The following is a 57,671-nucleotide window of genomic DNA, read 5'->3' as shown; positions in this document are numbered from 1 at the left end:
CTTTTCCTGCGATATCAGATAACGCTCTGATGACGACAAACGGCGTTTTAAATTGATGGCATACTTGAGCCACTGCCGCAGCCTCCATTTCAACCGCGTACAGATCAGAAAATCTCGCACGCACCTCTTCAACCCGCTTTGGATCGTTCATGAAAGAATCGCCTGTTGCGATTGTTCCTTTTGCAACCTGAATGCCGTTTAATTCAGAAATCGCTTCTTCAGTGATGTTGATTAGTTTTTCATCTGCCGCATAAGCAGCCGGAAGACCCGGAACCTGACCGTACTCATAATCAAAGGCTGTTACATCTACATCATGGTGGCGAACGTCAGTAGAAATCACGACATCTCCTACATTCAGTGTATGATGAAATCCGCCCGCTGAGCCTGTGTTAATAACATAATCAGGCTTGTAACGGTCAAGCAGAAGCGTTGTGCTGATGGCAGCATTTACTTTTCCAATTCCTGATTTTAAAAGAATCACTTCAGTTCCTTCATATTCGCCTGTTGTAAATTCACAGTGTGCGATTGTTTCTGTTTTTGCATTTTCAAGTTTGCTTCTTAGGATGGTAACTTCCTCTTCCATTGCTCCGATGACTGCTAGTTTCATCTATTCACATTCCCTTCACTTTACCGTTTGATCGCCTCCATTATCCACACGAAGTCGTTTTGCTGAGTGAATTGGACTGCAAAACCTTCAGCCGTAAACATCGCTTTCAACGCATCTAATGTAGGATAATGCTCCGTCTCTAAATCATGTACCAGCTGATTGAAGCCTTGAGAACGGGCTTTATCAATAGCCTGTTGATATGCTTGCATATCTTCAAAGACGGTATCGGCAAACACTATTCTATCATGCAAGTGAAGGTATGTGCCATAATGCTTTATGGCAGCCCGCTTTTCTTCGTCGGTCAAATGATGAAAAGCATATGAACTGACAATTGTGTCAGCATGAAATGGAGGTTCAGGAAATGTCAGGAAGTCTCCGTCAACGATTTCCGCCCTGCCTGAAAGCTTGTCAGAAGCTAATTTACGCATAGCGGGAGACGGTTCAATTCCAAATACAGATTTGCCCGCTTCCAGCAGCTTGGCTGTCAAATTCCCCGTCCCCGGGCCAAATTCTAACACATGCGTTCCAGATCTGCTGACGATGGACTCAAGGATATCATCGTAGCCTCTGAACGCTTCTTTATACTGAATATCAAAACCTTGTACTGTTTGGTCATAAGTTGCTGCCCAATCTTCAAAGAGAGGAATAAATTCACGTCCCATATTTGTCACACTCCATATTTTATAATTCCTATAAGCATACTATGAATTAATGATGGAACAGTTCCTATCTTACCACATCTTCTGGAAAGCAGGTACTAAAACACTTCGTGTATTTTAGGCCATCTATATTGCGCGCTTACCGCAAAAAAGCTTATACTTCATATGACTTGTGAAAGCTGGAGGGTCTGGACATGAATTTTCAATTAGATTTGATAAAAGACAAAGTGGAATTTTTTGAAGCGGCTTCATTGCAAGAGCTTGAAAAGAAAATCAATACCCAAATTGAAAACAATAAAGCCATCATGCTCCGGGTGAAATCTGTTTCACACCAAACTGCTGTGGCAGACGGCAGAATATTGTACAGCGCGGTTGTTCACTTCGCAGCTGAGGCCTAAAACAAAAGCAGCCGGCTCTAAACCGGCTGCTTTTGTTTATTTTAGTTTCTCTACTTTTGTCGGCTTCCAGCCTTTTTTATCAACCCATGTAATCGTGACTTGATATTTATCCCCAGTCGTCTTGTCTAAAATCTTGCCTTTGGCATCCTGAGGGCTGCCGTTGTTACCGAGCCATAGCACCGTCATGTTATCTGTTGAAACACCGGTTGCATATGAAATGGCATTTAGCATTTCAGCCCAGTCTTGTGAACTTGAGTCATAAGTTGCGGCGTGCTCGCCCGTCTGCTCAGTTCCGACTGCTTTCCAGTCAGGATTTTCATACGTTTTTTCCACGTCGCTTGATGAGCCGCCTTCAGTAACTTTTGCGTCTTTAAGCGGGTCATCTGAATCTGAGCTTGAGCCTGAATCAGAATCATCACTTTTAGAAGAAGAATCATCCTCTTTGGAATCAGAAGATTTCTCAGAATCCTTTTCGCTGTCAGAAGTATCTTTCTTGCTGTCTTTTATATCTTCGTCCGATTTCTTTTCCGTCTTTCCTGAAGCCGGAGATTGCGCTGTTTCAGAATCCTTGCTGACATCTTTGCTAGAAGGACTGTTAATGAAGAGATTAGCTGCTACTACGACAATTAATATGGATACGATTGCGATTAAAATGTTAAGCACTAAATTAGCTTTCCTGCGCTTATCACGGTTTTCATAACGAGATTGATTATTGCTCAATAATTCTGCACTCCTTTATCCCTCTTGGCTCAGCATATATTTTACCATGTGCTGAGAAGTTGTTCTATTTCTTATTGATTTGAATTTCGTGTACGTTTTTAACAATATCATAAAACACCGAATTTGTCAGAGCCTTATCCCCCGGCGTATCCATGTGTAAAACGACAAGAGCATATTTCGGCTTATCCGCCGGAAAATATCCTGCAAACCATTTTTCATAGAGCGTTTCTTTCTCTTTTGAAAGCTTGCCTGTCTGGGCTGTTCCTGACTTCCCTGCTACAGTATACGGAAGATCCTGAAACCTTCTGCCCGTTCCGGAAGGAGATTCCACCACCCGCCGCAGCATTTTTTGAAGCTGCTGTGCCGTATATTTATCTATCGTTTCTCCTTTAAGCTTCTGATCTTTAAACGTAACGAGTGTTGTGCCGTTTTTATATTCAATTTGCTCAGCGATTTTCACCTGCCGCTTATCTCCGCCACGGGCGATTGTCGCCATCATATTGGCTACCTCGAGCGGCGTTACCTTTACATTTTTCTGCCCGATCGCTGTTTGTGCAATGGCTTTTTTGACTGCTTTGTCTTTATCATCCCCCCAAATCACGCCGCTTTTTTCGTTATAGAACTGGCGGAAATCTGATTCGTGATATAGTTTTCCTTCCCAGCCTGCCCGATCAGTGAGAGCCAGCTTTTCGGACATGTCTTCAATAACCGAGCTGTCTTTTTTCATTAATTGTTCTGCAAGGCTCGTAAATGTGTAGTTGCAGCTTTGGGCAAAACTTTCATCAAAAGACAAGGTTCCTTTGTCGTCACCCGGTTCCCCGTACAGGTTTAAATTACAATTAAAGGTTTGGCTCGGCTTCACCGTATCATTTTCGATCGCAGCTGCGGCAATGACTGTTTTAAAAACAGAACCGGGATAGATTGGCGTCAGCATATAATTTTGAAGCGTGTTTTGCCGTGAGACATCGGCATCCGGTTTGCTTACAATTCCCAGAACGCTGCTATTTTCGATGTCCAGCAGCACAGCTCCTCCTTTTTTCAGCCCCTGTTCATCCAATATCTCCTCCATCGCTTTTTGTATGCTTTGATCGATCGTTGTTTTGATTTGGAGCGGATAAAATGTATTGGCTTCAGCTGTATATTTGACGTCCATGCCGAACAAAGGGTTTCCTTTTCCGTCCACATGATATAAAAGCTTTGTGTCTTGTTCCGGAAGCAAAAACTCATCAAATGTCCGTTCTAAACCGGTTGTACCGATTTCTGTTGTAATCGGAAGGTTCTCCTTATCAGGATATTTTTTGCGGAGAAGCGCCGGATCTTGATTCGTGCTTCCTATCGTATGTGAAGCAAGGCTGGGCTTGTCTTCATTCTCCATATATACGCCGTAAATGCCGGGATATTTCAAAGAATTGATTTTTGTGATGGATTGTTTCGAAAGTGTTTTGATTTTCTTTTGTTGCAAAATGACCGGTTTTTTCGCCTTTGCGAGTGTCTGGTGCAGTTCATCTTCAGACATGCCGAGTATGTCCGCAACCTTTTGGATCGGCCAATCCTGCGTCAGCAGAAAAGGGAACAAAACAACCGCAGGCTCGCTTTTACCGGTCAGCGCCTGCCCGTTTCGATCCAAAAAGGAGCCTCTTCCGTCAGAAATGAGCACTTCCTCCGTCCGCTGTTTCACGCTTTCCTGGATCAGATTGATTTTCTTTTTTGAAAATGATTCTGTGAAAAACAGCTGGATCTCCGCCAGCCTCAGCAGAAGCAGAAAAAACACGATCAAAAATGCAATGACTGCCAGCTTCATTCGTTTCGATATCTTCATAAAAAAACACCTCATCCACATTGTGGACGAGGTGTTTCTTTGCTAAACGGATATTATGAAATTTTCACAATTTTCACGAGCATTTCTCCGCCCGGTGTTTGAACTGTGACTTCTTCATCTACTTTTTTGCCCAGCAGGCTTTTTGCGATCGGTGAATCGTTTGAGATTTTTCCTTCAAACGGATCAGCTTCAGCGCTTCCAACGATTGTATATGATTCTTCGTCACCGTCAGGCAGTTCGACGAAAGTGACGGTTTTTCCCAAACCGACAACGTTAGAGCCGCCGTCATCTTCAATGATTTTCGCGTTGCGGATCATATTTTCAAGAGTCGTTACACGACCCTCTACGAATGCCTGCTCTTCTTTCGCTGAATCGTATTCAGAGTTCTCGGAAAGGTCTCCGAAACTTCTCGCAATTTTGATGCGTTCTACTACTTCTTTTCGTTTAACCGTTTTCAAATATTCTAATTCTTGTTCAAGTTTTTGTTTTCCTTCTACAGTCATAGGAAAAACTTTCTCTTGTGCCATGTCCCTTCACTCCTTCTGGTTGTCCCTCAACATCTTCGATTATGTATGAGAGCATAAACTAAAAAATACAAGAATGAGAACACAGGGCAGTCCTCGTTCTTCTCTCCCATATAGGTACTGTTTATCTTAAACTGAATCTTGTCGTTCTGCAAATATTTCGCGTTTATAAACAGGGAAAGAAGGGAATTTGCACATCCCCTTCCTGCCTATACATAATATGGTCAGAGTTATTTATGTCTATGCTATGGTATTACAAAATCGCGTTTTGTTCAAGAATGGTTTGGATTTTTGTGACCATTAGATCAATTGCGACGTGATTCTGTCCGCCTTCCGGGATAATAATATCAGCGTATCGTTTCGTTGGCTCGACAAATTGGTTATGCATCGGACGGACAACTGACACATATTGTTCAATGACAGAGTCAATAGAGCGGCCGCGCTCATTAATATCTCTCATAATCCGTCTGATGATACGCAAGTCAGCGTCTGTATCAACGTAAAGCTTGATATCCATCAGATCACGGAGCCTTTTGTCTTCAAGAACTAGAATGCCTTCAAGGATAATAACATCCTTGGGCTCTACGTGAACCGTTTCCTCTGAACGTGTGTGAAGCTTATAGTCGTAAATCGGCTTTTCAATCGGGCGGTAATTCAATAGATCCTGAATATGCTCGATTAAATAGTCATTATCAAACGCAAGCGGATGATCATAGTTTGTGTTCAGCCTTTCTTCAAACGGAAGATGACTTTGGTCTTTATAATAAAGGTCTTGCTGGATCATTAAAATCGAGTGTCCTTTAAATTGTTCATAAATCGACCGTGTGACACTCGTTTTTCCTGAACCGGAACCTCCTGCGATTCCAATGACTACTGGATTCTTACCCATGGGTGTTACTTCCCCTTTCTCATCATGTTGCTCGGATATATCTTTTTGTCTAGTTTGAATTTGACAATTTGCAGGGGATGGCGGGCAGCATCTAGCTCATTACCGTCTTCGTCCCAAATGGTTTCAATCGTATGTGTAAAGTTTTCAATTTCCGGACCGAAAAATTCCACTTCGTCGCCTTTTTTGAAGAAATTACGCTGCTGAAGTGTGACCATTTGTGTGTCTTCATCATAATTCAGCACTAAGCCGACAAAATCAAACGTCGTTTTTTTGGCGTGCTCACCGAACATTTGCTCTTCATAGCCTGGCGTTCCTTCAAAGAAAGCTGTCGCAGTGTCCCGGTTGGCGCACTTATCAAGCTCTTCAAGCCATTCTTTTTGAATCACAAAGTTATCCGGATCAGCGCAATAAGCATCAATGACTTTGCGGTATACGCTGACAACTGTTGCTACATAGTGAATTGATTTCATGCGGCCTTCAATTTTTAAGCTGTCGATGCCCATTTCGATCATTTTCGGAATAGATTCAATCAGCTTCAAATCTTTCGGGCTCATGGCAAATGGCGCATCTTCTTCACCATACAAAGCAACGGCGTTAGCACCGTCTGTTTGATACAGGTCATAATCCCAGCGGCATGACTGGCAGCAGCCTCCGCGGTTGGAATCCCGCGCTGTCATGTGATTGCTCAGGACACAGCGGCCGGAATACGCGATACACATCGCTCCGTGAATAAACGATTCAATTTCGATATCTACTTTTTCTTTCATTTCTCGGATTTCGAGAGCGCTTGTTTCACGTGCCAGCACAACGCGGTCAAGGCCTTCTTCCTTCCAGAACTGGACAGCCTTCCAGTTTGAAAGAGACTGCTGTGTGCTCAAGTGAACCTCAACATTCGGCGCCACTCTTCGGCATGTTTCGATAATAAGCGGATCTGCCACAATGATGCCGGCAACGTTGGCGTCTCCAAGTGCTTTCAAGTATTCTTCAAGCCCGTCCATGTTTTCATTATGGGCGAAAATATTTGTCGTTACGTAGATCTTCGCGCCATATTGTTTCGCGAATTCAACGCCTTCTGCAATTTCTTCGATCGTAAAGTTGTCAGCATTTGAGCGCAACCCGTATTCCTGTCCTCCGATAAAGACCGCGTCCGCTCCGTAGTGAACAGCAATTTTCAGCTTTTCAAGATTACCCGCAGGTGCGAGAAGCTCCGGCTTTTTTGTAATCACACGCTTCCCATTGACGATTGTGGATATTTTATCATTTACGGCAGTCATAGCTTAACCTCCTTCTGATTAATAAACCGTTTCTTTGAAGAAGAACCCGGTATCAATCTTTCTGTTAACTGGCTGTATGCTTTCTATGCGTTCGATCCAGTCTTCTTTTTTCGCTTCGTATTCATCACGGTCTTCAACACACAGATCAATCGCTTCTCTGTACATTTTGGTGACTTCTATTAGGTATTCAGGCGTTTTCAGGACACCATCAATTTTGAAAGAATCAATGCCAGCATCTATCAATTCCTCAAGCTCATCAATGATGCACACATCGTTCGGGCTCATGATGTGCGTGCCGTTTTCATCTTCGAAAATCGGATATTTATTATCACGTTCTTTATCATGCAAGAACATGCCTGATTCTTTTTTCTTTCCTTCAATGTCCATGACTTTGCCTTGGTATTCAAAGTAGTTTCCAATCAAAGAACGCTTGGATTGGAACATGCACGTCATTCCATGCACGTGGATTTCAATTTCGACTTCAGCGTTTTCTTTAATCTCCACAATGCTGTCCATGTTTAACTCTCTGGCAAGCACAGAACGCGCCGCGCCTTTTCGCCCCCAGTAGTTGCATGTATAGTAGTTGGTGCCTGTCGTCTCTGTGTTCCAATGAAGCTTCAGGTCAGGCGCAGATTCACGAGCAGCCATAAGCACGGCAGGATCGCCGAATACCGCTGCATCGACACCGGTTTCCGCTAAGAAAGCCAGATATTCTCCAAGCTCCCCTACTTTATCGTTATGGAAAATTGCATTTACAGCAACGTATACGTTTGCCCCTTCTTTGTGAGCAATTTCTACGGCTTTTGTTATATCTTCACGAGAAAATTCTCCGGCTAATCTCAAGCCGTATCTCTGTTCCCCTACTAAAAACGCAGTTGCTCCCGCCTGTATCAGTGGCAAAATATCCGCCGTACTCGTCGGCGTCACTAAGAGCTCTGGTTTTTTCATGACGTTCACCTCTTCTTTTTACTAATCGCAAGTCCGTCCCCGACAGGAATGATCGCAGTTTGATAATCTGGATGATTCATCAGCCAATGATTATATTCATCAATTTTTGTTATCAGCCTGCGCCTTCTTTTCGGTTCTATTTTGCTGTAATCCTCCGCCACCAGACCTTTAAACAGCACGTTGTCTGTTAAAATCACCCCGTCCGGTGAAAGCATCGGTTCATATAAATGAAAAAAGTTTTGATACTGACCTTTTGCAGCGTCAATAAAAATGACATCGTAAGGCGCGGTTACATGAACAGCGTCGGCTAATTCAAGCGCGTCTCCGTAAAAAACATGAATTCGGTCATCAAGCTGAAATTCCTTGATATTGTTTACCGCTTCTTCATGCCGTTTCTCATTGCGTTCAATTGTATATATTTCAGCAGACGGCAGCTCCAGCGCCATTCGAATGGCTGAATAACCAATGGCCGTTCCGATTTCTAGTATTTTTTTCGGCTGTTTCACAGACAAAATTTGAAGCAGCACCTCCATGCCCGCTTTTTCCATGATCGGGACATGATGTTCTTCTGCATATGCTTCAAGCTTCTTCACGTTTTCCGGCCGAGGCTTCAATAATGCTTCTATATAGTCATTTATTTGTTCATACCGGTCAGTCACAACAAACAGCCTCCCGTTCTAAAAAGGAGTGCCCCAGTCTTTTTACACAGGACACTCTCTGAATACCTCATAATACATCGGTAAACAACCCGATATATTTTATCATAAAACCTTGAGGAAAGCGAATAAAAGGAGAGCTTTTTGCTCTCCTTTTATTTCTCATTTTTTGAGGTGATGTATTTTTCTTTTGCTTTATTATGCTCTTTTAGTGTTTTTGTAAATACGACCTCACCATTTGATTTGGCCAAGAAGTACAGATAGTCCGTTTGATCTGGATGCAGCGCCGCTTCCCATGACGACTTGCCGGCATTGGCTATCGGCCCTGGCGTCAGTCCTGTGTTTTTGTACGTATTGTACGGAGAATCGATCTCCAGATCCTTATACAGTACCCGATCTTTATGCTTGCCTGCCGCGTAAAGCACGGTCGGATCTGTTTGGAGCGGCATTTTCTCTTTCAAGCGGTTATAAAAGACGCTCGCAATTTTATGGCGGTCGGCTTTTTCACTCGCTTCTTCTTCAATCAAAGAAGCCATCGTCAGCAGCTTATGCACAGATAGTTTATTTTTCTTCATTTCAGATTTGTACGTTTCCACGTAAGAATTTGTCTGTTTGACCATTGCCGTGATAATGTCTTCAAGTGACGTATCCGGATCGTGAAAAGGGTAAGTAGCCGGGAACAGATACCCTTCCAGCGGATGCTTAATGTTTTTATTGAAAACATCGTTTGTCACAGTGTCCGGGAATTCTTTCTTCAGCTGATGAATAAATGTATCATCGTCCAGCTTCGCTATAATTTGTTTTTTGGAGTATTTCGTTTCATCAGCAATAGCGGCTGCGATTTGTGTCAGCTGTGCTCCCTCAGTTACTGTAATTTGAAAGGCATAGCTTGTAGCCCCGCTTGTCAGCTTATGAATAATGGCATCCAAATCCATTCCTTTATTCAGATGGTAAAATCCCGCCTGAAACCCGGAAGCACCTTTATATTTCACATAATACTGAAATGCTTTCTCGCTTTTTATGACATCGTTTTTCTTTAATATCGATGCGATGGCCGAAACAGATGAGCCGCTTGGAATGTTAATGTTAACTGTCGTTTTACTGTCTTTTTCTACAGGTTCAAGCAATGATTTCCCATATAAAAATGCCCCGCCAATGATGAGAAGCAGCACAATAATGGAAGACAGTAAGATTCTTTTTTTATTGAAAAATGATTTTTTTTGCTGATTGATATACATTAGGTCTCCTCCCATCAGCTCTTATACTACATGATTCATTGTATTTCGGCAATTTATTACAAAAAAAGGTGGAAAGGCCTTGATACAGCAGAAAAAAAGCCGGAGCAGTATGGCTCCGGCTTTTTTGCGGTGTTTTATTCTTCGTCTTCGTCCGCTAAGAACGTGTTTAATGTTTCTTCGATCATATCCCATTCCTCGTCAGTTTCGATCGGGAATAGCTCACCGTTTTCACCGTCTTCGTTTGGCGTGAAGCTGGAAGCGAGAATTTCTACTTCTTCGTCTTCTTTTGCTTCCATTGGATAGTACAGCACATAAGACTTGCCAAACTCTTCGTTTTCAAATGTAAACAGCACTTCACAAAGCTGTTCATTTCCTTGATCGTCAACAATTGTAATATTTTTTTCGCCGTGTTCCATTTTCTTCACCTCTGGCTTTAATTTAAGCTGTCGAGATATCCTTGCAAAATCATGACAGCCGCCATTTTATCAATGACTTTTTTTCGTTTTTGCCTGCTGACATCAGCTGCAATCAGCATTTTTTCTGCCGCCATTGTGGTAAGACGCTCGTCCCACAGCACAACAGGTACATTGTACGTTGTTTCAAGCACTTTCGCAAATGTTTGGCTGGCTTCGCCTCTCGGGCCGACTGTTCCGTTCATGTTCTTAGGAAAGCCCAGCACGATTTTATCTATAGTATACTCTTTTATCAGTTCAGATAAACGGGATAAACCATAATCGCCTTCCGCTTCATTAATCTTTATGGTCTCAATGCCTTGAGCAGTCCAGCCCATTTCGTCGCTCAGAGCAACACCGAGTGTTTTGGTACCTAAATCGAGTCCTAATATTCTCATTTTTAATTTACGCCTCTTTATGCTGTTCTAAATAAGACTTCACCAATTCCTCGATTAATTCGTCTCTTTCAAGTTTGCGAATTAAATTGCGAGCGTCACGATGCCTAGGAATATAAGCGGGATCACCTGACAGCAAGTATCCGACAATCTGATTGATTGGATTGTAGCCCTTTTCCTGAAGCGCGTCATACACTGTAATCAGCACCTCATTTACGTTAGTCTCAGCAGAATCATCGGAGAAATTAAATTTCATCGTTTTATCAAACGAGCTCACCGTTTTGCACCTCTTTCCCAAATTCGCAGGCAAAGTTCAGCCTGGGGTCCTAATCTTACCATCATTCTACACTACATAAGCAAATTATAAAACGGATTTCACCCAATCTTCTACAGAAGCCAAAGCTTCTTCTAATTTTTCCGGCTGTTTGCCGCCTGCCTGTGCCATATCCGGACGGCCTCCGCCGCCTCCGCCGCATACTTCCGCAGCTTGTTTGACCAGCTTGCCGGCATGCAGGCCTTTCTCAATGAGATCCTTTGTGACTCCGGCAGATATATTGACTTTATCGTTTTGTACCGCACCAAGCACGATCACCGCGGAGCCAAGTTTTCCTTTGAGTTCATCCACCATTGTGCGGAGATGGTTCATGTCTTTTGCATTTACTTTTTCCGCAAGCACACTCACGCCGTCAACTTCTTTTACTTTTGACAGGATCGCTCCTGCTTCCACGTTGCCGAGTTTCGCAAGAAGAGATTCATTTTCTCTTTGTGCTTCCTTCAGTTCAGCCTGCAGAGCCGCTACTCGTTTCGGCACTTCTTTGATATTTGTTTTCAGCTCGTCAGCAGCTTGCTTTAATACTGAAATCTGGCTGTTCATTTCGATGTAAGCGCCTTGTCCCGTTACAGCTTCAATCCGTCTTGTGCCTGCTCCGATTCCAGATTCAGAAGCGATTTTAAACAGGCCGATTTCTGCTGTATTTCTGACATGGCAGCCGCCGCACAGCTCTAAACTATAATCTCCGACTTGAACGACCCGGACAATGTCCCCGTATTTTTCGCCGAATAGAGCCATCGCTCCCATTTCTTTTGCTTCAGCGATCGGCTTCAAGTCGATGTTGACCGGGATACTCGCCCAGATCTTTTCGTTGACGATTCTTTCAATTTGCTCAAGCTCTTCTTTTGTCACTTGGCCAAAGTGCGAGAAGTCAAAACGAAGACGGTTTTCAGTCACAAGAGATCCCGCCTGATTAACATGAGTTCCAAGAACGTCTTTTAGTGCCTGATGCAATAAATGCGTTGCCGTATGGTTTTTAATGACGCTGCTTCTCATATGGTCTTCAACTTCAGCAGTAACATGCAGACCTTTTTGAACAGTACCGCTCTCAACAACACCTTCATGCACATGCTGGCCGTTCGGCGCTTTTTGCACGTCTTTAATTCTCACTATTGCCTGTTCGCTGCGGAGATAGCCTTTATCCCCGATTTGGCCGCCGCTTTCTGCATAGAACGGTGTTTCATCAAGAATAATTTGTACGCTTTCTCCTTCATGGGCCTCATCAATAAATTGGCCGCCCTGAAGAAGCACAATGACATTAGCATCAGTTTTTATTTGAGAGTAGCCGACAAATGTGCTTTCATCGGTCACGTCGCGTAATGCGCCGCCTTGAACCTGCATGCTGCCGACATCCTGGCGAGCATTTCTTGCCCGTTCACGCTGCTGATTCATTTCTTCTTCAAAGCCTTTATGGTCAACCGTCATGTTCTCGTCTTCTGCGTATTCTTCAGTCAGTTCAACCGGGAATCCGTACGTATCGTACAGTTTAAACACATCAGCACCTGAAATAACGCTGCTGCCCTTGTCTTTTTCTTTTTTGATCATTTCTGACAGGATGGCAAGCCCTTCATTAAGTGTTTCGTGGAAGCGCTCTTCCTCATTTTTGATGACTTTTGCGATGAAATCCGATTTCTCATTCACTTCAGGATAGAAATCAGCCATGATTTCAGCGACAACTGGCACTAAATCGTACATGAACGGACGGTGGATGTTGATCGTTTTGGCATAACGCACAGCCCGGCGCAATAAACGTCTTAATACATAGCCGCGCCCTTCATTTGACGGAAGCGCTCCGTCACTGACAGCAAACGCAACCGTTCTGATGTGGTCGGCAATCACTTTAAACGCAGTGTCTTTCACATTGTCTGTGCCATATGTTTCACCAGATATGGTTTCTGTTGCTTTAATGATTGGAACAAATAAATCGGTATCAAAGTTTGTCGGGACATTCTGGATGACAGATACCATTCTTTCAAGCCCCATGCCCGTATCAATGTTTTTCTTCGGAAGCGGCGTGTACGTGCCGTCAGGGTTATGGTTGAACTCAGAAAACACAAGATTCCATACTTCCAGGTAACGGTCGTTTTCTCCGCCTGGGTAAAGCTCCGGATCTTCTGGATCATTTCCATATGCCTCACCGCGGTCGTAGAAGATCTCCGTGTTCGGTCCGCTCGGTCCTTCACCGATGTCCCAGAAGTTCCCTTCCAGGCGAATAATTCTTTCCTCAGGAATACCGATTTTTTTCGCCCAGAACTCATAAGCCTCTTCATCTTCAGGATGAACCGTAACAGAGAGAAGCTCTTTGTCGAAACCGATCCACTTGTCACTCGTTAAAAATTCCCACGCCCATGTAATGGCTTCTTCTTTGAAATAATCGCCGATGGAAAAGTTTCCGAGCATTTCAAAGAATGTGTGATGACGCGCAGTTTTCCCTACATTTTCTATATCGTTAGTTCTGATCGCTTTTTGAGCGTTTACGATTCTTGGATTTTCCGGAACGACACGGCCGTCAAAATATTTTTTCAGCGTCGCAACACCGCTGTTAATCCATAGCAGTGAAGGATCCTCATGAGGCACTAATGACGCGCTTGGCTCTACCGCGTGTCCTTTTTCTTTAAAGAAATCCAAAAACATTTGACGCACTTCCGCAGAAGTTAAGTGTTTCATTGTATTTCCTCCTCTATAAAAATCGAAATTCTCTACAGTGACAGCAAAAAAGCCCTCCCCCTATGCAAACCACGCGTTTACACAGGGACGAGAGCTGTCTCGCGGTACCACCCTGATTACGGACCTTACATTCGCCCGTCACCTTTTACCCTGTAACGCAGGATATGCGGCAGTGATTAACTGCACTCAGGATTAGCTTCCTCCGATCTTCTGATAAAGCTCCTTTCAGCTTACGGAGCTTCTCTCTTTAACAGGGCTTCGGCGTACTCAGATCCGTCACTCGAGATTCGTATGTATTCTACGAGAAATTATAGACAAGCTGCACGCCAATGTCAATGCTCCGTCCTCATCCGTAAAAAATGGATCATCATCACTTTTAAAACAGCCGTCGCAGGAACAGCCAGAATCATTCCGACGATTCCCGCAAGCTCTCCTCCGGCAAGCAGCGCGAGCATGATAACGACAGGATGCATTTTAAGGCTTCGGCCGACAATGAACGGACTGAGGATATTCCCTTCCATAAACTGCAAAATAAACACTGTAATCACCACAACAAGAATCGCTTTGACTGAGATCGTCATCGCAATTAAAAGCGCAGGAATCGCTCCAATAAACGGACCAAAATACGGTATGACATTTGTTATCCCAGAAATAAGACCCAAGATCAACGGATACGGAAGTCCGAATATCCAGAACGAAAGGCCCGCCATCACGCCGAGAATCAAGCAGACCAGAAGCTGGCCGCGGATGTAATCGCCAAGGGAGTCATCCACATCCCGTAAAAAGGCGCTTCCCCGCTTTCTCCACGACTTCGGAGTCAAGTACCATACTGTCTTTTTCATCAACTCAATATCCTTTACCATATAGAACACGAGAAAAGGAATTGTTGCCGCAATTAAGAAATAATCAAGCACGTTTCGGATCCCGCTGATTGCACCTTCTATCGTTCCCGCAAAAAACGCCTCCGTCTGGCGGATCAATTTATCTATACGATGGTGCATGCCGTCAGGCCAGTCATCAGTATGGTTATGCACGTGAAGAAGGAGCCCATTATATGTTTCGGCAAACATAGGTATATTTTCTGATAAATCCGTCAGCTGCACAATTAAAACAGGCACCCCTTTATACAGCGCCCAGCCAATTCCGCCAAAAAAAAGAACATAAATCACAAGGATGCTCAAAGTCCTCGGCAATCCTTTGCCGTGCAGCCACTCCGTGACCGGGAGCAATAAATAAGAAATAAAAATGGAAATGATTAAAGGAATAAAGATCGTTTTTATGACGAGCCAAAAGGGCGACCATAACATATCAAGCATAAAAAAGACGTACACTGTTAACAGGACCAGCAAACAAATTGCCACCCACAATAAAAGCTGCACCGGTTTTTGAAGCATCTGCTTTCACCTCTTCTATATCATTTGAGGAACGGTGGGAATTATTCTCTCTCCTCATAACAAAAAGGATACTCTTCGAAGAGTATCCTTTTTCACATTAAAACATTTTCGTTATTCTTTTTCTCATCCGCTTCATGCTACGATTATTCAGCATATCGGATTGAGTCGCCATTCGGTACACGAGAGCCCCTGCTCCCAATGCCAAAAGAGAAGTCATCGTCCGATTCATCCTGCGCATCTCCCTTCATGATCAAAAATTGATGCTGCGTTCATCCTCAGAAAACAAATCATCCAAGCTGCTTAACGTTCCGTCTTCTTCCACCTGATGAGTTGCAATCTTCCCTTTCGCCACTGTCAGTTCAATAAAACAGCCCCAGCAATAATATTGGTTCACGCCAATTTTCCCGATATCCTTACTTTTGCAGTTCGGGCATATAAGCATATCTCACACCTCTATCCGTTCAGGACAATCTCATCTTTCCGCACCTCGACAAGCGAATCCGCTTTTTGGATCTGGCGCTTGCTTCCCGCCAGGTCAGAAAAGAAACCGTCCGAGAGTTCATATGCTACGATTATGCCCCTGTCCAAACAAAAGTATACATCTTCCAGCATCCCCAATATATCTCCCTCTTGCGATTTCACAAGCTTCATTTTCATCTGCTCGTATGTGAAGCATGACTTCGGAAGAGGCAGAAGCTGGTCAGTACTGACCGAGGCCAATATGCGGTCATCAAGAATGCATGTGATATCACACGCCCGTAAAAGCGCATGATGATGATGCAAAAACCGTTTTTGTGCAAGAATAAACCCGAGACAATCTCCTTTCAGAGAAAAACAAATATCGGAAATTGTCCCAAGATAACAAGAAGTTCGTTGTGAGTATACTGGGAACCCTTCTATCTCATGGCATGTTCTCAAAGTGTGATCAACCACCTTTTGTTGAACAGGCTTAGGTTTTGCTTTGCGCCTTTGACTCATACGATGAAATCACTTCCACCGCAAATGAAAAAACTCCCGATAACACGGGAGCCTTTTTACAGCTGTTCATCTTTCATAAAATCGAATGGTGTAATGCCTTCCATACCAATATTGGCATCGTGCACACTGAACGGGAGCTCTTTTTGCAAAGCCTCAAGCTCCGCATCCATTTCCTCAACCTGTATTGACAGCCTGTTTTTCAAGGAAGTCTGTCTGACAGTCGCGTCATTATTTTTTACGCCCCACTCCAGTGCCTCCTCTTCCCCGCATAATATGAGAAATTTCTTTGCTCTTGTAATTGCGGTATAAAGAAGATTTCTTCTGAGCATTCTATAGTAGCCTTTCACAACAGGCAAAACCACAATCGGAAATTCACTTCCCTGCGATTTATGAATAGAGCAGCAATACGCATGGGTAAATTGGTTAAAATCTTTTTTCGTAAATGTCATTTCATTGCCGTCAAAATTAACAACGGCCATGTCTTCTTTTTCTGTATTTTCCTTCGCATAAAATATCGACGTAATTTCCCCAATATCTCCGTTGAATACATTGTTTTCCGGCTGATTGACAAGCTGCAAAATTTTATCTCCGGTTCTGTACACAACATCTCCGAACTTCAATTCTCTCCGTTTTTCTTTAGAAGGATTTAAAATATCCTGCAGCATTACATTCAGTTCATTGATGCCGGCTTTTCCTCTGTACATCGGGGCGAGAACCTGTATGTCCTTTGCCGTATAGCCTTTCTTCAAAGCATTGGCGACAACCTTTTCGACCACTTCTTTTATTTGTGAGCCACCGCAGCGAATAAAGGAACGGTCCTTCGTCGGGGCAGTCAAATTGTTCGGCAGCAATCCATTTTTCATCTGGTGGGCAAGCTCGACGATTGATGACCCCTCCGCCTGGCGGTAGATGTCTGTCAGTCTCACAGTCGGAATGACCTTGGATGCCAAAAGGTCTCTCAGCACTTGGCCCGGACCGACAGAAGGAAGCTGATCTTCGTCTCCCACAATAATGATTTGTATATGATCAGGGATCGCCTTGAACAAATGGTTCGCCAGCCATATATCAAGCATACTGGCTTCATCTATAATTAACAACTTTCCCTCGATCGGCTGATCCTCTGTATGGGTAAAACCTTCTGCGCCGTTCCAGCCAAGCAGCCTGTGTATCGTGACCGCGGGAAGGCCCGTTGATTCACTCATCCGTTTCGCCGCTCTTCCTGTCGGTGCGGCCAATACAACCGGAAAAGCTTCATCCTTTTTATAAGCTGACGGGTCTAGTGACACGCCGTGAAGCTCTCCGTACAGTTCGACAATTCCTCTGATTACCGTCGTTTTCCCTGTTCCCGGGCCTCCCGTTAAAAGAAGCATCGGTGAAGAAAGGGCTTTTTGAATTGCTTCCTTCTGGCTCGGGGCATACTGAACGTTCATCCGTTCTTCCAGTTCTCCTAAAGCGAGCAGAAATTCTGATTCAGGAAACTGGTCATCATATTCAGTTTGGCTTGCGATATGTTTCACACGCTTTGCAACGTTTTGTTCTGCGTAAAACAGCGATGGAAAATAACAGCGGCCGTCTTCTATGACAATGTCTTTATTTTCACCAAGGGCAATAATGGCGTTAGCGGCATCCATTTCTGTGATATGCTGTCCTTCCCTTGCTGACTGGTTCAACAATGATTGGGTGTCGATAATCAGCTGCTCCGTTTCTATGTACGTATGCCCTTCTGACAGACAAGTCGTTTCAAGCGTGTACAAAATAGCGGCTTTTACCCTTTCAGGATGATTACCCGAAAGCCCCATTCTGCTGCCAAGCTCATCCGCTTTTCCAAACCCTATCCCTTCTACATCTTTCACAAGCTGATAAGGGTTTTCCTGAATCTTTTCAAGCGTCTCGGATTCATAGGCCTGATAGATTTTCATAGACAGCTGAGGGCCAAAGCCGAACTGATTCAGGGAAATCATGATTTGTTCAAGTCCCTGATGCTGCTGCAACGCACCGGCTAGCGTGTCAGCTTTCTTTTTTGACAGTCTCGGTACATCATAAAGCACTGACGCGTCAGCCAAAATTTTATTAATCGCGCTGTCGCCCAGCTTTTTTACTATTTCTTCAGCTGTTTTTTTGCCGATTCCCTCGAACAAATCACTCGATAAATACTGAATGATGCCTTCCTTAGTCGTCGGGATCTCCTTTTTAAAATGCTCCGCCTGAAATTGGAGCCCGAATTTTGGATGTGTTACAATCTTTCCGTAAAACGTGTAGGTCTCTTCTTCTTGAAGCGCAGGGAAGTAGCCCGTCACGGATACGGCTTTATCTTCAATCGCTTCGGAGGTCTCTGTGACTTTCACTTTCAGAACCGTATATAAATTGGTGTCATTATGATAGATGACTGTGTTGACTGTTCCCTTTAAATAGGGTTCTTCCTCCAGTTTAAGCTGATCCGGATGCTGCTGCACGAGCTTTTCCCTCCTCCTGTGCTGTTATGATGGGTCGATTAGTTTTTTAGCATGAACCGCAAGCATATGATCTGGCTGGATGTCGATCGCCTTGTCCAGCATTTCCAATGCTTTTTCTCGATTTTCTTTATAAGCATAAGCAACACCCGCATTGTAAAATGCATCGGCGTGGCCAGGATCTTTCTCTGTTACAGCTGAAAATTGGCTGAGCGCTTCGTCCAGCATGCCCTCGTTCGCTAAGCACATCCCAAATTGAAAGCGCGCTTCTGTATCATTTTCATTCAGTTCGACCGCTCTTTGTAAATATGGCAGTGCAAGCTTAGGCTGTTCGAGCTTGACAAGTACCGTTCCGAGCATGTAAAACAGGTCACCGTTTTCCATCCCCGCACGTAACGCTTTTTCAAACATGTCTTTGGCTTCTTTGTACATTTCTTTTACAACATAGACATTTCCTGCTCCATAATAAGCAGTGGCTGCGCTACTGTCTAATTCAAGCGCTTTATCATAAAACGCAAGCGCACGTTCCAGCTCGTTTACGGATGAAAGCAGGTTTGCAAAATTGATATAAGGTATCGCGTCTTCTTTATTTTCTTCAATTGCTTTTGTAAATGCCTCTGCCGCTTTCTCGTAATCGCCTTCCTGCATCGCCTCTATACCGACTTGGTTATAATCCACCGATCATCTTCCTTTCATTAAAAAACCCCAACTCAGTGTTGAGGTTTTTCATCTTTTATACGTACCACAATTTTGTTCCGTCTTTATACACATCATCAATTGTTCCGCCGCCAAGGCATTCTTCACCGTCATAGAAGACAACGGCTTGTCCAGGTGTTACAGCGCGGACTTGTTCATCAAAGATGACTTCCGCTTCGCCTTCCCCCGTCATGCGAACCGTTACGTTATGATCTTCTTGGCGGTAACGGAATTTTGCCGTGCAGGCAACCTCTTCGCCCTTCATGATATCCGAACGAACCCAGCTGATATTTGTTGCTGTAATTTTGTCAGAATACAGAAGCGGGTTATGGAACCCTTGATCCACGTAGAGAATGTTTTTTTCGAGATCTTTGCCAACTGCAAACCACGGCTCGCCGCTTCCGCCGATGCCAAGGCCGTGACGCTGTCCGATCGTGTAGTACATCAACCCGTCGTGGCGTCCTTTTACTTCGCCGTCCATCGTCATCATATCGCCCGGCTGTGCAGGGAGATATTGGCTGAGAAATGTTTTGAAGTTGCGTTCGCCGATAAAACAGATGCCCGTACTGTCTTTTTTCGTCGCTGTTGCAAGATCTGCTTCTTTGGCCATTTCACGCACACGGCTTTTTTGAAGCTCGCCGATCGGGAACATGACTTTGCTTAGCGTATCTTCTGTCAGCTGATTCAAGAAGTACGTTTGATCCTTGTTTTCATCAATGCCACGCAGCATTCTGACTTTGCCGCCGCTTCTGTCTACCCTTGCATAGTGGCCAGTTGCTAAATAGTCGGCGCCAAGTGACAGGGCGTGCTCCAAAAATGCCTTGAATTTAATCTCTTTGTTGCATAGCACATCCGGGTTTGGTGTTCTGCCTGCTTTATATTCATCAAGGAAGTATTGAAATACCTTCTCGTAATATTGCTTTTCAAAATTAACGGCATAGTACGGAATTCCGATTTGATTGCAGACACGAATCACATCTTCATAATCCTCTGTCGCCGTGCAAAAACCGTTTTCGTCCGTATCATCCCAGTTTTTCATAAAGATTCCAATTACATCATAGCCCTGTTCTTTTAACAGCAGGGCCGCCACAGATGAGTCTACTCCGCCGGACATCCCGACGACGACTCTTGTATCTTCCGGCCGTTTTTCCATTTCATTCACTCCAATAACTAAGCCGCCTTATTGTGTGAGCCGCTTTACAACGTCAGCCACATGTTTGGCAGCAGTTTTCACTTGCTCAGCCGTATTGCCGAGGCCGAAGCTGATTCGAATCGAGGACGTCAGCCGGTCACTCTTTTCTCCGAACATGGCAGTCAGAACATGTGACGGCAGAACTGAACCGGCCGTGCACGCTGATCCGCTTGAGACAGCTACTCCCGCCATGTCAAGATTCACCAGCAGCGCTTCAACTGATATACCGGGGAAATAAAGATTCAGAACATGCGGCAGACTATGCTCTTTGTCCCCGTTAATCTCGAATGCCACACCGGCATGTTCAAGCGTGTCGGCAATGATTGTTTTAAACGATTGATACTTCTCGTTTTTTTCGACCCGTTCTTCACTTGACAGCTTGATGGCTTCATTCAGCCCGACAATGCCGGGAACATTTTCTGTTCCGGCACGGCGTTTTCTTTCTTGCTCTCCTCCGAATAAGAGCGGGGAAAGTTTCACATCTCTACTTGCATATAAAAAGCCTGTCCCTTTTGGCCCGTTGAGCTTGTGCCCAGAAACAGACAGAAGGTCAATATGGCTGTTTTTTACGTCAATTGGCAGCAATCCGAATGCCTGAACAGCATCGGTATGAAAATATGACTGGTGTTCCTTTAGCAGCTCACCGATTTCACCGATCGGCTGCACTGTTCCGACTTCATTATTTCCATACATCACTGTCACAAGGATTGTATCATCACGCAGTGCTTCTTTCACCTGTTTTGCACTGACTCTTCCATTTTGGTCAACGTCTAGATACGTTACTTCAAATCCGTCTTCCTCTAGTTTTTCACAGGTGTGAAGCACAGCGTGATGCTCAATTTTTGTCGTGATGATATGTCTGCCCAGATCTTTTCTTGCAAGCGCGGTTCCCATAATCGCCAAGTTATCGGCTTCCGTTCCCCCGCTTGTAAAAATGATCTCCTGCTCTGCCGCTCCGATTTCTGCTGCAATCTGCGCTCTTGCTTCGTCCACCCATTTTCGAGATTCTCTACCAAATGAATGAATACTGGATGGATTGCCGAAATTGCCGGAGAAATGCGGTATCATTTTTTCCAGCACACGCTCATCCATCGGAGACGTTGCGGCATGATCTAAATAAATCCGTTCCATTATGTTTACACCTCTGATCTAAATATAGAACATATAAGCTTCTTGCTCTCCGTCTGTGTAGCTGGCAAGATCCTCTAATGTTGTACTGTCTAAAACCTCTTTCACGGCATCCCGTATGCGAATCCAGAGCTCACGCTTAGCCGGCTCCTCGTCTTCCAGCACTTCAACAGGACTGATTGGCCCCTCGAGTACACGGATAATATCCCCCGCTGTAATCGCATCTGGCTCACTGCCTAATACATATCCGCCGTATGCGCCTCTGATGCTTTTTACTAAACCGGCATTTCTGAGCGGCGATACCAGCTGCTCCAGATAATGCTCGGACAAATTATTCGTCTGTGCGATGCTTTTTAATGAAGTCGGGCCTTCACCATGCTTTTTTGCAAGCTCGATCATAATCGTGAGACCGTATCTTCCCTTAGTTGATATTTTCAACATGAACACCTCTGTTATTTCGTGATTTTCCACATTTATAATGGTATTTTCTATATGGTTCGTCCGTTTATTATCTAATAGACCAACTGTTATTATAACATACACTCAGCTAATTTTCATTGAGGCAGGCGGAAACGGGCCTTTCCCCTTTTCTATTGTCCGCTTTTCCGTTACCCTGTAATTATGTAAGGAGAGATGATGATGAAGCCATTGGCATATCGGATGCGTCCGACAAAAATAGAGGATATTATCGGCCAGCAGCATCTGGTGGCTGAAGATAAAATGATCGGCAGAATGGTTCAGGCAAAACATTTGTCATCCATGATTTTGTACGGGCCGCCCGGGATTGGAAAAACATCAATCGCAACAGCAATCGCCGGTTCAACAAGTATTGCTTTTCGAAAGCTCAATGCTGTCATTAACAATAAAAAAGATATGGAGATCGTAGCCCAGGAAGCTAAAATGTCAGGCCAGGTAATTTTGATACTGGATGAAGTTCACAGGCTGGATAAAGGAAAGCAAGATTTTCTTTTGCCCTATTTAGAAAACGGGATGATTATTTTAATCGGAGCGACCACGGCAAACCCGTATCATGCCATTAATCCGGCAATCAGAAGCCGGGCACAGATCTTTGAGCTTGAGCCGTTAACACCGGAACTGATTAAACAGGCCCTGGAACGTGCGCTTCATGATGAGCATCGGGGCCTTGGCACATATTCTGTATCTATCGATGATCAGGCGATGGAGCATTTTGCCCGCGGGTGCGGAGGAGATGTCCGCTCCGCTTTAAATGCGCTTGAGCTGGCCGTCTTGTCAACGAAGGAGTCAGCCGACGGCGTGATTCATATTACATTAGAAACCGCGGAAGAATGTTTGCAGAAAAAGAGCTTTTCTCACGATAAAGATGGTGATGCGCATTATGATGTATTGTCCGCTTTTCAAAAATCGATCCGCGGCTCTGATGCCAACGCCGCTCTTCATTATTTGGCAAGATTAATTGAAGCCGGTGATCTGGAAAGCATCGGAAGACGGCTGCTTGTCATCGCATATGAAGATATCGGCTTAGCAAGCCCGCAGGCCGGTCCAAGAGTGCTGCACGCTGTTCAGACCGCTGAGCGGGTCGGATTTCCTGAAGCGCGAATCCCGCTGGCAAACGCAGTTATTGAACTTTGCCTCTCGCCGAAATCAAACTCAGCCATTCTGGCGATCGATGAAGCGCTGGCAGATATCAGAGCCGGAAGAATAGGAGATGTCCCGAAGCATTTAAAAGACGCGCATTATAAAGGAGCTCAGGAATTAGGAAGAGGAATCGATTATAAATACCCGCACAATTATGACAACGGATGGGTCGAACAGCAATATCTCCCTGATCCTTTAAAGAACAAGCAATATTACAAGCCAAAACAGACAGGAAAGTTCGAATCCGCCTTAAAGCAGGTGTATGACAAATTAATGAAAAGAAAATAAAACAAAAACAGCCTTGCGTATAAATCAAGGCTGTTTTTATGCGTTATTTGTCCTTCACGCGTTTGATTTCAATGTCTTTCAAAAGATCCATGACAACATGTCCGCCCATAATCAAACCTGCCACTGACGGTACAAAAGCATTAGAGGATGGCGGCATTTTTGCTTTTCGGATTTTCGCTTCGTCATTCCCCACTTCTTTTCTGACGTCTTCCCGAATGACAATCGGGCTTTCGTCAGAGAAAATCACTTGAACGCCCTTTTTGATGCCCTCTTTTCGTAATCTCGTACGGACGACCTTCGCAATTGGATCGGTGTGCGTTTTTGAAATATCAGCGATTTGGAAGCGTGTCGGGTCCGTTTTATTTGCGGCACCCATGCTGGAAATGAGCGGAATATCCCGTTTCAAGCATTCTTTCATTAAATGAATTTTGTAATGGATCGTGTCTGACGCATCAATGACATAGTCAAGATTATATTCAAAAAATTGCTCATACGTTTCTTCCGTATAGAACATTTTTAACGCGATCACTTCACACTCAGGGTTAATGTCTGCGATCCGCGCTTTCATTAAATCAACTTTGGGCTGTCCGACTGTTGAAAGAAGCGCATGAAGCTGACGGTTTACATTTGTAATGTCCACATCATCTTTGTCGACAAGCAGAATGCGGCCGACGCCTGACCGCGCGAGAGCCTCCGCTGCGAACGATCCTACTCCGCCGACCCCAAGCACAGCAACCGTGCTGTTTTTCAACGTTTCAAGGCCTTCTTTTCCGATAGCTAATTCATTGCGTGAAAACTGGTGTAACAAGAACCTCACTCCACATTCGTATTCTGGTTTCATCTATAAAAATGGCTGATCCATGAGCAGCCGTTTTTTCTGCGCACAAAAAATAAAGTCCCAATAGTGCCGTTGCAGCTTTCCTTTGTTTTGAACCCGCTCTCAGCAGGTGGGTGCCCTCTTTTAAATCTTGTAAGTCCTCTTTACCGAATGAAAAGAGGCATGTACGCCATTTAAAAATGCGGGCTCCCAAATCAAAAAAATGTTCGGTCAAAACTAGGTGTACAACTAACACATCAGGACTTTATTTAACTTGTCAAAATCATATCACAGACGATTTTGATCTTCAAGAATCGAGCTGCTCATTCAATTTTTAACTTTATTCTTGATTGAAAGATGAAGCTCATCAAGCTGGGCGTCGCTTACTTCCCCTGGCGCTTCTGTCATCAGGCAGCTTGCGCTTGCAGTTTTCGGGAATGCGATCGTATCTCTTAGGTTCGTACGTCCTGCGAGAAGCATGACGAGACGGTCTAAGCCGAGCGCGATTCCGCCGTGCGGAGGAGCGCCGTATTCAAATGCCTCCAGTAAGAATCCGAACTGCTCAGCTGCTTCTTCTTGTGAGAAGCCGAGAAGCGTAAACATTTTTTCCTGGATATCCTTTTCGAAAATACGGATCGAACCGCCGCCAAGCTCATAGCCGTTTAAGACGAGATCATAAGCTTGTGCTTTCATGTCCTCAGGCGCTGTTTCAATCAACTCAAGGTCTTCACGGACAGGCATTGTGAACGGATGATGGGCTGCGTAAAAACGGCCTTCCTCCTGGTCATGCTCTAAGAGCGGCCAGTCGATAACCCATAAGAAATTGAACAGGCTTTCGTCAATCAGCCCTCGTTCTTTCCCAAGCTTTAAGCGCAGGGCGCCGAGTGATGCGGCTACAACTTCGAATTTATCCGCTCCAAACAGCAGCAAATCACCTTCAGCAGCATCAAGTGCTTCAATCAGTTTAGACTGCTTTTCTTCATCAAAGAATTTGGCGATCGGGCCTTTCACTCCGTCTGCCTCAACTTTTACCCAGGCAAGCCCTTTCGCCCCGTAGTTAGCTGCAAAAGCGCCAAGAGCGTCGATGTCTTTTCTGGAGTAATCGCCAGCTCCACCTTTTACATTGATGGCTTTTACCACACCGCCGTTTGCCACAGCTGATGAGAATACTTTAAATTCTGTGTCCTTCACAATGTCAGATACATCTGTCAAAAGCATATCAAAACGCGTATCCGGTTTATCCGAACCATAATTGTTCATCGCCTCGTCATACGTCATACGAGGAAGAGGAAGCTTGAGTTCCACACCTTTTGTTTCACGCATGATCTTTGCCATCATATCCTCAGCCAATGACATAATGTCTTCCTGGCTCATAAAGGACATTTCAATATCGATTTGCGTAAACTCAGGCTGGCGGTCTGCACGCAAGTCTTCATCGCGGAAACAGCGGGCAATCTGATAATACCGTTCAATACCGGATACCATCAGAAGCTGTTTAAATAGCTGCGGAGACTGAGGCAGCGCATAGAATTCACCTTCGTGCACACGGCTCGGCACTAAGTAGTCACGTGCGCCCTCAGGTGTGCTTTTTGTTAAAATCGGTGTTTCAATATCAAGAAACCCGTTATCATCTAAAAAGCTGCGGACAGCTTTCGTCACGTTATGTCGCATCTGCATCGTTTGAAACATAGCCGGTCTGCGCAAATCTAAGTAACGGTGTTTTAAACGGACGTCCTCTGATACGTCTTCAGCTTGATCAGAAATCGCAAACGGAGGTGTCTTTGCAGCACTTAATACGGTCACTTCATCAGCGTGAATTTCAATCGCGCCTGTTTTCAAATTCGTATTGACTGTGCCCTCTTCACGCGCCACCACTTTTCCTTGAATATCAAGCACGTATTCGTTTCTGATGCCTTCCGCAATAGCAAGCGCTTCTTTTGACACATCAGGGTTAAACACGACTTGAACAATTCCCGTACGGTCACGCAAGTCAATAAAAATCAATCCTCCGAGATCCCGTCTTTTTTGGACCCAGCCTTTTAGCGTTACAGATTCACCGATTGCTTTTTCAGTTATATCACCGCAATAATATGTTCTTCCAAACAATACATTCCACTCCTTATCCCTTTTGGTTTGCCTTCATCACATGTATAAATTCATCAAGTGCCACTTCAATCTGTTCGCCCGTCTGTGCATCCTTAACATTGATTTTATTTTGGGCAAGCTCATCTTCACCCAAAATCGCAATAAATCTGGCATTCAGGCGGTCAGCTGTTTTAAACTGGCCTTTCATTTTCTTATTTTCATAATCGATTTCGCTGGAAATGCCTGCTTCTCTCAGTTTGTACACCAATGAAACAGAATAATCCTTGGCCTTTTCGCCGAGTGTGACGATATAGCAGTCGATTCCCTGATCAACAGGCAGCTCTCTTTTTTCAGCATCAATTGCGGCAAGCAGGCGTTCAATGCTCATCGCAAATCCGATGCCCGGCGCTTCAGGTCCGCCGATCTGTTCGACAAGTCCGTCGTAGCGTCCGCCGCCGGCAAGTGTCGTAATCGCGCCAAAGCCCTCCGCATTGCTCATAATTTCAAATGCGGTATGGTTGTAATAATCCAGCCCTCTCACAAGGTTAGGGTCAATTTCATACGAAATGCCAAGATCGTTTAAGTATTGTTTCACTTTCTCAAAATAAGCGGCTGATTCTTCATTTAAATATGTCAGAATCGAAGGTGCCGTTTTCATCAGCTCATGATCACGGTCTTTTTTGCAGTCCAAGATTCTGAGCGGGTTTGTGTGCAACCGTGACTGGCAGTCTGAACAAAACTCTTCAATGCGAGGCTCAAAATGTTTAACGAGCGCTTCTCTGTAGCTTTTGCGGCTTTCTTGGTCGCCTAGGCTGTTTATGACAAGCTTAACGTTTTGCAAGCCTGCTTTCTGATAAATACTCATCGCAAGCGCCATGACTTCGGCATCAATTGCAGGATCTTTCGAGCCTATCGCTTCAATTCCAAATTGATAAAACTGGCGGTAGCGGCCCGTCTGGGGACGTTCATAACGGAACATTGGCCCGACATAATAAAGCTTTGTCGGCTGGACAGGGTTTGCGAATAGCTTGTTTTCATTAAAAGCGCGAACCGCCGCTGCTGTTCCTTCCGGACGAAGCGTCAGGCTTCTGCCTTTTCGGTCCTGAAAGGTATACATTTCTTTTTGCACGATATCCGTCGATTCTCCGACGCCTCTGGCAAACAGTTCTGTATGCTCAAAAATCGGTGTGCGAATTTCTTTATATTGATAAGTGCGGCAAGTGTCTCTCATAATTTGTTCAACAAACTGCCAGCGATCTGATTCTCCAGGCAGGATATCCTGTGTCCCTCTTGGAATGCTATATCCCATATGTAGACCTCCTTATGTATTCCTTATATACAATGATCGTAATGATGAAAATGAAAAAAACTCTCGTCCCTACTATACATGTATAGTAGGGACGAGAGTTATACCCGTGGTGCCACCCTAGTTGGAATATGTTCATATTCCCGCTCGATCCTTTAACGCAGGTTCACGTTCACTGCCTAATGACGGGATTAACGCGTTCAGCAGGAAACCTCCGGAGTGTTGTTTCGAGAAAGACGCAATGGGATCCGCTTTCAGCCTGGGGCGGTTCCTCTCTAGCCATGCAATCTGACCTACTCTTCTCCATTATTGGTTCAAATCTTTCATCATTTGCTATGTACTCAATTTCTATTATAATAATGGGATTGGAGTTCTCTGTCAAGCTTTATTCCGGTTGTTTTTCCTCATCGCTGCTTCTTTGGACATAAGACCAAATTCAGATGCTGTTTCAGTAAGATAACCGGTCGTTTCGGGATCTGCATGATCGCTGTAATGCAGATTTGCTTCACCGTCGTGAAATGCACGTCCCATTTTTGGATGATATTTCATGATTTGCACACCTTTTTGATTGTATTTATGCCTAGTATAAACAAATCATTTTATTTTTATTTAAAAATCAGAAAGGACTTTACGATAATAAGCAAGAATGCTTTTTTAATGATCATGAGAAAGGAGGACACAATGAGCAAGAAATACTTTGTTCTTATTGTATCTATTATTTTCGCGGGGGCGCTTTTCCCGCCACTTTCCTCCGTTACAGCCGCTCAAGGAGAAGCGGTCATCGCAACAGATGAAATGAACGTCAGAAGCGGTCCGGGGCTTAGCTACGGGATTACAGCGGAAGCGAAAAGAGGAGAGCGCTATCCGATTTTAAAGGAAGATGGAGACTGGGTGCAGATACAACTTGGTTCCGGAGAAAAAGGATGGGTGGTCTCCTGGCTTATTACAAAGGAAGACCAAGCCAGTACAAGCTCTTCGGAAAGCAGTGATATTGTGACATCAACAGACCCCGATCTGCGGATGAGAACCGGACCGGGCACTTCATACGAAGTCATCGGCAAATTCCCGCAAGGCAGCCAAGCGTCTGTCATTGATAAAGATTCGGGCTGGATTAAGATATCCTATCAAAATACTACCGGATGGGTGTCATCTGAATATATTACATCAGGCCGCAGCAGTTCAGCGTCTTCCAAGAGTGCTCAAACTGAATCTTCCGGTGCTTCAACGGGCACGGTCGGTGTATCTTCACTACATGTTAGGGCCTCCGCCTCACATGACGCAGCGATTATAACGAAGCTTGATCGTGGAACGAAGCTTACAATTCTCAACGAGAAAAACGGCTGGGCTCACATCGAGGTGAACGGGCTGAAAGGCTGGGTTGCAAGTCATTACCTTTTAACTAATTCTGATCCAGCTGAAAGTTCGGCTAATGCAGGCAGTTCACCCCCCGCTAAAAAAGCCTATATTGTATACGGAGGAACGAATGTAAGAAGTGATGCATCTACATCAGCTTCGATCGTAGAACGTGCTGCCAAAGGCGATTCGTTTACTATTACAGGTTCAAAGGGCAGCTGGTATGAGATTAAGCTTGATAACGGGCAGACTGGTTATGTAGCTAATTGGGTGGTCCAAACGTCTAAAAGCGCGGAAGAAGCAGGTGAACCCCCTGTCTCTGACTCCCCATCCGGAAACGGTTCTCTGAACAATAAAACGATTATTGTTGACCCGGGACACGGAGGAAAAGACAGCGGAACGATCGGCTATTCTGGTAAATTCGAGAAAAACCTGACGATCAAAACGGCAAAACTGCTCGCCAGCAAGCTCAGATCAGCTGGAGCCGATGTCTATGTAACACGCCAGGATGATACCTTTGTCAGCCTACAGTCACGTGTCTCTACGTCTCACTATCGCAACGCTGATGCATTCATCAGCATTCACTATGACAGCTATGCGGATATTTCCACGAGAGGCAGCACTGCTTACTACTACAGTCCTGCCAAAGATGAGGAACTGGCATCAGATGTACACTCTGAAGTGGCGAAGCGTTCTTCCATTCCTGACCGCGGCGTATTATTCGGAGATTATTATGTGCTTCGGGAAAATAGACAGCCCGCTATGCTGTATGAGCTGGGATATGTAAGCCATCCGCAGGAAGAAGCCATTGTACATAGCAATTCATACCAAGAAAAAGTTACAGACGGGATCGAAAGCGGATTAGAGAAATATTTCCAATAAAAAAAGCTGCCTTTTGGCAGCTTTTCTATTTTGAATCCATAATGAGGGTGACGGGTCCAGAGTTTGTAAGCTGAACATCCATCATCGCTCCAAACGTTCCGGTCTCAACTTTGATTCCTTTTTCGCGGAGCAGATCGTTCCATTTTTCATAAAGACCTAAAGCTTTATCAGGCTTGGCAGCGTTCATATAGTTCGGCCGGCGCCCCTTCTTCGTATCTCCGTAAAGCGTAAACTGTGAAACAGATAAAATCTCTCCTCCTATATCTAAAAGAGACAGATTCATTTTTCCTTCACTGTCATCAAAAATACGAAGATGAACAACTTTATCGGCTAAATAGGCTGCATCCTCTTCTGTATCATCGTGAGTGATGCCGACCAGCACCATGATGCCTTGTCCAATTTGGCCGACGACCTCATCATCCACTGTAACGCTTGCTTCTGTTACTCGCTGAACAACTAATTTCATTTTCTAACCCCTTTAGTTCATGACGCGGCGTACAGAATAAATATCTCTAATCTGTTTAATACGCTCGACAACTTTGTGCAAGTGATTAATGTTCTGAATAAAAATCGCCATATGAATGGTTGCCACTTTATTGCGATCCGATTTGCCAGAGACAGATGAAATATTTGTTTTCGTTTCATTTACTGCCTGAAGCACCTCGTTCAGCAATCCGCGGCGGTCATATCCAAGAATCTCTATCTCAACATTGTATTCCTTGCGCTTTTGAACCTGTGACTCATGTTCCCACTCTACCGGGATCAGCCGCTCTTGGGCTTCATTCGTTTTGACATTCGGACAGTCTCCACGATGGACCGAAACCCCTCTGCCTTTTGTGATAAATCCGACAATATCGTCACCTGGTACAGGATTGCAGCATTTTGATAAACGGACAAGAAGATTGTCGATACCCTTGACACGAACGCCCGCTTCGCGTTTTCTGCCCTGCGGGTATGGTTTAGATTCCGCATTGACGTCTTGAACGATCTTTTCCTGTTCTTCCTGATCACGCTGCTTTCTCTCTTTTTCTGTCAGGCGGTTTGCCACCTGTAAGGCTGTAATGCCGTTGTAGCCGACCGCTGCGTACATATCCTCTTCATTTGAGAAATTAAACTTGTCAGCAACCTTCTGGATATTTTCCGGCGTTAAGACATCCTTCACTTCAAAATCCAAATTTTTAATTTCTTTTTCAACCAGTTCACGGCCTTTTTCGACATTTTCTTCGCGCCGCTGTTTCTTAAAGAATTGACGGATCTTATGCTTCGCCTGGGATGTTTGGGCAAGCTTCACCCAATCCTGGCTCGGACCGTAGGAATGCTTAGAAGTGAGAATTTCAACGATATCACCTGTCCGAAGCTTATGGTCCAGCGTTACCATTTTTCCGTTTACTTTGGCACCAATTGTTTTATTGCCGATTTCCGAGTGTATCCGGTAAGAAAAATCAATCGGAACAGAACCGGATGGAAGCTCGATTACATCTCCTTTCGGCGTAAAAACATATACCATGTCAGAAAACAAATCGATTTTGAGCGATTCCATAAATTCTTCTGCATCTGTTGATTCATTTTGGAATTCTAAAATTTCACGGAACCAAGAAAGCTTTTTCTCAAAGGTTACGCCTTCATTGGCCGCTTTCCCTTCTTTATAAGCCCAGTGAGCCGCAACCCCGTATTCCGCAATTTCATGCATTTCAAAGGTGCGAATCTGCACTTCCAGCGGATCGCCTTTAGGCCCGATAACCGTTGTATGAAGCGATTGATACATATTCGGCTTCGGCATTGCGATATAATCTTTGAATCTGCCGGGCATCGGCTTCCAGCATGTGTGAATGATGCCGAGCACCGCGTAGCAGTCCTTTATGCTATTCACAAGAATGCGGACAGCCAGCAAATCGTAAATTTCGTTGAATTGTTTATTTTGCAGCACCATTTTTCGATAGATGCTGTAAATATGTTTCGGACGTCCCGAGAAGTCAGCCTTGATGTTCACTTCTTCGACACGTTTCTTCACTTCATTGACAACCTCATCGACATAAAGCTCACGTTCTGCGCGTTTCTTCTTCATGAGGTTGACAATTCTGTAATATTGCTGAGGATTCAAATAACGGAGCGCCGTATCTTCCAATTCCCACTTAATTTTTGAAATCCCGAGACGATGCGCCAATGGTGCAAAAATCTCCAGTGTTTCATTAGAAATTCTCCGCTGTTTTTCCTGAGGCAGATGTTTCAGCGTCCGCATATTGTGGAGACGATCCGCCAGCTTAATCAGTATGACCCGGATATCTTGAGCCATAGCGACAAACATTTTGCGATGATTTTCCGCCTGCTGTTCCTCTTGAGATTTATATTTAATTTTACCGAGCTTCGTTACGCCGTCCACAAGCATTGCCACTTCTTCGGAAAATGCTTCTTTCAGGTCATCGAGCGTCACATCTGTATCTTCCACGACATCGTGCAGAAATCCTCCCGCGATTGTGGAAGGGTCCATTTCAAGATCAACGAGAATTCCCGCAACCTGAATCGGATGAATAATATATGGCTCGCCCGATTTGCGGTATTGCTCGCGATGAGCATCTTCAGCGTAAAGATATGCTTTTTCGACAAATGCGATATGCTCATCAGATAGATAGCTGCGCGCTTTATCTATAACTTGCTCGGCAGTCAATACTTGTTCGTTCGCCATGGAATCACCTTTTTTAGAATGTAAACTGTATTGTAGTTTATTATCAAGAAAAAACCGAAAGATGTAAAGAGCAGAAGTTCAAATAGCCAAATATTATATAAAATAATTGCAAAACAATAGGAAAAAAGCACCCTGACATGGAGTGCTTTTTTCGGTATGCGATTATCTTTAGTATTTCATCAATGTTAATATGTCATAATCTTCAAGTTTCTTTCTGCCGTCAAGGTAAGAAAGCTCGATTAAGAAAGCGATACCAGCAACAACGCCGCCAAGCTCTTCAACAAGTTTGATTGTTGCTTCAATTGTGCCGCCTGTCGCAAGCAAGTCATCTGTGATAAGCACACGCTGACCCGGTTTAATCGCATCTTTGTGGATCGTTAATACGTCTTTTCCGTATTCCAAACCGTAGTCCACTTTGATCACTTCACGAGGCAATTTGCCTTCTTTGCGGACCGGCGCAAAACCTACGCCAAGCGCGTAAGCAACGGGACAGCCGATAATAAAGCCGCGCGCTTCAGGGCCGACGACCAAATCAATTTGCTTTTCTTTCGCATATTCAACAATTTGGTCTGTGGCATAGCGGTATACGTCGCCTTTATCCATCAGTGTCGTAATATCTTTAAATTGCACGCCCTCTTTCGGGTAATCCGGTACAATTGTTACGTATTGTTTTAAATCCATCTGTTTTATGTCCTCCTCGTACTTTCATAAGCCTCTGAATCTTGTTTCATCAGCTTATTCAGCCATTCCTTCAGCTCTTCAGCAGAAGAATAATTCAGCTTTTGATCCAATTCCATCAGCTGCTGTTTTGCCTGATATGTTTGTGAGTCCGTTAAGTCGCGTTTCTTTACTCCACTAACCACAGACAGCACACCATTCTCTATTTTAACAAAACCTAGATCAAAAAACACCTTTGTCATGAAATTGATTGTTTCAACAGACCAGCCTTTATGTCTCGCAAGATCTGAACCATGTTTTTTTACGTCAAAAGCGCCTCTTTTCAGCAAAAACGCATAATACCATTTAAAGTGGTCTCTTGCTGGAAATGTTGATAAAAAGTGGTCCTCTTGATTGAGAAAAATGAAATATATCCGCTCAGGCTGCTTGCCTTCCAGCAAACGTGCGAGCATGTCCAACGAAGGCGGCGGATCCAGCAATACAATATATGCACCATCAAGGTCAAACGCCTTCGCTTGATCCTCAGAGCTGATGACGTGCACTTCACGGCGAAGGTCTTCAGTCTGAAGAAGTGTTGTTGAGTCTTCTTTGAAAGAGACAATGGCCCGTTTAGCAGATGGAAGGACGGAAACTGTGTCTTCCCACATCCGTTTTCCCCTTAAATCAAACAGCTGCCATTCAGAAACAGCGGCATCCTTAATCATTAACTGCGGTTTTTTTCTATTGTTCCATTCGTTGATAGACATCTCACCGACAATTGATATTCTTGAACCCGGGACGATGCCTTCTTCTAGCTCACCTTTATTAAAACCAACGCAATCAAGCTGAGACGACTCGTTTCTGACCGTCATTTTCACATGATTTTTATTAGCGCCGATCTTGCGGACATCTTCCAGCACAGCGTTTTCTACGAGGACGTGCGGTTTCGGGTTCAGCATGCCAAATGGGGACAGCAGGTTCATTTCTGTGATGCTTTCAACCGTAATGTCCTCGACACCGCAGACAAGATCGACTTCCTGTACGGGAATAAAATCCTCTTCCGTAAGCGTGTTGACTGCTATTTCATTCAGCCTGTGTCGCAAATCCGGCACATCTTCGGCATTCAGCGTCATTCCCGCAGCCATTGGGTGGCCGCCGAAATGTGGAAGAATATCTCTGCATTCTGAAAGGCTCTCGAATAAGTTAAAGCCTCTGATGCTTCGGGCCGAGCCTTTAGCAATCCCTTTTTCTTCATCAATGCCAAGCACAATGGCCGGACGGTAGAAACGGTCCACAAGCTTTGAAGCCACAATCCCCACGACTCCTGGATTCCACCCGGATTTGGCCACAACAATAGCAGTTTGATCGAGACCTTGCTGTTCAACCATTTCAATCGCTTCATCCGTCATTTTACTAACCATTTTTTGGCGCTCTTTGTTCAGCTGGTCAATTTCAGCGGCAAGCTCTTCCGCTTCAAACGAATCCTCTGACATGAGCAAATGAACAGCGGGATTCGCCTGTTCGATTCGTCCGACGGCATTCAGCCTTGGTGCTATTTGGAACCCGACAGTTTCTTCGTTCGCTTCTCCGATGTCTCCGCCTGACAGCTTGACCAGCTCTTTTAAGCCCAGTCGATTCGTCCGACGAAGCCTTTCAAGTCCTAGTGTTGCAATTAATCTGTTTTCGCCATGCAACGGGACAAGATCGGCAATAGTGCCGATTGCCGCCAGGTCAAGCAGTTCATCCGGGAGTTCGCCCAATAAAGCGTGGGAGAGCTTAAACGCGACCCCGACCCCGGCAAGTTCTTTAAACGGGTAGGTGCAGCCTGGCTGCTTCGGGTGGACGATCGCATGGACATCCGGAAGCTCCGGTCCCGGCTCATGGTGATCGGTAATAATGACATCCAGCCCGAGTTCCTTTGCTACCTTCGCTTCATGCACAGCGGCAATTCCTGTATCAACTGTAATAATCAGAGAGTAGCCCCGCTCTTTAATCGAACGAAATGCCTGTTCATTAGGGCCATATCCTTCTTTAAAGCGGTCAGGTATATAAAAATCAACTTGAGCCGACAGCTTTTGCAGTGTGTGAAGCATCACTGACGTACTGGTAACTCCATCGGCGTCATAATCGCCATATATCATAATCTGTTCTTGTTGTGATATCGCCTGTTTTATACGATCTGCGGCTTCTTTCATGCCTTTCATTTCGAAAGGATCATAAAAATCGGCATCCTTTGTATGTAAAAACAGCCTTGCGCTTTCTGCCGTATCAAAGCCTCTTTTTACAAGCAGGGACGCAACAAGAGGTGTTATATGCAATTGTTCTGTGAGTGATTTGACCTTATCCTGATCTGGTCGCTGGATTTCCCATCGCATTTTTGACGCTAACATAAATTCACCCCTCAACCACCCTATTATACTAGAGCAGGCTGAGGGGTTTCAAATATTATTCAAAAACTAGTCTTTTTTCTCAAGTCCGGTTGATGCATCCTTTATGTCGTTCTGTTCAGGATACAGTGTATCTTCTTGTTTATGTATCGTCTCTTGTGTTGTTTTGTTTTCTTTCCGCAACGCTTTTATTTCCCGCTTTAATCTCATCACCTGAAAAATGCCGGCAGAAAATACGATCAACGCACCCATTAAAACCGAGCCTAAAATGACAAGAATGAGCGGCCACTCCGATCTGCCAAACAGGTAATCAACTTCTACGGATCTAACATTAATGACTGCAAAAATAGCGACAATTAAGGTAAAAATAAGTGCGAAAATGATTGTCCATTGTTTATTCATTCTCTATCCCCCAAAGTTTATTTACCTGAGGTATCTTTCCCTGTCTGAACTAATTTTAAACATGACTTGACGCTCTTGATCAAACCTCTTTTGCAGTTAATTTTTCCCTGATCAGTCTCTTCAATCCGTTTCCATCACCGGACATCACTAGTGTATCACCTTCATCAATGACTGTTTCAGATCCTGGGTTTAGTAGTTTATCCTGATTTTTCTTAATAATCGCGATGACAGTTACATGGTACTCCTGCCTCGCATTCAAATCACCAATTGTATGATGGATAGCAGGCGCACCTGTCTTTGCTTTACACCACTCTATGATTAAATCATCAAGGGCTGCCTCGACCCTTTCTAATACTTTCGGTTTATATGCCATTCCGCCGAGAATTGCAGAAATCTGCCTCGCTTCAGCATCATCAAACTGCACGGAGGCAACACATTCTTCATGATCATTTTCATCAAAATAGTACAGCTCCTTCCGGCCGTCATGATGAATGATAATTGAAATTTTATCGCGATTTCTAGTAATGATCTCAAATTTATGCCCTATGCCCGGCAGCTGCGATTCGCGAATCCTCATATATAAACCCTCCTACATATCTGAAAACCAGCCACAAACACGCTTAACACCATTTATATGTGTAAATGTAAGCGTATGTCATTATAGCAAATGTCTATTTTAAGTTCAATGAAACTTCAAAAAACAGGCTGCCCTGCAAAGGACAGCCTGAATTTTTTATTGCACCGAATCTTTTTTCAGTTCTTTTCCTTTCCATACAAGCCAAATTTGTGCGGCAATGTAGAGAGAGGAATAAACGCCTGTTAACAGTCCGACCAATAAAGCGAATGAGAAGTTTGTAATCGAAGATGCTCCAAAGATGAGCAGTGTCACTACAACAATCACGACAGTTAATACAGTGTTAATTGAACGTGTAAAGGTTTGCTGCAGACTCAGGTTTACAATATGGTTGAGGTCGGCAAATGTTTTCGGCTTGCGCTTCTTCATATGCTCGCGAATCCTGTCAAATGTAACGATTGTATCGTTAATCGAATATCCGATAATCGTCAGTATAGCAGCGATGAACGTAACATCTACCTCCAGCCTTGCAATACTGAAAACCGTGACAATAAAGAATGCGTCATAAAGCAGCGAAGCTATCGCGGCGATCGCCATTTTATATTCGAACCGTATCGAAACGTAAATAATGATTCCAATAGAAGCTATAGCAAGTGCGTACAGAGCATTTCTCGCCAGCTCTTTACCGACTGTCGGTGAAACTGTGCTGACATTTGGCTCTGTCCCGTATTTGTCTTTAAAGTGCGTTTTTACTTTGGCAATCGTCTCTTTATCTGGCACTCCAACAAAACGGGCAACACCGATATTTTTCTTTTCGCCTGACAGAACAACGGTGTCAGGGTCCATGCCAAGTGATTCAAAATCTTTCTCCACCTGCTCTGTTGTCAGCTTATGGTCACTTTGGACTTCAATCCGTGCACCGCTCGCAAAGTCAATGCCCAGATTCAACTTAAACACAAGCAGAATAATAATTCCGGCAATTGTGATTGCACTTGAGATGATAAAGAAATATTTGCGTTTTCTTGTAAAATCCCATCTTTGGAACGGCGTATGCGGCTCTGTATTTTCATCTGTATCCTGAATATTCATAATGTGCTTCTTGTTGACGCCGAACCAGCCTTTTTTCCGATCAAGCCATCTGCTTTCCACAAGGAGACCAAGGAGAAATCTTGATAAGAAAACAGCAGTGATAAAGCTTGTCAAAATTGACAGAATCAACATCGTCGCAAACCCTTTTACAGAGCTTGTCCCAAAGATGAAGAGCACAACGGCCGCAATAATCGTTGTAACATTTGCATCAAGAATCGTCGCGAATGACCGTCTGTTTCCTGAACGGAAGGCAGAGCGGACTGACTTTCCTAGCTTGAGCTCTTCTTTAATCCGCTCATAGGTGATGATATTGGCGTCGACTGCCATCCCGACACCTAAAATGAGCGCGGCAATTCCCGGAAGCGTGAGCACAGCATTCATCCAGTCAAAGACCTGGAGTGTAATATAGATATAAACTGATAGCGTAATGATCGCAATAAAACCCGGCAGGCGGTAATAGAAAAGCATAAACAAGAAAATAATTGCGATACCGACAATCCCGGCAAACACCGTCTCCTGGAGCGCCTGCTGGCCGAATTGTGCACCTACTGATGTTGAATATTTTTCAGTCAGTTTCACAGGAAGCGCGCCGGCGTTTAAAATGCTGGCTAAATCTTTTGCTTCTTGAACAGTAAACTGTCCTTCAATTGTCACGTCTGTTGTGTTCAATTCCTGACTTACATTTGGAGCTGATACATATTTAGGATGTTCTTTTTGAACTTCTTTTTTGAAGGAGTCACCTTTTTCGTAATCCATCCAAATGACAAGCTGGTTATTTGGCGCCATTTTCATGACCTTTTTGGTCACATCGCCGAATTTATCAGCATCCTTCAATTTAATGCTGACAATCGGTTCATTTGTTTTGGCGTCATATGTTTGTTTAGCCCCGTTTTCGACGAGGTCAGAGCCATTCAGCAATTCCTTATCATTTGTATCTCTAAAAGAAAGCTGCGCTTCAGTGGCTAAGATTTCACGCGCTCTGTTTTGGTTTGTCACCCCAGCGAGCTGAACGCGAATCCGGTCATTTCCTTCAATTTGGATGTTCGGTTCGCTGACACCGAGAACATTGGCCCTGCGGTTCAACGCCTCTACCGTGCTGACCAGAACGTCTTTTGTGATTTTGTCACCTTTTTTTACGGGCTGTACATCATACAGCACCTCAAATCCGCCTTGCAAATCCAATCCTAACGTAATATTGTTCGCGGCAGGCTTCGTAAAGTAGCCCAAGCCTGTGCCAATCAATAAAACGATAAGGAAAAACGCAATCAAGCGTCCTTTTTTCATTATGTATATCCTCCCTTAAACCTGTACGAATCAATCTGCTATCTCAGCAGTTCTTCCAATGCTTCCTGGCCTTCTTCACTGCCCAGCCAATTAGACGTTTTAAATGACTCAACAGTTGCATAGTTCATAAATTCGCCAATTTTTACTGATAGAATATCGCTTGTCATTTCATAAATGTGCAGTTCCGTTTTCTTTTTCCACTTTTTACCTGTTAAGTATGACCACAAACTTTCGAGTTCAACATCATCATACCCGAGAATCTTAAACTCTTCCAGTTTGCTGTAAAGAAACGGCCTGACGTGGTCTTTATATAGATCAGCAGGATGCTTCTCCATGAATTCCACGCTCCTTTTTCATTGTTTTTCAAGAAGACTTGTCATGCTTGGACGATATATACGCATATCTTTATTGTATATGATTACAGGTAGTTTGAGAAGGCAGGGGGTAAAAATGGCGAAACAGACGTTTTTAAGGGGCACTCTTATTCTTATCGCAGCAGGAATGGTTACAAGAATGCTCGGGTTTGTCAACCGGGTGGTTATCGCCCGGTTTATCGGTGAAGAAGGAGTCGGGCTTTACATGATGGCGGCGCCTACCTTCTTCTTGGCCACCACATTAACTCAATTCGGTCTGCCGGTCGCGATCAGCAAGCTTGTCGCTGAAGCCAGCGCGCGCGGAGACCATCAAAAAACTAAAAATATTTTAGTCATGTCTCTGACCATCACAGGAGTCCTCAGCCTGATTTTCACACCACTGTTTCTATTTTTCGCCCCGGTTATGGCTGAAACGATGCTGACAGATAAAAGAACACTTTATCCGCTCCTGGCCATTACGCCGGTTGTGCCGATTATCGCCATATCAAGTGTGCTTAGAGGATACTTTCAAGGAAAACAGAATATGAACCCGCTTGCCGTGTCCCAAGTCCTTGAACAAGTCATCCGCATTTCACTCGTCGCTGTCTGTACGACGATTTTTCTCCCTTACGGAATTGAATACGCCGCAGCGGGGGCAATGCTATCCTCAGTCGCAGGGGAGCTGGCGTCACTTCTGTATTTATTTGTTTGTTTTAAATATAAAAAGACAATTAAAATCAGAAAGCACTTTTTCCAGTCGATTAAAAACGGAAAACAAACATTTTCTCAATTAATGAGCGTGTCCCTTCCAACGACCGGGAGCCGCTTTATCGGCAATCTCTCTTGGTTTTTTGAGCCGATTGTCGTCGCTCAAAGCCTTGCCATCGCCGGTGTGGCGACAGTTGCCGCTACCAAGCAATACGGGGAGCTGACCGGCTTTGCCATGACCCTGCTCACTCTGCCCAGCTTTATTACATATTCTTTATCGACCGCGCTTGTTCCTGCGATCAGTGAAGGAATGGAGCAGAAAAAATTGCAGGTGGTGGAATACCGCTTGGAACAGGCCATGCGTCTATGTCTGCTCAGCGGAGGCATTTCAGTTGTCATATTATTTGTATTTGCGGATGAGCTGATGAGGGTGATGTACGGTTCCTCAGGCGCAGCTGTATTTATAAAAGTGATGGCCCCGTTTTTTCTGCTTTATTATTTTCAGGGCCCTCTTCAAGCTGTGCTGCAGGCGCTTAATTTAGCAGGGGCTGCGATGATGAACAGCTTAATCGGAGCGCTTGTCAAAACCGGTCTTATTTTCGTCCTTGCCACCAGGCCGTCTCTCGGTATTATGGGCGCGGCATTAGCCATTGTGACAGGCATGGTTCTCGTCACGCTTTTGCACGCGGCAACCGTAAGCAAGGTACTGCCGATCAGTATCAAAATCAAGGAGTACGCGCTCAGCTTCGCTGTTATTGTAATTTGCGGATTCATCAGCTCCGCCATCAAACAATATGTAAGCTTTGGATCGTCCGAGGCTGTGAATGTCGCCGGATGGATTGCGATAAGTGCTGCCATCTATATCATCCTCCTGCTCACTTTCCGTTTAATTAAAAAAGATGAACTTCGCCGTATTCCTATTATCGGACGTTTAATCGTCCGATAATAAAGGTCACGTGCGGTGCCCATCTTTTTCATCTATAAATAACTCACCGTCAGTAAACGAGCAAAATGAAATACCTGAAGGATTTGCATATCCGTGTTTTCTTAGTTTCTCAAGCAGCCACTGTTTGTCTTTATCAATTCTGGACAGGTTTTCTGTTTGAATAGAGCCGTCTACAATGAGCGGCATTTCGAGCTGCCGCTGTTCTCCGCTGTTTTCTTTCTTTACAACGGTCAGTTTGCCTGACGGCTCTAAAATGGCAAATGATACATCAGCTACTCTGTCGATATTATTTTCCCTGAGCTGAACCAATAAATCATCGAAATTATAACGCTGTGATTTCATAGCATCTTCGTCAATTTCCCCATATTTAATAATAATGGTCGGCTTTCCGTCAAGAAGTTGGCGGACCTTTCGGTTTTTTAAAGAAAAGTATGCCAAAGTTACTTGGATGATCATTAATACAAGCATTGGCAAAATGGTATGAAATAGATGATCATCTACGTTTTCTATAGCTAAAACGGCAATTTCAGCCATCATGATAAAGACAACGAGATCTAAAATGCTAAGCTCCCCGATCTCCCGTTTGCCCATGAAACGAAAAATGACCAATATCACAAAATACAATATGACTGTGCGAAACGTAATAGTGAGAAGCTCTTCCATCATGCACCTCCAACTCATTATAGGTTGCAACAAAACGAATAATTTATGTAAGAAAACCGATTGTATTTCATAAAGCTTTTACGTCTAATTCACGGGATAGGGGAATACATTTTTAAAAAGACGAGCCATCAGCATGTCTGGCGGCTTTGTTCAAAAAGAACAGAAGCCTTTTAATACAGGCAGAGAGGAGACATTCATGGAGGAAACGAAACAAGTTGGAAAAGGCATTCTCTACGGCTTAATCGCTATTTTCTCAGCCATGCTCCTGACGAGTTTAGCCGTTTCACTATTACTGACGGCAACCTCGCTGGAAGAGTCATCATTTAACTGGCTGATCACCGCCATCTCATTTCTTTCTTTGTTCATCGGCGGGTTCATTTCTGGCGGTAAAGGGAAGGAAAGAGGCTGGATGATCGGGGCATTGACTGCCTTAAGCTTTTCTCTAATCATTTTATTGTTTCAGTATTTAGGGTTCGGAAAGACATTTACAGCGGAACAGCTGCTCTTCCATCTTGGATTTTTAGGGGTATGCATGCTGGGCGGGATTTTCGGCGTGAATATAAGGGGAAACAGGTCTTCCACATAAAAAATTCAGGATCCCCCGCTCTTTCAGCATGTCGACAACTTTCACATTCGTTGTCAGGCTAACATTTCCGGTACTCACGAATTTACATTCGGTGTGCTCCGGCACTCAGCCTTCCTAAACTTCAAGGGTACGAAAAAAAATACAAAAAAAGAGCGGGCTCACTCACCCGCTCTTTTTTGCTTGCTATGTATAGCTCCTGCTGTTATTCAGCAGCAGAAACTTCTCTGATCGCGCGGCGGTCGAACGTAAGACGTGTGTTTTCACCAGTCTTAATGACGACTTTGCTCTCGTCGATAGAGTCAACAGTACCGTGCAATCCCCCGATTGTCACTACTGAATCGCCTTTTTTCAGTTCCTCTTGCATTCGGCGTACTGCCTTTTGCTGTTTTTGCTGAGGACGAATCAACAAGAAGTAAAGGACCGCAAACATTAAAATAATAGGAACCAATGTACCTAAAGTGCCTGTCATGATTTTCACCCCTTTCTGTAAGCTTGTTTTTCATTTTTATTTTAGAAGCTTTTCGCATTTGGCTTGTTGTAGCCGTAACGCTCAAAGAACTCTTCTCGGAAATCACCCAGACGATCCTCGCGAATAGCCTGTCTTACCTGCTCCATTAAGTGTAACAGAAAATGAAGGTTATGGTAAGTTGTTAATCGAAGGCCAAATGTTTCATTACAGCGGATCAAGTGTCTGATATACGCGCGAGTGTAATTTTTACATGTATAGCAACCGCACTCTTCATCAATGGGACGGAAGTCTCTTTCAAATTTCGCATTTTTCATATTGAGACGGCCTTCAGCTGTAAACACAGTGCCGTTTCTTGCAATCCGAGTCGGCAGCACACAGTCAAACATGTCGACCCCGCGGATCGCTCCGTCGATCAGCGCGTCCGGAGAACCAACTCCCATCAGGTATCTCGGTTTATCCTTCGGCAAAAGCGGTGTTGTAAATTCGAGCACACGGTTCATGACATCCTTCGGTTCACCGACAGATAATCCGCCTATAGCATATCCCGGGAAATCAAGAGAAATCAAGTCCTTCGCGCTTTGCGTGCGCAGATCTTCATATTCTCCGCCTTGTACAATGCCAAACAGCCCTTGTTCATCCTGACGGTTGTGGGCATTCAGGCAGCGTTCCGCCCAGCGGCTTGTCCGTTCTACTGACCGCTTCATATAATCGTACTCTGCCGGATATGGCGGGCACTCGTCAAACGCCATCATAATATCAGAGCCGAGTGCGTTTTGGATCTCCATTGCTTTTTCCGGAGATAAAAACAGCTTGTCTCCATTTAAGTGATTGCGGAAATGAACACCCTCTTCCTCTATATTACGAAACTTGCTTAGAGAAAAGACCTGAAAACCGCCTGAATCTGTTAAAATCGCGCGGTCCCAGTTCATAAATTTATGGAGCCCGCCAGCTTCTTTCACAATATCTTGGCCCGGGCGGAGCCATAGGTGATAAGTGTTGCTTAAAATGATGCCTGCATCCATTGCTTTCAGCTCTTCAGGTGACATCGTTTTCACTGTCGCCAGTGTGCCGACCGGCATAAAAACTGGTGTTTCAAAGGAGCCGTGTGGGGTATGCACTTTGCCCAGCCGCGCTCCTGTTTGTTTGCATTCTTTTATAAATTCATAGCGTATTGGTTGTTCAGCCACTTTTGATGAGGCCTCCTGTTCTTAAATTATAAAATCAGCATCGCGTCTCCGAAGCTGAAGAAACGGTATTCCTCTTCCACCGCATGGTTATAAGCGCGCAGAACGTTTTCTCTTCCAGCAAGCGCGCTCACCAGCATAATCAATGACGATTTCGGCAAATGGAAGTTTGTAATCATTCCGTCAATGCCTTTAAATTGATAGCCTGGATAAATAAAAATAGATGTCCAGCCGCTTGAAGCTTTAAATTGACCGTCATGTTCCCCGGCAATCGTTTCAAGCGTGCGTGTCGATGTCGTGCCGACGGAAATGATCCGGCCGCCCTTTTCTCTCACTTTGTTTAAGGCTGCAGCCGTTTCTTCTGACATTTGATAAAACTCCGCATGCATATTATGCTCTTCAACATCATCGGCGCTCACAGGGCGAAACGTTCCAAGGCCTACGTGCAGAGTGATGAACTCAATTTGCACACCTTTGTCTTTCAATTGCTGCAAGATTTCTTCCGTGAAGTGAAGGCCTGCAGTAGGCGCGGCCGCAGAGCCGATTTCTTTTGAATACACGGTCTGGTAGCGCTCTCTGTCATCAAGCTGTTCCTTAATATATGGCGGGAGCGGCATTTCTCCCAGGGATTCCAGCACTTCGTAGAAAATGCCGTCATACTGGAATTCCATTTTTCTGCCGCCATGCTCAAGCTCTTCCGTGCAGACAGCCTTCAACCTTCCGTCTCCAAATGTCACAACGGTTCCTTTTTTTACACGCTTCGCCGGTTTGGCAAGTGTTTCCCACCTGTCACCAGCTTCCTGTTTCAGCAAAAGCAGTTCCACTTTTGCGCCGGTATCCTCTTTTGTGCCGAATAACCGAGCAGGCAGCACACGGGTATTGTTCAGCACAAGACAATCTCCTTCTTTAAAGAAGCTGATAATGTGTTTAAACGAGCTGTCAGCCAGCTCTCCTGTATGTTTATCAAGCACCATCAGCCTTGAAGCATCACGCTGCTCCAACGGCACTTGTGCAATTAAACGATCCGGTAATTCAAAATCAAATAAATCGACTTTCATGACATTTCACCTTTATTCTAGTCTTTTGTTATTTCATTCTGCCGAAAAGATTAAGCAAAATTGATAATACCACACTTATGATGATACAAGTGACAACCGGGAAGAAAAACGTGACATTTCCTTTTTTCACAAAAATATCTCCCGGCATCTTGCCGACAAAATGCAATACTGCTCCGATGAGAAGCAAAACAGCTCCAAGAATCATAATCATCTTAGGGAATTCAGTCATATCGGGGAGCCTCCATTTGGAAATGATGATAAACGGCCGGTGTCACGATCCTTCCCCGCGGCGTTCTTTGGATAAATCCGATTTGCAGGAGGTACGGTTCGTACACGTCTTCAATCGTATGCGATTCTTCGCCGATCGTGGCTGAAATGGTATCAAGACCCACCGGGCCGCCGTTAAATTTTTCGATCATGCCCATCAGCAGCTTGTGATCAATATGATCCAAACCGAGACGGTCAACCTGCAGCCGTTCCAGCGCATCCTGCGAAATCTCTTCCGTGATCCGGCTGTCACCCAGTACCTGAGCGAAATCCCGAACCCTTCTCAGCAGGCGGTTCGCTACGCGGGGCGTCCCTCTCGATCGCCTGGCGATTTCGAGAGCAGACGGTTTATCAATTTCAACTTCAAATACATCAGCAGTTCTTGTGACAATGTTCGCCAGCTCTTCTTGCGTATAGTACTCAAGTCGAGACATTACACCGAATCGATCTCTTAACGGCGCCGTCAAAAGCCCTACCCTTGTCGTTGCGCCTACCAGCGTAAAAGGCGGAAGATCGAGCCGGACCGAGCGGGCAGAAGGACCTTTGCCGATCACAATATCCAGACAAAAGTCTTCCATCGCAGGATATAGCACCTCTTCAATCGATCTATGAAGCCTATGTATTTCATCGATAAATAATACATCTCCCGGCTCCAGCGCCGTTAATATGGCAGCCAAATCACCAGGTCTTTCAATCGCAGGCCCAGATGTCGTACGTAATTCCACTCCCATTTCATTGGCAACGATGGAAGCAAGCGTTGTTTTCCCGAGTCCGGGCGGCCCGTACAGAAGAACATGATCGAGCGTCTCCTGTCTCATTTTTGCCGCATCTATAAACACACGCAAATTTTCTTTCACCTTATGCTGCCCGATGTACTGCGCCAAATTTTGCGGCCTCAGGCTTTGCTCTATCACTGATTCATGGTTGTCTGCTTCACTTGAGACGAGCCGTTCATCCATGAACATCACCTTACTTCAATAGTTTTTGTAATGCTTTTTTCACATACTGGTCTGTTGTTGTGAGTCCAGTATCTTCTTTTAAGTGAGGAAGCACCTTTTTGATTTCTTTTTCAGCATATCCGAGAACCCTGAGGGCCTCTAGCGCTTCTTCGAGAGCTGTTTCTGCTGTTTGTTTTTCAAGCCTTTCTTCATGATTAAACAGATTTTCAATCATTTCAGGCACTACATCAGCGAGTTTTCCTTTTAAGTCAAGAATAATCTGGCGCGCGGTTTTCTTTCCTACACCAGGAAACTTGACCAAAAAGGCTTCATCTTCATTTTCAATCGCTTGGATTACCGCTCCCGGATCCCCTGAGCCCAAGATGGCGAGTGCGCCTTTTGGACCGATTCCGGTCACGTTTAATAGTTTTGTAAAGAGCGCCTTCTCCTCCCTTGTTGAAAAACCGTAGAGCGAAAAAGCATCCTCTCTGATATGATGGTACGTAAAAATCGTTTCTTGGTTTCTCTCCTTATATATAAACGGATTCGGCGTGAAAATCTGATAGCCAATGCCGCCGTTCTCTATCACAATATATTGGGGAGATACATAATCAATCGTGCCTTTAACAAATTCGATCACGCAAATTCACCTCTTTGACTGTTCTTCATTGTACCATAAAAACAGCCAAAGTCTTATAGAAAAGTTAACATACGTTCGCTTCTCTCTCATTCTCCTACGAAAAAAAGACATGATTACATGTCTTCAATCAGCGGACGTTACCCGCTGTATGTCTTTATATGTTCTATAACATCCTCAAACTCCGCTTTTGTCCGGAATGGAATGCCTTTCAGCAAATTTTTTTGCATATGGCTTTCCAGCCTTTCTAAATCAATTTGAAAAAAAGACTGAATCGGTTCGGAAGCTGACTCAGGCCGACCATGAAAAGTGGAGATCACTCCATTGTCCGAAACACCGATATACCCATTTACCTTACTGAGCGGAGAAATATCGTCCATTTGCTTCCTGAAGAGCACATACCCCTTTTTTTGCTCGACAAGAGTCCAACCGGCATAGGCTGCCCAAAAATCATCCGTAGAAAGCACTTCTTCATGTTTATGCTCAATGCTGACATCTCCGTCCAAGTACACTTTCTCAAGCTGCACATGCACCTGCAGCGGTTCATAGTGCTCCACTTCCGCTCCAAGCGCGCGGGGCGGATCACCTATTAGAAATGCTGTGGCTGAGCAAAGCATGCCCAGCAAAAGATACGCCGTGCTGAATCGTTTCACCCTCTACACCTCTTTGCACACGTTTATGACTAGTTTGACCAATGAGGCTACTGCTTAACCGTTTTCTCTAAATTTGTTTGCACGTTTTCTCTGATAAATCGTTCCTCTGTATACACATCGGCGCTTTTCTCAGAAATCGTCAAGAATTGTGTCAGAAAAGCGCTGAAAAAATACAATACCGCAAAGATCCAAATAACCCCGCCTGCACCGAGCGGTCCAATGAAAAGACTGACGATGCCCGGCGCGATAAACGCACATAAACCAGATCCCAGATTCAAGACTGACATGGCAGCACCTTTATTATTAGGTGCAAGCGTCGGCAAAAGCGCGCTTAATGGCACGTAGCCAGCCAATACCGCACCGTAACAGCAAGCGATAATCATCAGCACCCAATACTGATGCCCGATCAACTGAGGCGTGTAATAAAGTGCCAGCGTAAAAATGCCGCACCCAACACCGCCAAACCACATCACGGTATTGCGCCAGCCAAGTTTATCTCCGACTGCACCGAAAATGATATTAAACACGATATTCACAAAAAACAGCGTCCCCCATATTTGCAGCCATTCCGAAACAGAATACCCGTAACGCGCTAAATAAGTAGGGAGAAAGATGGCAAATCCGAATTGTCCTATGGCATTAATCGTCTTGACCACACCGCCGATGCCGACTTTAGGGTTTTCAAACATAATTGTAAATGCCTTCGACAGTTCTTTCCATTTCGGCTGATCTTGTTTTTGTACCGGTGTAAATTTATCTTTGTTAAAAAACAGGGCGAGGAATCCGCCTGCCGCCACAAACAGTAAAGCGCTCCAAAGCGTATTGATTTCTCCAATAGCCGTAACCGCAAAGCTGGAATAGAACGGCCCGAGCACGTTAAGACCGCACGTAAACATAAACCAAAACCAGCCGACGGCTTTTCCGAGAATATGATGAGAGGTGCTGTATGACACCCACACGAGAAAAGAGTATGCAAACAGCGGATATCCCAAGCCTCTAAGTGCATAGCTGCCTAAGAGAGCCGGATCATGCATATGAGGAATCGCCCAGCCGATAAAAGCGGCCGAACCGAGGATAAATGCAAGCAAGCCGACAGTCATCGTTTTTCTTGGCCCCCAAGTTTGGACAAACGCGCCTGAAAGCCAAGCCGAGATGGTGACAGCAATGCCGTACATGGTAAATAATGATGCGGATTGCTGCATACTGAGACCATGATCAACGAGAAAAGGAGACAGCCAGCCTTGTTCGAGCCCGTCTCCAACCATAAAGATGACAACGCCGATATAACCCCAAACCATGTGAGAAGGAATTCTGATATTATCAAAAACATCTCCTTTAGGATGTGCTGTATTCATTTTCTCCACCGCCTACTTTTTTATAAAGTATCAATGGAGGTTCTATACCCAGCTTGCTGAATTGTAATCCCGTTTGGTCAAAAAGCGACTTTTTCAGTATGCTCAATACTGACAGGCATGCCAAAAGCAAGCGATTGCTGTGCCGCTCTGGCGATCCTTTCCGCCTGAAAACCGTCATTGCCGGTGCAGGCAGTTTCCCGGTTTGTTTCAATCGCTTCTGCAAACCGAACAATCTCCTCCTCATACGCATCCTTATAACGTTCAAGGAAAAAGAAATGCGGTTTATCCTTCATCACAACATCAGCAGTTGACACTTCAACCGTCGTCGGCCTGCTGTTGTCCGCCGCTGCAGAGCCTTTCGTCCCGAAAACCTCGACTCGCTGGTCATACCCGTACACAGCTTGGCGGCTGTTGTCAATCACAGCCATGGCACCGTTTTCAAAAGTCAGTGTAATGACAGCCGTATCAATATCGCCCAGCTCTGCAAAAGAGGGATTCACCAGAGCCGCCCCTTTTGCATACACTTCCGCCACCTCGCTTCCCATAATATACCTGGCCATATCAAAATCATGGATTGACATATCCATAAACAAGCCGCCTGAAGTACGGACATAATCTATATTCGGGGGCTCCGGGTCCCGCGACGTAATTTTTAATAAATGAGGGGTACCGATTTCACCCCTTTCAACAATTGTTTTGATTTTCTTAAAATGAGGATCAAAACGGCGGTTGAATCCGACTTGGAGTGCAACCCCGTATTTCCGGACAGCCGCAAGCGCTTCTTTTGTTTTGTCCAGAGAGAAACTGACGGGCTTCTCACAAAAGATATGCTTTTTTGCCTCGGCTGCTTCTCTTATCATCTGTGCATGTAAGGCTGTCGGTGAGCAAATAAAAACAGCGTCAATATCCGGATCATGTAATAACTCACGATAATCAGAGGTTATGTATTCAATCTGATGACTGTCGGCCCAGCTCTTTATACGGCTTACCTGAATATCAGAGACTGCTTTTATTTTCATATGAGGAATCCGGCTTATATTTTGAACATGAAGTTTGCCGATGCGCCCTGCACCGATAATCCCTGTCACAATCTGTTTTGTCATGGCTTTTTCCCCCTTGAACATTCACGAAAGCGCTTTATTTAAAATTAATACTATCTCATTTGTAAGCGCTTTTCAAGAATGGAAATAATCGCTCTATGTCTCTTTTATCACAATTAATACTTATAGGTAGCCTTCTTCTTCAAGACCAGATACACTAGAATTAGGCTCTTTTTCCTGAACAGTTTATGATTTTCCTATAAACAACTGCATAAAATAGAGCAAAGAAGGTGAATGAAATGCTGACAAGAGCAGAGGCACTGGCCCATTCAGTCATATACCGCAAGAACAGCAGATTTGATAAAGTCAAAGAAAAATCTGAGGAATTAACACTAATCGGCAAGGGAAGAAGCGCCTATGTGTTTGCCTTAACAGAGGGCGATCGAAAAATGGCGCTGAAAGTATTTTTTCCGGAGTATCAAGCGACAGCCGTCAAAGAAGCCGCGATCTATGAAAAATTAGCCGGGTCCCCATTCTACCCTGACATTTACGAAACTGGTGATTCATTTATTCTCATGGAATATATTAAAGGCGAAACCTTTTATAACTGTCTGAAGAAAGGCATTGCGATCAGTGATGATATGATTCAGCAGGTTGAAGAAGCACTTTCTGACGCCCGGGCAGCCGGCTTGAACCCGTCAGATATTCATTTAAGGAATCTGATTTTGACAGAAACCGGGACAGTGCGGGTGATTGATGTTGCAAGGTTCGAACAGACAAAAACGTGCACCCAGTGGGACGATTTAAAATCAGCTTATCATGCACTCTACAAAAAACCGATATTCCCCAAAAAGATTCCGGGTTTCTGGCTGGAGATTATCGCATTTTTATATAAGAAAGATTGGTTCCAAAAACATTTCGCACAGCGGAAAAGAAAATATTCTTAAATCAAAGAGGCAGCCGCACAAGCGGCTGCCTTCGTTCATATATTTTTACTTTCTGGCGGCAGAAATCAGTTTCATTTGTTCAGGCGACAGCTTAATTCGATAGCCTCTCACAGTTAAGTAGACCGTTTCTGTGCTATTCTCGCTGGAATGACAATACGTTTTCTCCATCTCTGTCTCCCCTCACCCTTTATTTGTTTTATTTCATCATACCACCGCTTTATTGAGGGAATTTTAAGGAAATGTAAAGATAACATGAACCTGATAGGTGGTGACATTTTAGAACAACACAGCGTAATCAATACGCGGCATTTATTCTTTTCTCTTATTGATAATTACCAGTCATATAATGTGACAAATCAATTGTAAAAATAGTTCGATTAGCCCAAAATCCTTTTTATACATGTATTCAAAATGCAGTGGGGAGGAAGCTTGATGGCAGATTTTGTTACCAGTTTAAACGCAGTCTTATGGAGTACCCCCGTCATTTATATTTTATTGGGTATTGGATTAATCTTCTCTATTATGACCCGTTTTTTACAAGTCAGACATTTGAAAGAAATGATTGTTCTGATGTTCAAAGGAAAGAGCTCTGAAGCTGGCGTTTCTTCTTTTCAAGCATTATCGATTGCGCTGTCAGGACGAGTGGGGACAGGAAACATTGCGGGGGTGGCGACAGCAATTGCATTCGGCGGACCCGGTGCGGTGTTCTGGATGTGGGCGATTGCCTTTATCGGTGCAGCGAGCGCCTTTGTTGAGTCAACTCTTGCCCAAATTTACAAAGTAAAACAAGGCGGCCAATATCGAGGTGGTCCGGCTTACTATATTGAAAAGGGTCTAGGCATTAAGTGGTTTGCCGTCTTTTTTGCCGCTGCTGCCCTTATTGCAATGGCCCTTCTGATGCCGGGCGTGCAGTCCAACTCCATTGCGGCTGGCGTCAAAAATGCATTCGGCATCTCTCCTGCCATTACGGGCTGTGTTCTCGTTTTATTATTAGGGTTTATCATTTTTGGCGGCGTCAAACGAATTGCCAGTGCCGCGCAGATGATTGTTCCGTTTATGGCCATTGGTTATATCCTGCTGTCTTTCATCATTATTGTCATGAATGTTTCTGAATTGCCTGCTGTAATCTCATTGATTTTCAAAAGCGCTTTTGCTTTAGATTCCGCTTTTGGCGGCCTGGTCGGCATGGCGATTTCCTGGGGTGTCAAACGAGGCATTTACTCAAACGAAGCCGGCCAGGGAACAGGCCCGCATCCGGCTGCCGCTGCAGAAGTTTCCCACCCGGTCAAGCAGGGGCTGGTTCAGGCATTTTCTGTTTATATCGACACATTATTTGTATGTTCCGCTACAGCCTTCATGATCTTGTTTACCGGCATGTACAATACTCAGGCTGCAGATGGTTCCTATATCGTTCATCAAATTAAAGGCGTAGAGGCGGGGCCAGGTTTCACACAAGCGGCCATTGACAATGTTCTTCCCGGATTCGGTGCAGGCTTTGTTGCCATCGCATTATTCTTCTTCGCATTTACAACAATTATGGCGTATTACTACATCGCAGAAACAAATATTGCCTATTTAGCACGAGGCAGAGAAAGCAAATGGGCAATGCTTGGCTTAAAACTGATTATTTTAGCCGCGACGTTCTATGGAACTGTGAAAACCGCTTCTCTTGCTTGGGCATTAGGCGATGCAGGGCTCGGCATTATGGTATGGCTGAATGTCATTGCAATTGTGCTGCTAGCCAAACCGGCACTTCTCGCTTTAGAGGATTACGAGCGCCAAAAGAAGCAGGGCTTAGACCCGGTCTTTGATCCAAAAGCGCTGGGGATTAAAAATGCTGATTTCTGGGAGAAAGAATACACTTATGAAAATGAGCGTGTCTCTTGAAGGTACAAAAACCGGCCCGATATGACATCGTGCCGGTTTTTTATGAGCGATAATTAGTATACACTTCTTGAACATCATCGTCATCCTCAAGGATGTCGATCAATTTTTCCAGCTTTTCAACAGCCAGATCATCGGCCTCTGCATAGGTTTTCGGTAGCATGGTCACCTCTGCCGAAGAAATTGGATATTTCGATTCGAGAGCTGTTTTTACCTCTTCAAAATGATCGGGCTCTGTTAATACCCTATATTGGCCTTCTTCATTCTGCAGTTCTTCTCCCCCGGCTTCCAGCACATCAAGCATGAGCTCATCTTCTTCTATTTGCCTGTCTGTACGGTCGATTGCAATAAATCCCTTCCGTTCAAATAAAAAGGCTACACATCCGCTTTCTCCCAGACTTCCGCCATTTTTATTAAACGCTGTCCGCACATTTGAGGCCGTTCGGTTTTTGTTATCTGTTACACAATCAACCATCACAGCAATCCCTGATGGGCCATAGCCTTCATAGGTGATTTCCTCATAGCTGCTTCCATCTAAGCTCCCCGCAGCTTTTTTAATGGCACGGTCTATATTTTCATTCGGCATATTGGCGCCTTTTGCTTTTTCGATGACAAGACGCAATGCTGAGTTTGCTTCAGGATCAGCTCCGCCTTCTTTCGCTGCCACATAGATTTCTTTCGCAAGCTTCATAAATATTTTCCCGCGCTTTGCATCCTGCGCATTTTTTCTTTTTTGGATGTTTTTCCACTTGGAATGGCCTGCCACATTTTCACCTTCTTTTACATTATCTATGTACACTACTTTAATGGGTATTGATTGCTGTTGCAATGAAAAGGCTGCCGAACATCACTTCCGGCAGCCTTCATCCTTAGCGGGTGTTCATTTTATAAAGTTTTCTGAACAGTCCTTTATCTGTGGACACTTGAACGTCACGGCCATTCGCATAGTTGCGCGCCGCCTTTGCTACGTTATCCCTGTCGGACTTTGTGAAGTCTGTATGGCTTCTGACTGCGACGACTACTCGGTCATCCGTTACCATCACTTGTGTGTCATTTACATTTTTCACTTGTTTCACACGGTTGGCAATTTTTGCAGCCAGTCTTCTGTTTTCTTGGTTATCATATCCGTTGTTCGTTGCGTTCCGATTCATGTTTCTGTTATTCGTGTTGTTATATGTTCCATCGGTTGCCAAAGGAACGCGATCGTCAGCAGTAACACGGTCACGGTTATTCACATTCGTGGTGTTTTTATCGCCATTCTGGTCCTCCATTAATTCAGTAACAGGACCATCATTGTCGACCATTCCTTCTTCCTGTCTATCAGTGTCGTTTTCATTTGAATAGTATCCGATTGGACGGGTATTGCCGTTATTGCGTGTATCATTCTGAGCATTATCGTTTGCTCCGCATGCTGTTAAGCCCGCTGTCATTAGAATCAAGCTTGTGATCATCATTTTTTTACCCAATGGAAAAACCCCCCGTGGACGAATAGAGCATGTTTGCTCGTTTTTATCATGTGCGGTTGAGGGCATATTAAGCGTGTCAGTTCTGTCCAGTTGACTGTGATCTGCGCCTAAACAAAAAAAGGAACGATTTACATCGTTCCGAACAATCACTCATTTTCTTCTTCCGGCCGGCCAAACATTTGGTTTACAGAAGGCTGATTCGCCATTGGCATAGAGGCTCCGGCCGCATACGGATTTGGATTTGGATTTGGATTTGGATTTGCTCCGCCATATGGCATATTAGGAGTTCCATATGCTCCATGTCCGGAATAGCCAGGTGCGGAGTAATATGGCTGGTGATCATCGTCACAGCCGCAATCGTCATGATCTTTGTACGGCATGTATCCTGGGGCCGCTGGCGGCTGGTATGCACCCATCACTTGAGGAGTGCCATAATGAGGGCCATACGGCATATGTTCATACGGTGATCCATAAGCCGGAGATGCATATTGAGGCGCTCCATATGAACCGAAATGTCCGTGATGAGTGTTTTCATGATACTGGTTATCATATTGACCCGGATCATACTGAGGTGATACAAAGCTTGGCTGGTATCCATGTGGCTGATACATTGGATAAGGTTGTGCCGGATAGTACGGGTGGCATAATCCTGACCCTGGAAGAATTGGTGAAACAGGAACGGGACATGGCACGCAATGAGCCGGATAATGATGATAAGGCTGAACAGCCGGCATATTCGGAACTGTGTGTTGAACGTTTTCTTCTTCCATACCGCCTACCTCTGGCGCCTTTGGCATATTAGGCATATTCGGATAATTTGCATTTTCCATATTACTCATAGCCTCCTGTTGTGGAAATTGATCTTGGTCTTGCATGTGATACATAGGATCCATATTTCCCTCATGTTGTTTTTTCGGCTCCTCCGGTTTAGGAGGCGACCAAGGCTGGAAAAGCTGTTTCGTATCATAATAATCGTTCACATCAGCTTCAGGATACACATTTTCCTGTAAATTAGGCATTGGCGGGACATACGGCACAGACTTCTTTTCTTTCGGCTTTGTGTCTTCTACGTCAACAACGGATTTAGGCTTCTCTTTCGCATATGGATGATCTTGCTTCCCAGGCGCCGGACTTTTGCCTGTTTGTGGCTCTTTTCTGACTGGGACACCTTCAGACGGCACTTTTATTTTCATTCCAGGCATGATTAAGTCTGGATTGCTGAGCTGTGTATTAAGCTTCTTCACTTCCTCAATATCGACTCCGTACTTTTCAGCTATTTTCAAGAGCGAATCGCCTTTTTGAACGATATGGATTTTCAACGTTTTCCCCTCCTATGCAAAACGTGAACAGTTCAGCTTTGATTACAATATGTTTCTTCACAACATATGCCTGAACAAAAGAAGTTATGAGTACAGGAGGGGAAATATTTCTGATTTACGTGATCGAAAGCATTCGATTCAGAGCAAGGAGGGCATCTTGCTGAATGGCTTTTGGCACCTTGATCACGCCCGAAGGTTCTCCTTTTTCTATTTGTTCCAAAGACCACAGCAAATGCGGCAAATCGATTCGGTTCATTGTCAGACACGGGCACATGTCAGGATTAAGTGATTCGATTTGTTTATCGGGGTGATCGTGAATAATCCGCTGAACAAGATTCATTTCTGTTCCGATTGCCCACTTGCTTCCCTCCGGAGCTTGGTTGATTGTATCGATAATATATTTTGTAGATCCGCTGTCGTCACTTAGTGTCACGACTTCATGTGAACACTCCGGATGCACAATGATCCGTATATCAGGATCACGGTCCCTCACATCTTGGATATTTTTTGCGGTGAATTTTTCGTGAACAGAGCAGTGCCCTTTCCACAAAATCACTTTCACATTCTTATGCTCAGATTCAGCTACTAATTCATCTTTTATCGGATCCCACACAGCCATATTCTCAAGCGCGATATCCAGATCAGAAGCCGTATTTCTCCCTAAATGCTGATCAGGCAAAAATAAAATTCGTTTTTTCTGAGTAAACGCCCATGTAAGCACTTTTTTCGCATTCGAAGAAGTCACAGTCGCTCCGCCATGCTTACCGACGAAAGCCTTGATCTCCGCAGTGGAGTTCACATAAGTTAAAGGTATGATCGTATCTCCAAATATATGCTGAAGCTTCTCCCACGCCCTATTGGTCTGCTGCATGTCAGCCATGTCGGCCATCGAACACCCTGCTCTCATATCAGGCAGGATAACCGTTTGTTCCTCTCCTGTCAGCATATCAGCGGTCTCTGCCATAAAGTGCACGCCACAAAAAACAATATAATCAGCTTCTTTGTTTTTTTCCGCAATTTGAGCCAACTGCAGGGAATCACCTGTTTGGTCAGCAAATTGTATCACTTCATCTTTTTGATAATGATGGCCCGGTATAAAGAGCCTGCTGCCGAACTTTTTCTTAATGGCGGCAACACGAGTTTCCATTTCTTCTCTCGACATTCCTTTGTAACCTTCAGGCATCATATCATTCGATCGTTTTATCATATCAAGAATTGACATAACGGCATTCCTCCGAGGATTCATTTGATAGTGTAACATCCATGCTGATATCTAAACTTTTGACGGAATGAGTCAAAAATCCTAATGAAATATAATTCACTCCCGTCCCTTTATAAGCAGCCAAAGATTCTAGCGTAATCCCGCCCGAAGCTTCAGTTTTTATATGGCCCGGTGTGAGAGTTGCAAAATGACGGACCGTCTCAGGCGGGCAGTTGTCAAACATAATAACATCTGCGCCTGCTTCAATTGCTTCCCGCAGTTGTTCCTCCGTTTCAATTTCCACTTCGATATTTACCATATGCCCCACAGTCTGGCGCGCTTTTCGGCATGCCTCTAAAATAGAGCCGCATGCTGCAATATGATTGTCTTTAATTATGACGCCGTCATACAAACCGAAGCGATGATTATATCCGCCACCCGCTCTGACAGCGTATTTTTCCAGCATTCTCAGCCCCGGTGTTGTTTTTCTCGTGTCACAAATTTTAATCTGTTCATCATCCAGCCTACGGACAGCCTCCCTTGTCATCGTCGCAATTCCTGACAGCCTTTGAATAAGATTTAATACGACCCGCTCTCCTGATAAAAGCGCAGTCGCCGGACCGCTTAACACGGCAATCACTTCACCTTTTCGCAACATGTCCCCATCTTTTTTGTGTATAATGATTTGAACATTTTCATCTAATAAAGCAAAGCCTTCTTTTATCACCGCAGCTCCTGCAAAGATACCGTCTGACTTTACAACAATCTCCGCTTCACAGCTCTGTTCTCCAAAGATAGACTGCGATGTAAGATCCCCCATGCCTATATCCTCAAGAAAAAAGTGATTCAACAATTTTTTCAGCTTTAACAGATTCATTTTTCCAAATCCCCTCGTTTTTTCTAATCCTTGTTCCCTTTTTTGTATGGACAATTTGTCTTCCTTGCCAGCGCACATCAGCTTGAGGAAAATCGGTGCGGTAGTGAGCCCCTCTGCTTTCCTCCCGCAAAAGCGCAGAAGATGTCATCAGCTTTGCAGCCTGCCATAAATGAGAAAGCTCCAGCTGAGGTAATGTGATGTCTTTCACATTCATTTCCTGAAAAGGCAGCATATCAAGCCAGTTGCTCAGCTCAATCAGACTGCCTTGTTCCCGCAAGATA

At 44.5% G+C, this 57,671-nt stretch carries 59 protein-coding genes, 1 other RNA gene and 1 other annotated feature (2 of these 61 cut by a window edge); of the genes, 7 read left to right on the top strand and 53 right to left on the bottom strand.

Annotated elements, in window-relative coordinates:
* Together mtnN and Q3W56_RS08515 are read right to left on the bottom strand one after the other, a co-directional pair.
* Positions 1-607, bottom strand: the 5' portion of a protein-coding gene (gene mtnN, locus Q3W56_RS08520; RefSeq protein ID WP_302895147.1) for a 5'-methylthioadenosine/S-adenosylhomocysteine nucleosidase. It extends 89 nt beyond the left edge of the window; 607 of the gene's 696 nt are visible here — the first part of the coding sequence; it begins with the start codon at positions 605-607; its stop codon lies beyond the left edge, outside the window.
* A gap of 20 nt (positions 608-627) precedes the next feature.
* Positions 628-1,269 carry a class I SAM-dependent DNA methyltransferase gene (locus tag Q3W56_RS08515; protein ID WP_302895146.1) on the bottom strand — a complete coding sequence of 214 codons (642 nt, stop codon included), beginning with the start codon at positions 1,267-1,269 and terminating at the stop codon, positions 628-630.
* Positions 1,270-1,460: 191 nt separating this feature from the next.
* Between Q3W56_RS08515 and Q3W56_RS08510 the strand changes: the two genes are divergently transcribed.
* Positions 1,461-1,664: a YrzA family protein gene (locus tag Q3W56_RS08510; RefSeq protein WP_003225924.1), complete on the top strand. Its 204-nt coding sequence runs from the start codon at positions 1,461-1,463 to the stop codon at positions 1,662-1,664.
* Positions 1,665-1,700: 36 nt separating this feature from the next.
* Here the strand turns inward: Q3W56_RS08510 and Q3W56_RS08505 are convergent, their stop codons facing one another.
* From Q3W56_RS08505 to cymR, 21 genes are all read right to left on the bottom strand, one after another.
* Positions 1,701-2,384 (bottom strand): YrrS family protein, encoded by a 684-nt coding sequence (locus Q3W56_RS08505; RefSeq protein ID WP_268400169.1) that lies wholly within the window; start codon positions 2,382-2,384, stop codon positions 1,701-1,703.
* Positions 2,385-2,448: 64 nt separating this feature from the next.
* Positions 2,449-4,203: a peptidoglycan D,D-transpeptidase FtsI family protein gene (locus tag Q3W56_RS08500; protein ID WP_302895145.1), complete on the bottom strand. Its 1,755-nt coding sequence runs from the start codon at positions 4,201-4,203 to the stop codon at positions 2,449-2,451.
* A 53-nt stretch (positions 4,204-4,256) separates the two neighbouring features.
* Positions 4,257-4,730, bottom strand: a complete 474-nt coding sequence (gene greA, locus Q3W56_RS08495) for a transcription elongation factor GreA (RefSeq protein ID WP_019715204.1) — start codon at positions 4,728-4,730, stop codon at positions 4,257-4,259.
* A 250-nt stretch (positions 4,731-4,980) separates the two neighbouring features.
* Positions 4,981-5,616, bottom strand: coding sequence for a uridine kinase (udk, locus tag Q3W56_RS08490; RefSeq protein WP_003225916.1), 636 nt, complete (start codon positions 5,614-5,616; stop codon positions 4,981-4,983).
* A gap of 5 nt (positions 5,617-5,621) precedes the next feature.
* Positions 5,622-6,890, bottom strand: a complete 1,269-nt coding sequence (locus tag Q3W56_RS08485; RefSeq protein ID WP_014114598.1) for a peptidase U32 family protein — start codon at positions 6,888-6,890, stop codon at positions 5,622-5,624.
* 18 nt (positions 6,891-6,908) lie between these two features.
* The gene (locus Q3W56_RS08480) at positions 6,909-7,838 is read right to left on the bottom strand and encodes a peptidase U32 family protein (protein WP_302895144.1); all 930 of its coding nucleotides are present in this window, start codon (positions 7,836-7,838) and stop codon (positions 6,909-6,911) included.
* A gap of 5 nt (positions 7,839-7,843) precedes the next feature.
* Positions 7,844-8,497, bottom strand: coding sequence for an O-methyltransferase (locus tag Q3W56_RS08475; protein ID WP_003225911.1), 654 nt, complete (start codon positions 8,495-8,497; stop codon positions 7,844-7,846).
* 152 nt (positions 8,498-8,649) lie between these two features.
* Positions 8,650-9,732: an endolytic transglycosylase MltG gene (gene mltG, locus Q3W56_RS08470; RefSeq protein WP_302895143.1), complete on the bottom strand. Its 1,083-nt coding sequence runs from the start codon at positions 9,730-9,732 to the stop codon at positions 8,650-8,652.
* Positions 9,733-9,866: 134 nt separating this feature from the next.
* Complete coding sequence (locus Q3W56_RS08465) at positions 9,867-10,148, bottom strand: DUF1292 domain-containing protein (RefSeq protein WP_019715208.1); 282 nt, start codon at positions 10,146-10,148, stop codon at positions 9,867-9,869.
* Positions 10,149-10,165: 17 nt separating this feature from the next.
* Positions 10,166-10,582, bottom strand: a complete 417-nt coding sequence (gene ruvX, locus Q3W56_RS08460) for a Holliday junction resolvase RuvX (RefSeq protein WP_003225905.1) — start codon at positions 10,580-10,582, stop codon at positions 10,166-10,168.
* Positions 10,583-10,589: 7 nt separating this feature from the next.
* Positions 10,590-10,856, bottom strand: coding sequence for an IreB family regulatory phosphoprotein (locus Q3W56_RS08455; protein WP_003225903.1), 267 nt, complete (start codon positions 10,854-10,856; stop codon positions 10,590-10,592).
* 84 nt (positions 10,857-10,940) lie between these two features.
* Positions 10,941-13,577 carry an alanine--tRNA ligase gene (alaS, locus tag Q3W56_RS08450; RefSeq protein ID WP_302895142.1) on the bottom strand — a complete coding sequence of 879 codons (2,637 nt, stop codon included), beginning with the start codon at positions 13,575-13,577 and terminating at the stop codon, positions 10,941-10,943.
* A 332-nt stretch (positions 13,578-13,909) separates the two neighbouring features.
* Positions 13,910-14,971 (bottom strand): AI-2E family transporter, encoded by a 1,062-nt coding sequence (locus Q3W56_RS08445; protein ID WP_019715210.1) that lies wholly within the window; start codon positions 14,969-14,971, stop codon positions 13,910-13,912.
* 97 nt (positions 14,972-15,068) lie between these two features.
* Entirely contained in the window at positions 15,069-15,200 is a 132-nt protein-coding gene (locus Q3W56_RS08440) for a YrzQ family protein (RefSeq protein ID WP_019715211.1), read from the bottom strand.
* Positions 15,201-15,221: 21 nt separating this feature from the next.
* Positions 15,222-15,413: a hypothetical protein gene (locus tag Q3W56_RS08435; protein ID WP_003225893.1), complete on the bottom strand. Its 192-nt coding sequence runs from the start codon at positions 15,411-15,413 to the stop codon at positions 15,222-15,224.
* An 11-nt stretch (positions 15,414-15,424) separates the two neighbouring features.
* Positions 15,425-15,949, bottom strand: coding sequence for a PRC-barrel domain-containing protein (locus Q3W56_RS08430; RefSeq protein WP_019715212.1), 525 nt, complete (start codon positions 15,947-15,949; stop codon positions 15,425-15,427).
* Between the two features lie 56 nt (positions 15,950-16,005).
* On the bottom strand, positions 16,006-18,402 hold the full coding sequence (gene recD2, locus Q3W56_RS08425; RefSeq protein ID WP_302895140.1) for an SF1B family DNA helicase RecD2: 2,397 nt from the start codon (positions 18,400-18,402) through the stop codon (positions 16,006-16,008).
* A gap of 24 nt (positions 18,403-18,426) precedes the next feature.
* A complete protein-coding gene (locus tag Q3W56_RS08420) occupies positions 18,427-19,047 on the bottom strand; it encodes a tetratricopeptide repeat protein (protein ID WP_302895154.1) in 621 nt (206 codons plus the stop codon).
* 85 nt (positions 19,048-19,132) lie between these two features.
* A complete protein-coding gene (mnmA, locus tag Q3W56_RS08415; protein WP_268401542.1) occupies positions 19,133-20,248 on the bottom strand; it encodes a tRNA 2-thiouridine(34) synthase MnmA in 1,116 nt (371 codons plus the stop codon).
* 27 nt (positions 20,249-20,275) lie between these two features.
* Positions 20,276-21,418, bottom strand: a complete 1,143-nt coding sequence (locus tag Q3W56_RS08410; RefSeq protein WP_302895139.1) for a cysteine desulfurase family protein — start codon at positions 21,416-21,418, stop codon at positions 20,276-20,278.
* 18 nt (positions 21,419-21,436) lie between these two features.
* Positions 21,437-21,853, bottom strand: coding sequence for a cysteine metabolism transcriptional regulator CymR (gene cymR, locus Q3W56_RS08405; RefSeq protein ID WP_003225879.1), 417 nt, complete (start codon positions 21,851-21,853; stop codon positions 21,437-21,439).
* A gap of 201 nt (positions 21,854-22,054) precedes the next feature.
* Between cymR and Q3W56_RS08400 the strand changes: the two genes are divergently transcribed.
* Entirely contained in the window at positions 22,055-23,320 is a 1,266-nt protein-coding gene (locus tag Q3W56_RS08400) for a replication-associated recombination protein A (RefSeq protein ID WP_302895138.1), read from the top strand.
* A gap of 43 nt (positions 23,321-23,363) precedes the next feature.
* Here Q3W56_RS08400 and Q3W56_RS08395 read toward each other — a convergent pair whose 3' ends face one another.
* The 5 genes from Q3W56_RS08395 to Q3W56_RS08375 all read right to left on the bottom strand — a co-directional run bounded on the left by Q3W56_RS08395 (position 23,364) and on the right by Q3W56_RS08375 (position 28,077).
* Positions 23,364-24,128, bottom strand: coding sequence for a tRNA threonylcarbamoyladenosine dehydratase (locus Q3W56_RS08395; protein WP_003237491.1), 765 nt, complete (start codon positions 24,126-24,128; stop codon positions 23,364-23,366).
* Between the two features lie 83 nt (positions 24,129-24,211).
* Positions 24,212-24,404: non-coding RNA, 6S RNA (gene ssrS, locus Q3W56_RS08390), on the bottom strand.
* Positions 24,405-24,464: 60 nt separating this feature from the next.
* A complete protein-coding gene (gene aspS / locus Q3W56_RS08385) occupies positions 24,465-26,243 on the bottom strand; it encodes an aspartate--tRNA ligase (protein WP_019715218.1) in 1,779 nt (592 codons plus the stop codon).
* Between the two features lie 13 nt (positions 26,244-26,256).
* The gene (hisS, locus tag Q3W56_RS08380; protein WP_003222705.1) at positions 26,257-27,531 is read right to left on the bottom strand and encodes a histidine--tRNA ligase; all 1,275 of its coding nucleotides are present in this window, start codon (positions 27,529-27,531) and stop codon (positions 26,257-26,259) included.
* 84 nt (positions 27,532-27,615) lie between these two features.
* Positions 27,616-27,847: a binding site (T-box leader), on the bottom strand.
* A gap of 59 nt (positions 27,848-27,906) precedes the next feature.
* Positions 27,907-28,077, bottom strand: a complete 171-nt coding sequence (locus tag Q3W56_RS08375; RefSeq protein ID WP_003222701.1) for a YrzK family protein — start codon at positions 28,075-28,077, stop codon at positions 27,907-27,909.
* Positions 28,078-28,209: 132 nt separating this feature from the next.
* Between Q3W56_RS08375 and Q3W56_RS08370 the strand changes: the two genes are divergently transcribed.
* The gene (locus tag Q3W56_RS08370) at positions 28,210-29,763 is read left to right on the top strand and encodes an N-acetylmuramoyl-L-alanine amidase family protein (protein WP_302895137.1); all 1,554 of its coding nucleotides are present in this window, start codon (positions 28,210-28,212) and stop codon (positions 29,761-29,763) included.
* A gap of 25 nt (positions 29,764-29,788) precedes the next feature.
* On the opposite strand, the gene dtd is transcribed toward Q3W56_RS08370, so the two are convergent.
* From dtd to comN, 8 genes are all read right to left on the bottom strand, one after another.
* Complete coding sequence (gene dtd / locus Q3W56_RS08365; RefSeq protein ID WP_019715220.1) at positions 29,789-30,229, bottom strand: D-aminoacyl-tRNA deacylase; 441 nt, start codon at positions 30,227-30,229, stop codon at positions 29,789-29,791.
* Between the two features lie 12 nt (positions 30,230-30,241).
* Positions 30,242-32,446 (bottom strand): GTP diphosphokinase, encoded by a 2,205-nt coding sequence (relA, locus tag Q3W56_RS08360; protein WP_302895136.1) that lies wholly within the window; start codon positions 32,444-32,446, stop codon positions 30,242-30,244.
* 168 nt (positions 32,447-32,614) lie between these two features.
* Positions 32,615-33,127 carry an adenine phosphoribosyltransferase gene (locus tag Q3W56_RS08355; RefSeq protein WP_019715222.1) on the bottom strand — a complete coding sequence of 171 codons (513 nt, stop codon included), beginning with the start codon at positions 33,125-33,127 and terminating at the stop codon, positions 32,615-32,617.
* Positions 33,128-33,132: 5 nt separating this feature from the next.
* Entirely contained in the window at positions 33,133-35,493 is a 2,361-nt protein-coding gene (gene recJ, locus Q3W56_RS08350) for a single-stranded-DNA-specific exonuclease RecJ (protein WP_302895135.1), read from the bottom strand.
* 66 nt (positions 35,494-35,559) lie between these two features.
* Positions 35,560-35,892: a LapA family protein gene (locus Q3W56_RS08345; protein ID WP_019715224.1), complete on the bottom strand. Its 333-nt coding sequence runs from the start codon at positions 35,890-35,892 to the stop codon at positions 35,560-35,562.
* Positions 35,893-35,971: 79 nt separating this feature from the next.
* Positions 35,972-36,469, bottom strand: a complete 498-nt coding sequence (locus Q3W56_RS08340; protein WP_302895134.1) for a cation:proton antiporter regulatory subunit — start codon at positions 36,467-36,469, stop codon at positions 35,972-35,974.
* 156 nt (positions 36,470-36,625) lie between these two features.
* Complete coding sequence (gene secDF, locus Q3W56_RS08335; protein ID WP_302895133.1) at positions 36,626-38,839, bottom strand: protein translocase subunit SecDF; 2,214 nt, start codon at positions 38,837-38,839, stop codon at positions 36,626-36,628.
* A gap of 38 nt (positions 38,840-38,877) precedes the next feature.
* Positions 38,878-39,174, bottom strand: a complete 297-nt coding sequence (gene comN / locus Q3W56_RS08330) for a post-transcriptional regulator ComN (RefSeq protein ID WP_003222684.1) — start codon at positions 39,172-39,174, stop codon at positions 38,878-38,880.
* A gap of 115 nt (positions 39,175-39,289) precedes the next feature.
* Between comN and spoVB the strand changes: the two genes are divergently transcribed.
* A complete protein-coding gene (gene spoVB / locus Q3W56_RS08325) occupies positions 39,290-40,846 on the top strand; it encodes a stage V sporulation protein B (RefSeq protein WP_268397796.1) in 1,557 nt (518 codons plus the stop codon).
* A 6-nt stretch (positions 40,847-40,852) separates the two neighbouring features.
* Here the strand turns inward: spoVB and Q3W56_RS08320 are convergent, their stop codons facing one another.
* Positions 40,853-41,509, bottom strand: a complete 657-nt coding sequence (locus tag Q3W56_RS08320; protein ID WP_302895132.1) for a DUF421 domain-containing protein — start codon at positions 41,507-41,509, stop codon at positions 40,853-40,855.
* 196 nt (positions 41,510-41,705) lie between these two features.
* On the opposite strand from Q3W56_RS08320, the gene Q3W56_RS08315 reads away from it, so the two are divergent.
* A complete protein-coding gene (locus Q3W56_RS08315) occupies positions 41,706-42,095 on the top strand; it encodes a TIGR04086 family membrane protein (RefSeq protein ID WP_032728255.1) in 390 nt (129 codons plus the stop codon).
* A gap of 202 nt (positions 42,096-42,297) precedes the next feature.
* Here Q3W56_RS08315 and yajC read toward each other — a convergent pair whose 3' ends face one another.
* From yajC to iolG, 9 genes are all read right to left on the bottom strand, one after another.
* The gene (yajC, locus tag Q3W56_RS08310; RefSeq protein ID WP_003222677.1) at positions 42,298-42,564 is read right to left on the bottom strand and encodes a preprotein translocase subunit YajC; all 267 of its coding nucleotides are present in this window, start codon (positions 42,562-42,564) and stop codon (positions 42,298-42,300) included.
* Positions 42,565-42,605: 41 nt separating this feature from the next.
* Complete coding sequence (tgt, locus tag Q3W56_RS08305; protein ID WP_019715230.1) at positions 42,606-43,751, bottom strand: tRNA guanosine(34) transglycosylase Tgt; 1,146 nt, start codon at positions 43,749-43,751, stop codon at positions 42,606-42,608.
* A gap of 26 nt (positions 43,752-43,777) precedes the next feature.
* Positions 43,778-44,806: a tRNA preQ1(34) S-adenosylmethionine ribosyltransferase-isomerase QueA gene (queA, locus tag Q3W56_RS08300; RefSeq protein WP_302895131.1), complete on the bottom strand. Its 1,029-nt coding sequence runs from the start codon at positions 44,804-44,806 to the stop codon at positions 43,778-43,780.
* 28 nt (positions 44,807-44,834) lie between these two features.
* Complete coding sequence (locus Q3W56_RS08295) at positions 44,835-45,035, bottom strand: DUF2905 domain-containing protein (RefSeq protein ID WP_019715232.1); 201 nt, start codon at positions 45,033-45,035, stop codon at positions 44,835-44,837.
* On the bottom strand, positions 45,028-46,032 hold the full coding sequence (gene ruvB, locus Q3W56_RS08290) for a Holliday junction branch migration DNA helicase RuvB (protein WP_019715233.1): 1,005 nt from the start codon (positions 46,030-46,032) through the stop codon (positions 45,028-45,030). The genes Q3W56_RS08295 and ruvB overlap by 8 nt, the downstream gene beginning before the upstream one ends.
* 10 nt (positions 46,033-46,042) lie before the next feature.
* Positions 46,043-46,651: a Holliday junction branch migration protein RuvA gene (ruvA, locus tag Q3W56_RS08285; protein WP_302895130.1), complete on the bottom strand. Its 609-nt coding sequence runs from the start codon at positions 46,649-46,651 to the stop codon at positions 46,043-46,045.
* A 137-nt stretch (positions 46,652-46,788) separates the two neighbouring features.
* On the bottom strand, positions 46,789-47,301 hold the full coding sequence (bofC, locus tag Q3W56_RS08280; RefSeq protein ID WP_302895129.1) for a sporulation cell-cell signaling protein BofC: 513 nt from the start codon (positions 47,299-47,301) through the stop codon (positions 46,789-46,791).
* Between the two features lie 47 nt (positions 47,302-47,348).
* Positions 47,349-48,656, bottom strand: coding sequence for an MFS transporter (locus Q3W56_RS08275; protein WP_302895128.1), 1,308 nt, complete (start codon positions 48,654-48,656; stop codon positions 47,349-47,351).
* 77 nt (positions 48,657-48,733) lie between these two features.
* Positions 48,734-49,759 (bottom strand): inositol 2-dehydrogenase, encoded by a 1,026-nt coding sequence (iolG, locus tag Q3W56_RS08270; protein ID WP_302895127.1) that lies wholly within the window; start codon positions 49,757-49,759, stop codon positions 48,734-48,736.
* A 236-nt stretch (positions 49,760-49,995) separates the two neighbouring features.
* On the opposite strand from iolG, the gene Q3W56_RS08265 reads away from it, so the two are divergent.
* Positions 49,996-50,643, top strand: coding sequence for a phosphotransferase (locus Q3W56_RS08265; RefSeq protein WP_302895125.1), 648 nt, complete (start codon positions 49,996-49,998; stop codon positions 50,641-50,643).
* A gap of 45 nt (positions 50,644-50,688) precedes the next feature.
* On the opposite strand, the gene Q3W56_RS08260 is transcribed toward Q3W56_RS08265, so the two are convergent.
* Positions 50,689-50,811: a hypothetical protein gene (locus tag Q3W56_RS08260; RefSeq protein WP_019715238.1), complete on the bottom strand. Its 123-nt coding sequence runs from the start codon at positions 50,809-50,811 to the stop codon at positions 50,689-50,691.
* Between the two features lie 264 nt (positions 50,812-51,075).
* Between Q3W56_RS08260 and Q3W56_RS08255 the strand changes: the two genes are divergently transcribed.
* Positions 51,076-52,530, top strand: a complete 1,455-nt coding sequence (locus tag Q3W56_RS08255; protein WP_302895124.1) for an alanine/glycine:cation symporter family protein — start codon at positions 51,076-51,078, stop codon at positions 52,528-52,530.
* A gap of 40 nt (positions 52,531-52,570) precedes the next feature.
* Here Q3W56_RS08255 and Q3W56_RS08250 read toward each other — a convergent pair whose 3' ends face one another.
* The 6 genes from Q3W56_RS08250 to nadB all read right to left on the bottom strand — a co-directional run.
* Positions 52,571-53,293 carry a YebC/PmpR family DNA-binding transcriptional regulator gene (locus tag Q3W56_RS08250; protein ID WP_302895153.1) on the bottom strand — a complete coding sequence of 241 codons (723 nt, stop codon included), beginning with the start codon at positions 53,291-53,293 and terminating at the stop codon, positions 52,571-52,573.
* Positions 53,294-53,396: 103 nt separating this feature from the next.
* A complete protein-coding gene (locus tag Q3W56_RS08245) occupies positions 53,397-53,993 on the bottom strand; it encodes a YhcN/YlaJ family sporulation lipoprotein (RefSeq protein ID WP_268397806.1) in 597 nt (198 codons plus the stop codon).
* A 146-nt stretch (positions 53,994-54,139) separates the two neighbouring features.
* Positions 54,140-55,312, bottom strand: coding sequence for a spore coat assembly protein SafA (safA, locus tag Q3W56_RS08240; RefSeq protein ID WP_302895123.1), 1,173 nt, complete (start codon positions 55,310-55,312; stop codon positions 54,140-54,142).
* Between the two features lie 115 nt (positions 55,313-55,427).
* Entirely contained in the window at positions 55,428-56,534 is a 1,107-nt protein-coding gene (gene nadA / locus Q3W56_RS08235; protein WP_302895122.1) for a quinolinate synthase NadA, read from the bottom strand.
* Positions 56,521-57,390, bottom strand: a complete 870-nt coding sequence (gene nadC, locus Q3W56_RS08230) for a carboxylating nicotinate-nucleotide diphosphorylase (RefSeq protein ID WP_302895121.1) — start codon at positions 57,388-57,390, stop codon at positions 56,521-56,523. Before nadC ends, nadA begins: the two co-directional genes overlap by 14 nt.
* Positions 57,344-57,671: the final stretch of an L-aspartate oxidase gene (nadB, locus tag Q3W56_RS08225; RefSeq protein WP_302895120.1), read on the bottom strand. The gene runs 1,268 nt beyond the window's last position; the window shows 328 of its 1,596 coding nt (coding positions 1,269-1,596); its start codon lies beyond the right edge, outside the window; the stop codon is at positions 57,344-57,346. The genes nadC and nadB overlap by 47 nt, the downstream gene beginning before the upstream one ends.

Source organism: Bacillus sp. C28GYM-DRY-1 (genome assembly GCF_030519405.1).
Taxonomy (GTDB): domain Bacteria; phylum Bacillota; class Bacilli; order Bacillales; family Bacillaceae; genus Bacillus; species Bacillus spizizenii_A.
Note: the sequence above shows the minus strand (reverse complement) of the source record. Positions and strands in the feature narration are given on the sequence as shown.

What these genes read in the sequence shown, in the direction of transcription:
- comN (WP_003222684.1), bottom strand. Translation starts at nt 39,174, where the DNA reads ATGGAGAAGCATCCTGCTGATCTATATAAAGACCACGTCAGGCCGTTT.
- Q3W56_RS08375 (WP_003222701.1), bottom strand. Translation starts at nt 28,077, where the DNA reads ATGAAATATCATCCAAAAATGGGACGTGCATTTCACGACGGTGAAGCA.
- Q3W56_RS08435 (WP_003225893.1), bottom strand. Translation starts at nt 15,413, where the DNA reads ATGCTTATATGCCCGAACTGCAAAAGTAAGGATATCGGGAAAATTGGC.
- Q3W56_RS08500 (WP_302895145.1), bottom strand. Translation starts at nt 4,203, where the DNA reads ATGAAGATATCGAAACGAATGAAGCTGGCAGTCATTGCATTTTTGATC.
- nadA (WP_302895122.1), bottom strand. Translation starts at nt 56,534, where the DNA reads ATGTCAATTCTTGATATGATAAAACGATCGAATGATATGATGCCTGAA.
- recJ (WP_302895135.1), bottom strand. Translation starts at nt 35,493, where the DNA reads ATGTTAGCGTCAAAAATGCGATGGGAAATCCAGCGACCAGATCAGGAT.
- Q3W56_RS08480 (WP_302895144.1), bottom strand. Translation starts at nt 7,838, where the DNA reads ATGAAAAAACCAGAGCTCTTAGTGACGCCGACGAGTACGGCGGATATT.
- mnmA (WP_268401542.1), bottom strand. Translation starts at nt 20,248, where the DNA reads ATGGAAAAACGGCCGGAAGATACAAGAGTCGTCGTCGGGATGTCCGGC.
- alaS (WP_302895142.1), bottom strand. Translation starts at nt 13,577, where the DNA reads ATGAAACACTTAACTTCTGCGGAAGTGCGTCAAATGTTTTTGGATTTC.
- Q3W56_RS08445 (WP_019715210.1), bottom strand. Translation starts at nt 14,971, where the DNA reads ATGCTTCAAAAACCGGTGCAGCTTTTATTGTGGGTGGCAATTTGTTTG.
- Q3W56_RS08340 (WP_302895134.1), bottom strand. Translation starts at nt 36,469, where the DNA reads ATGAGGATTCGCGAATCGCAGCTGCCGGGCATAGGGCATAAATTTGAG.
- yajC (WP_003222677.1), bottom strand. Translation starts at nt 42,564, where the DNA reads ATGACAGGCACTTTAGGTACATTGGTTCCTATTATTTTAATGTTTGCG.
- Q3W56_RS08485 (WP_014114598.1), bottom strand. Translation starts at nt 6,890, where the DNA reads ATGACTGCCGTAAATGATAAAATATCCACAATCGTCAATGGGAAGCGT.
- ruvB (WP_019715233.1), bottom strand. Translation starts at nt 46,032, where the DNA reads ATGGATGAACGGCTCGTCTCAAGTGAAGCAGACAACCATGAATCAGTG.
- greA (WP_019715204.1), bottom strand. Translation starts at nt 4,730, where the DNA reads ATGGCACAAGAGAAAGTTTTTCCTATGACTGTAGAAGGAAAACAAAAA.
- Q3W56_RS08260 (WP_019715238.1), bottom strand. Translation starts at nt 50,811, where the DNA reads ATGGAGAAAACGTATTGTCATTCCAGCGAGAATAGCACAGAAACGGTC.
- Q3W56_RS08440 (WP_019715211.1), bottom strand. Translation starts at nt 15,200, where the DNA reads ATGAATCGGACGATGACTTCTCTTTTGGCATTGGGAGCAGGGGCTCTC.
- ruvX (WP_003225905.1), bottom strand. Translation starts at nt 10,582, where the DNA reads ATGAGAATATTAGGACTCGATTTAGGTACCAAAACACTCGGTGTTGCT.
- Q3W56_RS08410 (WP_302895139.1), bottom strand. Translation starts at nt 21,418, where the DNA reads ATGGAACGGATTTATTTAGATCATGCCGCAACGTCTCCGATGGATGAG.
- Q3W56_RS08355 (WP_019715222.1), bottom strand. Translation starts at nt 33,127, where the DNA reads ATGGATTTAAAACAATACGTAACAATTGTACCGGATTACCCGAAAGAG.
- hisS (WP_003222705.1), bottom strand. Translation starts at nt 27,531, where the DNA reads ATGGGATATAGCATTCCAAGAGGGACACAGGATATCCTGCCTGGAGAA.
- queA (WP_302895131.1), bottom strand. Translation starts at nt 44,806, where the DNA reads ATGAAAGTCGATTTATTTGATTTTGAATTACCGGATCGTTTAATTGCA.
- relA (WP_302895136.1), bottom strand. Translation starts at nt 32,446, where the DNA reads ATGGCGAACGAACAAGTATTGACTGCCGAGCAAGTTATAGATAAAGCG.
- Q3W56_RS08465 (WP_019715208.1), bottom strand. Translation starts at nt 10,148, where the DNA reads ATGGAACACGGCGAAAAAAATATTACAATTGTTGACGATCAAGGAAAT.
- Q3W56_RS08295 (WP_019715232.1), bottom strand. Translation starts at nt 45,035, where the DNA reads ATGACTGAATTCCCTAAGATGATTATGATTCTTGGAGCTGTTTTGCTT.
- udk (WP_003225916.1), bottom strand. Translation starts at nt 5,616, where the DNA reads ATGGGTAAGAATCCAGTAGTCATTGGAATCGCAGGAGGTTCCGGTTCA.
- iolG (WP_302895127.1), bottom strand. Translation starts at nt 49,759, where the DNA reads ATGACAAAACAGATTGTGACAGGGATTATCGGTGCAGGGCGCATCGGC.
- Q3W56_RS08255 (WP_302895124.1), top strand. Translation starts at nt 51,076, where the DNA reads ATGGCAGATTTTGTTACCAGTTTAAACGCAGTCTTATGGAGTACCCCC.
- spoVB (WP_268397796.1), top strand. Translation starts at nt 39,290, where the DNA reads ATGGCGAAACAGACGTTTTTAAGGGGCACTCTTATTCTTATCGCAGCA.
- Q3W56_RS08345 (WP_019715224.1), bottom strand. Translation starts at nt 35,892, where the DNA reads ATGAATAAACAATGGACAATCATTTTCGCACTTATTTTTACCTTAATT.
- Q3W56_RS08320 (WP_302895132.1), bottom strand. Translation starts at nt 41,509, where the DNA reads ATGGAAGAGCTTCTCACTATTACGTTTCGCACAGTCATATTGTATTTT.
- Q3W56_RS08430 (WP_019715212.1), bottom strand. Translation starts at nt 15,949, where the DNA reads ATGAGTCAAAGGCGCAAAGCAAAACCTAAGCCTGTTCAACAAAAGGTG.
- dtd (WP_019715220.1), bottom strand. Translation starts at nt 30,229, where the DNA reads ATGAAATTAGTTGTTCAGCGAGTAACAGAAGCAAGCGTTACAGTGGAT.
- Q3W56_RS08315 (WP_032728255.1), top strand. Translation starts at nt 41,706, where the DNA reads ATGGAGGAAACGAAACAAGTTGGAAAAGGCATTCTCTACGGCTTAATC.
- nadC (WP_302895121.1), bottom strand. Translation starts at nt 57,390, where the DNA reads ATGAATCTGTTAAAGCTGAAAAAATTGTTGAATCACTTTTTTCTTGAG.
- Q3W56_RS08370 (WP_302895137.1), top strand. Translation starts at nt 28,210, where the DNA reads ATGAGCAAGAAATACTTTGTTCTTATTGTATCTATTATTTTCGCGGGG.
- Q3W56_RS08510 (WP_003225924.1), top strand. Translation starts at nt 1,461, where the DNA reads ATGAATTTTCAATTAGATTTGATAAAAGACAAAGTGGAATTTTTTGAA.
- Q3W56_RS08515 (WP_302895146.1), bottom strand. Translation starts at nt 1,269, where the DNA reads ATGGGACGTGAATTTATTCCTCTCTTTGAAGATTGGGCAGCAACTTAT.
- Q3W56_RS08275 (WP_302895128.1), bottom strand. Translation starts at nt 48,656, where the DNA reads ATGAATACAGCACATCCTAAAGGAGATGTTTTTGATAATATCAGAATT.
- Q3W56_RS08400 (WP_302895138.1), top strand. Translation starts at nt 22,055, where the DNA reads ATGAAGCCATTGGCATATCGGATGCGTCCGACAAAAATAGAGGATATT.
- Q3W56_RS08265 (WP_302895125.1), top strand. Translation starts at nt 49,996, where the DNA reads ATGCTGACAAGAGCAGAGGCACTGGCCCATTCAGTCATATACCGCAAG.
- Q3W56_RS08420 (WP_302895154.1), bottom strand. Translation starts at nt 19,047, where the DNA reads ATGCAGGAAGGCGATTACGAGAAAGCGGCAGAGGCATTTACAAAAGCA.
- mltG (WP_302895143.1), bottom strand. Translation starts at nt 9,732, where the DNA reads ATGTATATCAATCAGCAAAAAAAATCATTTTTCAATAAAAAAAGAATC.
- secDF (WP_302895133.1), bottom strand. Translation starts at nt 38,839, where the DNA reads ATGAAAAAAGGACGCTTGATTGCGTTTTTCCTTATCGTTTTATTGATT.